This is a genomic window from Thermomonas sp. (genome assembly GCF_023953935.1).
GTDB lineage: Bacteria > Pseudomonadota > Gammaproteobacteria > Xanthomonadales > Xanthomonadaceae > Thermomonas.
Genome location: NZ_JAMLIW010000005.1, coordinates 169415 through 225745 on the forward strand (window position 1 = coordinate 169415; position 56331 = coordinate 225745).

Sequence of the window (56331 nt, forward strand, 5' to 3'; positions counted from 1 at the left end):
CGCTGATCGCCGACACCCGCGATCTCGCCGAATTGCTGCAACGGGTGGCGCGGCGCGGCGTGCGGATCGCCATCGACGACTTCGGCACCGGCTACTCCAACCTCAGCTACCTGCGTCGACTGGCGGTGCACCGGCTGAAGATCGACCGCGCGTTCGTCGACGGGATTTGCAACGATCCCAACGACGAGGCGCTGGTGCGCGCCATCACCGAGATGGCCCAATGCCTGGGGCTGGCGGTCGTGGCCGAAGGCATCGAGGACAGTGCCACCCTGCAACGGCTGCGCGGCTTGGACTGCCAGAGCGGGCAGGGCTACTTCTGGTCGCAGGCGGTGCCGCACGAAGCCTTCGTCGACTTCGTCTGCGCCAGGCGTGGCTGCGTAAACGACAGCGGCGGCTGCCGGCCCGGGTGAACCCGCACAAACGCGGCCCACCCGCCGTACGCCGCCGTGCGGGCGCTGCGGCAAGGCCACCGCGGCGCCAGAGATTCCCCGGCATTGGCGGATGGTCTAAAATTGCGGCGATTTCACTAACTTGGCTGCCAGACCGATGCTTCCGCTGCTGGGGCTGGTGCTTGCCGCACCGCCCACCCTCGGCGCCCTGCCACCCACGCCGCTGCTCCAGCAGGAGCTCGTGCTGCGGCTGGTCGACCCGCCGCGTTGCCTGCACGCACGCTGCCTGGCCGGCGAATGGCGGGTGGAGGCGATGCCGACGATCCCGTCCGGCCAGCTGCCTGTCGATGGCAACGCATTGCCGGGTAGCGGCGCACGGCCAAACCTCCCCGGCACGCCGCCGGAGCAGGTCAAGCTGCGGGGCAACAATGCCCGCGTGGGCTTGCAGTACGGCAGGCAGATGGCGAAAACCGGGCAGACCAGCGTGCGCGTGGTCATGGAGACCGGCTACCGGCTGCAGGGCCATGCCGATGACGGCATCGCCGGCACCGGCCCGGTGCTGCGCGGGCAGCTGGAATGGAGCCATGCCCTTGGCCAACGCAGCCGCTTGTCGCAAACGGCGCGGCTTGAAGCCGGGCAGCACGGCGCCTACCTGCGCAACAACCTGTTGCTGGATCTGAGCCTGCACCCGAAGTGGAGCCTGGGCGCCGGCGTGGAAACGCGCCGCGACAGCCACCTGACCACGCGCAACCAGACCGACCTGACGCTGAAGCTGCGCTATCTGCTCTGAGCGGCGCGCGGCTGCCTCGGTCAGACGGCGTCGATCAACGCGCGCGCGCCCTGCGCCAGCAGGGCCTGGGCCACTTCGACTCCCAACGCTTCCGCCTCAATGACGCTGCCATGGGCCTGCGCGCGTACGCAGCGGCCATCGATGACCGAACCGACCAGGCCCTGCAAGTGCAGGCGCTCGCCGGATCGCGTGGCCAGTGCCGCCACCGGCACGTGGCAACTGCCGTGCAAGGCGCGATTCATCGCGCGTTCGGCGTCCACGCAACTGCGGGTCTGCGCATCGTCCAGCGCGGCACACAGCGCGATGACCTGCGGACGGTCGCTGCGGCATTCGATCGCGATTGCGCCCTGCGCGGGCGCGGGCAGCCAGGCCGGCGCATCCAGCCGCGCACGGATGCGCGCTTCGAACCCGAGCCGTTGCAAGCCGGCGCAGGCCAGCACGATGGCGTCGTAATCGCCGGCATCGAGCTTGCCCAAGCGAGTATTGACGTTGCCGCGCAGGTCACGCAGGTCGAGGTCGGGCCGCAGTGCGCGCAGCTGGGCCTGCCGGCGCAGCGACGAGGTGCCGACCCGCGCGCCTTGCGGCAGCGCAGCGAGCGCGTCGAAATGATTGCTGGCAAAGGCATCGGCGGGATCGCTACGGGCGAGGATCGCGGCCAGGGTGAAGCCCGGCTCCAGCTCCATCGGCACGTCCTTGAGCGAATGCACCGCGCAATCGGCCTCACCGCGCTGCATCGCCAGTTCGAGCTCCTTCAGGAACAAGCCCTTGCCACCGATCGCCGCCAGTGAGCGATCGAGGATCTCGTCGCCACGCGTGGACAGCGGCACCAGTTCCACCTGCAAACCGGGATGGGCCTCGCGCAGGCGGGCGGCGACGTGCTCGGTCTGCCAGAGGGCGAGCTGGCTCTTGCGGGTGGCGATGCGCAGGGTGGTCATGCGCGCATTATCGCCGGTCGGTGTCGAACGCGCCGCGAGGTCACGGGGTGCAGTTTATTGGCAGGACTCCGCACGACTGCGCATGGGTGTTCGATGGTCAGGGATGTGCACCTGCCTCGGCAGTGGCGTCCGAACCTTGGCGAACCCATCCGTTCGTGGCGAATCCATCCCGTTCGTGGTGAGCCTGTCGAACCACGATGGAATGGGTGCCGCCGTTCATGGTTCGACAGGCTCACCACGAACGGCTTTGAGCATCCCGTCCAGGAACGGCGCAAACACCCCGTCCGGGAACGGCGTAAACACCACGGTCAGGAACGATCCGTCACAGATGCCGCAACGTCTCGCGCAGCTGGGTCAGGCAGCGGCGGCTGATTTCCAGCGGCGTCTCGACATGCCGCAGCACTGCATGCACATTGCCTTCCGGGGAGCGCCGCAGTTCCACGATCTCATCGCGTGCAACGAGGCAGTTGCGGTGGATGCGCACGAAGCGCCCGGAAAATTCGGTCTCCAGTGACTTCAAGGATTCCTCTATCAGATCCTCGCCGCGCGCGTGGTGGACGACCACGTATTTCTCGTCGGCCTGCAGATAGCGGATGTCTTCAATCGGAATCAGCCGCAGGCTGCCGCGCAGGCGCGCCGCCAGATGGCTGCGCGCGGCGGCCTGGCTTGCACCTTCCTGCTTGCGCTCGCGACCGGCGAGGAAGGTCCGCACCTTGTCCAGCGCGGCGGCCAAGCGCTCTGCGCGGACCGGCTTGACCAGATAGTCGATCGCCTGTGCCTCGAAGGCCGACAGCGCGTGGGCATCGAAGGCGGTGCAGAACACCACCGCCGGCGGCGTTTCCAGTTCGGCCAGCTGGCGCGCGGTTTCCAGGCCGTCCATGCCGGGCATGGAAATATCCAGCAACACGAGGTCGGGGGCAGTGTCCGCGCAGGCCGCCAGCGCGGATGGGCCATCGCCGGCTTCGCCGCACACTTCGAACCCCGCTTGCCCAGTCAGCAAGTTGCGCAGGCGCGCGCGGGCCAGCGGCTCGTCGTCGACGATCAGCACCTGCACTGCCGCTGCCTCCATCGCGTGGTCTCCCCGCCAGCGATCACCGCCTGCGATGTTAGCCGCCTCGCTTCGCCGCCGTCATCTCGCCGGCACCGCCAGCCGCGCTTCGATCCACTCGCCCAGCGCACGGATTTCCTCGCCGCAGACCTGATGCTGCATCGGATAGTGCTGCCAGGCCACATCGAAGCCGAGCCCGCGCAACGTCTTCGTCGAGGCATCACCGGCCGCCACCGGCACCACCGGATCGAACAGGCCGTGGGCCATGAACAGCGGCTGCGCATTGGCGCCCGGCTGCAACGCCGCCTGCGCTTGTTCCGCGGTCATCGGCAAATAGGTGGACAGCGCGATCAAGCCAGCCAGCGGCGTCTTGCGTGCCAGCCCGGCCGCCAGGGTCACAGCGCCGCCCTGCGAGAACCCAGCCAGCAGCATGCGGCTGGCGGGAATGCCGCGCTCGGCCTCGCGCGCAATCAGCGCCTCGACCTGCGCCACCGATTCGGCCACGCCAGCGCGATCCGCGCGTTGCGCCAGGTCACCGAACTCGAAACTGGTGATGTCGTACCAGGCCCGCATATGCATGCCGCCATTGATCGTCACCGGCCGCACCGGCGCGTGTGGAAACACGAAGCGGATCGCCGGCCAACTCCGACGCACCAGCTCCGGCACGATCGGCGCGAAATCGTGGCCGTCGGCACCGAGGCCGTGCAGCCACAGCACCGTCCATTGCGGGTTGGGGCCGGTGTCCTGTTCGATGGTGTCCAGCAGCATCACGGCTCCCCGGGTGGATGCCGCCCATTATGCCGGCAGTCGCGACAGGCTCGTGGAAGGCACGGGACCCCAGGGACAGGGTCGCTTCCGCCATGCCGGACCAGTCCGCCGCCGCCGTTCCGAGCTACGATCGGCCCACAAAGTCAGGCACCGGACCCGCCCCGTATTTCGCTGGAGGCCACATGACGCAGACATGGTTCCTGTGGGCAGCGCTGGCGGCGGTGTTCGCGGCGATGACCGCGATCTTCGCGAAACTCGGCCTGGTCGGGGTGAACTCCGACTACGCGACCCTGATCCGCACGGTGATGATCCTCGTCGTCCTCGGCGGCTTTGTGGCCGCCACCGGCAAATGGACCAACCCGGCCGCGCTGTCGCCACGGGTCTGGCTGTTCCTCGGCCTGTCCGCGCTGGCAACCGGCGCTTCCTGGGTCTGTTATTTCCGCGCCTTGCAAGTTGGCGATGCCGCGCAGGTGGCGGCGGTGGACAAGGCCAGCGTGCTGCTGGTCGCGGTGTTCGCCGTGTTGCTGCTGGGAGAACGCCCGTCGCTGCGTGATTGGCTCGGCATCGCGATGATCGCCGGCGGCGTGCTGCTGCTGGCCCTGCGCCGCTGAGGTGGTTGCGGCTTCTGCGCGTTCTGGCGATATTTGGCCGGCCAATTCTCGTCAAGTTTGGCCGCCCGAGCAAACGGACGGGCGCCCCTGAGTGGTCTTCGCCAGCTTTAATAAGCAGCTTCGCCCGCAAATCGGACTGCAAACCACCACCGATCTGACCACGATCGCCACGCCAGTTGATCGGCTTGGCCGGATGAATTTGCCACGCCCAGCAACTCGACTGACCACGTCCGGCAGTGCACTGACCGGCCGAGTTCGGCCAAAAGGAGAACTTCAGCCCTGGCCCCATCGACGGCCGATTGATTCTAGAATGCCGACTCGAATCCCGATCCGAACCGGGCGCGCAGGCGCCTCCATGCGCGGACGCTCTCGCAGCGTCCCAGTAGCACTTCGTAGGTCGGCGCCGGCGTATCCGCGAACGGCTGGACTTCCATGTAGACCAACAAGCCCGGCATCCACAGTTTGTATTCCAGACGCAATTGATAGTTTGGATAGCGTTCAAAAGGCGGCGGCTTCATGCCGACGAAAGCACCGATGCGGTCTGGCTCTTGTATGAAAGCCCGCACCAATTCGTCTCCTCCTTGAACCGTATCGAAGACGCCATCGATCCAGGCATAGCCGTAGGCGATCTTTGCAAGCGTCCTGGCGAATGCGACCGGACGTTTTGCGGATTCCTCAACTCGCATGCCGGTCGCCCCGTGCTCGGCCAGGAAGCGCTGGACTTCCTCGCCGTAAGAGGTCGTCACCCAGCCTTCGAGTGTGAGTCCCTTCGATTCGACGCCGACGAAGGTCCCGGGCCGTCCCAGCCACGGGAAGCCGAGGATCAGCGGCACTTCGGATGTGGGGAAGCGTTCGACCTGTTCGCTGCCCGGCCGCACCAGTGTGACCGCCACCTCCTTGCGGCTGTTCTCGTGTTTCGATCGCGACTGGATTCCGCGCGCCTTGCGCACGTGTACCATGGCGCCATCGTTCAAGGCGAAATTCTCGAACCGGGAAGTGATCAGGCGGCAGGGCTCGCAGGAGCCGTCGAAGATCTGCAAGTTGCCGCCCCACGCGTAGGGAACGACATGTTCGTTGGACAATCGAGCGGTCGATCCGCAATAGATACAGGCAGTCGCGCGAACGGACTGCTTGGCGGCGAGACTCCCCAACTCCGGCGTGACCCGCTCGACGACATCCGTGGGCGTCGACGCCGACTCCGCCCGCACGACGCCTCGCGGATGCTTGACCGTAATCTTGGTGTTGATAGTCAGCCCTCTGCCCGTACGCATCCTAACAAGCCCTGCAAGTGGATTTCCCGCCTTTGGCATGATTCATTCGAACCAGCAGAAATTCTGCCAGTCACTATGCAGCACAGCTACGATCCTACTTGACCGATCACTTCGCACGAATCGACGTGATTGCGTGCAATGGCTGTTCTTCGAAAACGCCAGACAGGAAGTTGTTCTACTGCTGGCGGATGGGCCTTGACTGCGGCGTCAGAAAATAATGACTTTATCGATATTGGCTCTCACTGAAGCGCAAACCGTTTCCGACATTACGGGTAGCACGCCAACACTCCTGCTTGGGCGGGCAGAAGCCAAAGACAATTTGCCATGATAGCGAAAAATGGCTGAAATACTTCCTCGATAACCGGCAAATCTCCTTCATGCGTGCGCTGCGAGAAGCTGAGATAGCAGTTCGCGCCCATGTCCACCCATGCAAGCATTGACGTTGGAGTGGTCACGGGCAAGAACGAATTTTTGTTTGTCGGCCGATTAAAGTCTCCACTCTAGGTCTCGAAGGGTATACGACGCCTCTTGTCTCCCGATCAGCCCAGCTGCAGGGAAGCAAAATTGGCAAGGCAGACTGGAAAACCTTGGCGGCGGCTGGAGATCGCATCCTCTGCTGAATATCGACCAAGCGCAGGCCGGCAGTTGACGGCCAAACTGCGCCGCTACATTGAAGACGGCGAGCGTAAGGAATTTCACAAAGGCTACAAGTGTTCGATCCGCAAGCCGTGGTGCTTAGTTCCGTCCGTGTGGGTGCCGGATGGCTTTGCTTTTCGGCAAATCTGATTTTCCTCGCATGGTGTTGAACGCTTCGAGCGCGACATCCACGGATACGATCCATCGTCTTCGCAGCAGGTGCGAAGACGGAGCAGGCTGCCAACACCTATACATGGCTCACAGCCGCTTCAGCAGAGATTGAGGGACGAAGCGTATGGCGGTGGCGTTCTCGAACTAGAACCAACCGAAGCCGAAAGGCTGTTGATGCGCAACGACGCTAAACGGGGCGATGCCGCTGACCGAAGTGGATAAACTGGTTCGTGCACGGACTACCTGGATACCGTGTTGGAAGAGAATGCTCGCGTAATTCTACGCGACCACATGGAGAAAGCCTGTCCATCCGATTGCGAGTTGCTTAAAGGCGTCTGGATGAAGATGCGCGATCGGAGAAACTCGCGTAAGCGCCAGCGACCCAGAAAGCATTGCGGGGCGATGTGGTATAGACAACGCAGGCGCTAAGGCTGCTGCGCGCTCGCGTTAGCGAAACGGTTCAGACTTTAGGCAGGAAACGAAGAGACTATCTCCAGTCGCCTACAACGAAACGCAAGCGCGTACGGACTTCATCACGCCACTGCTCGCTGCGTTTGGGTGGGATGTCCACAATGCAGCCGGCCAACCGCTTGGCCTCCGAGAAGTCATTGAAGAGGCCACTGTTGAGGTTGGTGAAGGCGACTCTCCAGAAAGCCAGACTATGAGTTGTCTTGCTCGCCAACGAAAGCTGTTTGTCGAAGCCAAGAAGCCGAGCGTCCATATCGACCGCAGCAGGGATGCGGCGTTCCAGACCCGCGGCGCTACGGGTATTCCGCCAGCCTGCCTATCGCTATCCTGACTAATTTTCACCAACTCGCAGTTTATGATTGCCAGCCCCAGCCTGACGGCAGAGGAAGCATGTCGCCCGCATCCTCCTGGTTCGTTATGACGAGTTTGAGGCGCGATTTGATGAACTGTGGCCCTGCTCTCACGCGAAGGCAGTCTATTCGGGTGATTTCGACCGCCTTTTTCTCGGTCGATGTCACAGCACCACGGGGCCGGTCTGGTTTGATGATTTTTCTTGCGCCAAGTGCGCTCTTGGCGTGAACGATTGGCACCAGGACATGCACAGGAACACACCTGGGCTTTTCTCTGATAGCGAAACGACCTATGCGGTTCAACTTTCCTGCTGCGGATCGTCTTCCTGCGCATCTGTGAAGACAGAGACATTGAACGCTATGAAACCTTGCGCGGTCTTGCTGGTGCCGATAGTTTCAATGCTTTGATGGCAAGCTGCGCCGGGCGGATGACTTCTATGATTCCGGTGCTATTCCGGCTTCTGGACGATGCCCGGCTTGGTGTCCGCATTAGCGACGACGTGCTGACGGAATCATCAATGAAACTGTATTACCCGCAGAGTCCATACACCTTCGCTGTCGTCGAAACCGAAGTGCTCGGCGGGAATTTGAAGCAGTTCTAAGGCGAGATCATCACGATCGACGCCGCGGGCACAGTCGAGATTGTCCGTAAGCCGGAAGTCCGGGAAAGTGGCGGCGTCGTGCCGACGCCCCGCTATATCGTTGACGCCATCGTGCGGCGCACGCTTGGCCCACACCTCGCCGGTAAGGCTCCGGCCGATCTGATGGGATTCACGGTTGCCGACATTTGCGGCTCCGGCATCTTCCTATTGTCGGTGTTCGAGTTGCTGGCTGACCATTATCTTACGTGGTATCAGGTCAACGATCGCGCGGTGCATACCGGCCGGACGATCTACGAAGCCGGAGCAGGACTGTGGCGGCTAACCTTTGAGAAAAGCGTCGCATTCTGCTGGCCCATGTCCGTGGCGTGGACATTGACGCCAATGCTGTCGAGGTTGCCCGCTAGTCTTCTACTGAAGCTGATTGAGGACCGAAGGCGCGACCGGCCTGCGTGACCGTGTTGAACACGGGCACGCCGGCTCTGCCGGAAGCGGATGGGACGCTGCGCGCGGGGAACAGTCTCGTCAGCCAAGCGGAATGGGTGGCCGCGCGGGGCGCGTGCCAGCCCGGTTGCTGGAGAAAGTCAACCCGTTCTCGTGGGCCGACGAGTTCCCCACGGAAACGGCACAGGCGGGTTTGACGTGATCGTGGGAAATCCGCCCTACATCCGCATCCAGAACATGCAAACATATTCCCGGAAGAGGCCGCTTTTTATCAGAACGTCGCCTCGCCCTACACGACAGCGCGGCAGGACAATTTCGACAAGTATGCGCTGTTTATCATTTGATCCCTGTCTCTTGTACGGCCAGATGGGCGGCTTGGCTTCATTATCCCACACAAGTTCATGACAATTCAGGCGGGGCGGGCGCTCCGCCGATCTGGTAACGGCAGGCCACGTAATCAGAGATCGTGCATTTTGGCGTGCAGCAGGTCTTCGGACGGTTGGCAGCGAATTACACTTGCCTGTTGATCCTCGATCGGCAGGGCCAAGGCCGATGTGACGGTGGAGCGCGTCGAGGCTCTGGAACCGTGGCGCTGGGACGCCGGGCTTACAGAATGTGCTGCCGGCGGCTGGTACGACGGATGATCCGTGGCAATTGCGGATGCCGACACGCGCGCATTGTTCGCGCGTGTCGAGGCGGCCTGCGGCCGCGAGCGAAGGACGCTGCGGAAATCTTCGTCGGCGTCCAAACCAGCGCCGATCCGATCTATATTTTCCGGGCGTCGGCGAGACGGCTGACACGGTGACGCTGCGGTGGGGCGACCGAGATTGGCAATCGAGCGCGGCATTCTCCGGCCCTGCCTGCATGATGCCAGGCTCTACCCCACGTGCCAAAGCGAATGCATGAAGTGATCTTTCCCTACGAGATCGTCCACAATGCCCGCACAATGGCCCGGCTGATCCAGCCGGCAGACGTAGCACCCAGCGTTTCCCAGTGTGCTTCGCATATCTGACAGCCCGGCAGGCTGAGCTGGAGCACTTACACAATGTCGTCGGCGGCACTGCTGCACCGATCGGCAATTCTACCAGTTCGGTCGTTCCCAAAGCCTGACGAAGTTCGACAGCCCAAGATTATCCTCCCCATCCTCTCGCTCGAAGCCCGCTATGCTTCGCGATGAGAGCAACATCATGATGACCGGCGGCGGGAATGGCCCTTATTATCTGATCCGCCCCGCTGGGCGGTGCGCGGAAAGCAATTTCTTCCTGCTGGCAGTTCTACATCATCCCTGAGCGAAGCGATGGTCCAGGTACATACAAGCCCCTTCAGGGGTGGATACTATTCGCACGGCAAGCAATTCATCGAGCATCTGCCGATCCCATCGGCGACTCGGTGCAGCGCGCAGAGATTGAAGCGCTGGTCCGCCAGTTGATCGACGCCAACGATGCCGTAGTGGCGGCGCAGACGCCCGCGCCAGAAAGCGCTTCATGAGCGCAATGCGGTTGTGCTGCGCGAACAAATTGAAAGCTCGCATTAGCGCTGTTTCAACCTCTCAGAAGAGGATATGGCACTCGTGAATTCAGTGCCAATCCCCGCCTAGTGAGAGGATGACATAATCTTTTTGCAGCACGCATATCCACTTTCAACGAAACCGTGACTCTTCCCAACGTTCTGAGGGCTGGTCGTCTTCTTCGTCGTCCCCTTCGATGCGTCAAAGTGAGAACGGTCAAAGTGCGACCGAATTTGCCGGGCCAATCACTTCTTCTATCAAACCGGCGTTGCGATCCGCACCCGAAACCCAATGCAGGCCCTCAGCAGTTTCGCTATCTTCCTGCGCTCGCAGGATGCCCGCAAGGTCACTGGATAAGCGTTGTGTCGCGCTACCTGTAGGCACCTTAGCATTGCGTATCAAGGGACGTGCCCGAAAGCCTGCATGTTTCTGTAGCGGATAAGCCGCACAGAATTCAACTTTTCCTTGGTGACATTGAACGATGCCCACGGGTAAGCCGCCAATCTCGGCATAACGAAGGGCTGCCGCCGTCAGCGACGTCGCCCGTTTTCGCAAGCGAAAGGACAGCGGCCATGCCATCCTGGCTTCGATTGATTAGGGGCCTGCAATGCCTTTGGCATCAAGAGGCAGGCAGAGAAATAATCCGCTTCCCGTTCGATGGCATCAGCCGAACCGAAGCCAGCATGTGAAGCGTGTTCTCCTCCATTCCTGAAAACGTGCTCAGGATGCCCGTCAAGCATGTAGTGCCCGAGTTCGTGACCAATACTGAAATGCTGAAGCCCATATCAATATGCGTGGCATAGACGATGGCGAAGTCATCGCCAGAACGAATGTAGCCAGATGCGCCATTGATGTGTGGCGACTTGGCAGTGACCTGAATATCAAGGTATTCCGCTACGAGGGGATTGGTGCTTGGGCTGGAAATGTCTGCATCGCGCAAAGAGTTCTTCGGCCTTAGCTTCAATCGTGCGACGACGCAGGCTATCCATTACTCGGGCTTCCTTCTATCTGCAATTGATTTTGCAACGGCTTCCAGCATCGAAATTTCCAACTCTTCCGTCGCATTTGAGAGATGCCTGGCTATTCGTGTGGCGGCTGCACTCGCATCTGGTGTATCGGTAATGCCCATCAGGTAATCGTGCTGACCACCAGCACTTTGGTGAAGTCGTCTGAGGTTGTCGAAGGATGGCTTTCTTGAATCACTCTCAAAGTGCGAAATGGTGGTCGAAGGCAGCCCGGCGAGCTTGCCAAGCTCGGTTTGGGTGGACCTCGCAATTCTCGCGTCTCTTTGAGACGGGAAGGGGAAGTCGGATGACATGACAAGCTCCTAGAGGGTGGGCCGACAAATGATACTTGACGATATCGACAAATATCGTTATTGTCGATTTCGTCAAGTTTAAAGATCGTCGGGAATGTTCCCGATGGGCTTGGCAGAGGACTTATAGCCCATTAGTACCAGAAAGCCGATTGGAACGACCTATGCCCGCACGGGCGAAACCTGTCGGAAAGCGGTCTGGCGGCCCCGGTGGCTTTACAGCACGACCGCACCCATCGCCAAGGGCAACCGCATGCTTACGCCGTACAACGGGCAGGCTGTCACTTGGGTGTTGGTGCAGTACGCCTAACGGGTGGCAGGCGCGGTCTGGGGGAAAGGAGAGCGCCTCCGGTGGGCGCGTATCAAGCAACAACACAGCATGGCGATTTGACGCCCGCGGTGGTCAGTACCCGCCCACATCAGCTAGTTCCATTTCTAAGAAGACGTAGGCCTGCGCCAAGCATTCCTGGTAGGTGCGTTTCCCCCGGAAGCCCAGCGATTCCGCGTGCTGTTCCGCGACGCCTGGCATTTCCAAAATCAGTTCATCCGTGACAACGATGGTAGGTGCGTGCTGCTTGGATGATGCGGCAGAGGGCATCGCCTATGTCGCTGCACTTTCCCCGCCAGTTCGTCGGCGCTGGCTTGGCGGGCGGGTTTGATGTTGCGTGTATCGCGCAGGAATTCGTGAAAGCCGTAGAGCGTCTCGAATATCTCAACCGGGTAGCCCATGCTCTGATTCCCCAATCAGGCAGTTGCAATCGGTCAATCCGATGCAGTTCCCATCATCCTACGAATCGGCTCGCGGCGGTACTTGGCAATCACGGCACATGGAGTCGTCGTCAGTCATGTCCATCCGCTCGCGCTCGTTGAAAAGCGCCTGCATCTTCTGGTGCATCTGCTCGATGCGCCTAAGTCGGGTACGTCTTTCTCCCGCTCGTCGCCAATAGCAGCCGAGCAATCCGCAATGTGCGAGTTCAACTTGGCTCGCGGGCGACTTCGTAGGTCAAGACTTGTTCGTAGCGATAGCCCATGTCGTCCTCCACGTGGAACGTGCCAAAGTGCACCACGCTGACACCCGGCCTATCCTGCCTTAGTCCTCCAAGCCTCGAAATTTCTGTCAGCAGAAATCTGGATCGCGAGGAAGTATAGGCGGCTCAGGACAGGAATTTCGTATGTACGAAATCCGGTCAGGCATCCGCCTCGTTGCTTTGGCGCAGGTCATCAGCAATCCTGCCCACGCGCCGGATGACAGGATGCACCGGATCAGAAAAACGCTGGTTTCCGGCCACCAGTCGGTGACGAACCCCAAGCAGCCGGTATAGCAAGACCCATGGCGGGGGCGAAGACGAAGCGGCCTACCAGGCCGGCGATAGACCACCACAAAGCAAAGCCCGTAAAGGCGATCACCACGGCGGCAGCGATAGCGATCACGGCCCCACAGACCGAGGTACAGCAACGCGGGTGGCAGATGGTCGGCGAAGTTGGGGAAAGGTGTCGTAAAGCCAAAGGACGAGATTTTTCATGCGTGGCGTTCCTGTGATCTGCGCTGGTGCCAGCGATGGCCCCGGCATTGCTGGCATGGCGACCAACAGCCGCGCAGCAAAGCGCCGTCAAGGGAACGGCAGAGCCGAAGGGCGCTGCCAAGCGACCGGCCCTTGACGGAGAACGATGCGAAGCGGCAAGACGATTGCCTAGCCGACTGCGGCTTGATCAGCCGATTCCGGCCACAACACGCGGTCGAACCAGTCTTCGGCCATGCGACGCTCGTCGCTGCCGTTGCTGTCTGCACCGTATGCGAAAGATCGGCCATGAACGCGGCAAGCACCTGCTCGGTGTCAGTTCACGCGCCTCGACCAGTTCGACAAACATCAGCGGGACATCAAGCGTTAGACGCTTTACTCCCTCGGTGCGACGGAACGGAATTGTCTCGCTTCGGCTTTGGCCCTGTGACGCAATCTGCGGCCATCTCTCCACTTTCAGCGCTCTCGGTGCTGGAAGTCTGCATTCGGCGCAGGATGGCTGCCTGGGGCTTCCTGCTCCGGCACTGGCGGCATTGGCAGTACCGGCAAGCTCATCCGCCAACAGGGTAATAGACTGCCGGCTGATTTCGGCTTGCCCCTCGCACCATGCTTCGACGGCCTCCGGATGCTTCTTGTGCAGGTTCCGGGTTCGTACACCCGTTGAGGATTTCGCGTCTTCCCTTCGTCCCATGCGGCTTGGATCGCGGGCGGCATGTCAATCAGAGAAAGATGATTCGTGATGTAGCTGTTTGGCTTGCCGAGCCGCCTGGCGATCTCGGTCTTGCTGTCACCGGCAGAAAGCCGTTTTCTGGATGAAGGCCGCGAGTTCCAGTGCCGTCAGATTGTCCCGCTGCTCGTTCTCGATGACCTGGGCGTACTCGTCGCCTTCATGGGAGATGAAAATGCCAGGATGGTCGTCTTGCCCGCGATCCTTGATGCGCGGTAGCGACGCATAGCGGATGACATAGCGGCCAGGAAGCTCCAGGTGCAGTTTGATGGTGATGGGCTGCAATACGCCGCTTTCCTTGATGCTGGCGGCAAGTTCTTCCAGCTTCGCCGGCTCGAACTCCTTGCGCGGCTGGTCAGGGTCTTCGTCGATCACGTCGAGCGGGAATTCCCGCCTTGCCGTCTTGTTCTCCTGCGGGATTAGCGTTGCCCGCAAGCGCGGTCTGCACGAAGTCGAGCGCGCCGAGGTCAATCTTGGCCATGTTGGGTGGCTCCTTATGCCGAGGTGTGGAGAACGCCCATCGTCGAGGCGATATGGGCGAAGCTGGGTTCGATCTTGCGCCACGCATCGCGGGCGCTGGTCTTGGCGTGCTTCCAGAGCGGTACGCCTTCGGCCTGGGATTCTTCGATGGCTGTGGTGCGGCGAATCAGGGCCGAATCCACCCTCCGGCAAAGCGATCAGCAGGTTGGCGAGGTGCTGCACGATGGCCGACAGATTTTCCTTCTGGAACGGGGTATCCATGACCTGGTTCGGCAAGATGCCGATGAAGTGCAGGCCGGGATTCAAGGAATCCTTCGCCGCAGAAACGGTTTTCAGGAGTGAGCGAAGTCCGTCGATTGCTTCCTGTGCCAGTTGAATTGGCGCAACCAGGTAGTCGGTGCTGATGACCGCCGCCTTCATGCGAATGTCGAGCGTGGGTGCGGTGTCGATCACGCATACGTCGAACTGCTCGCCAACGCGAGCAATGAACGCAAGTTGCCGGCAAACTCGTTGCGCCGCGCCTGTTCCATGTCCAGCAAAGTCAAGCTCAGGGGTTCCGGGCATGACAACGAAGTTTCCGTATTCCACCGTTGCGGTCTTGTTCGTGAATGCTTCCGCCGCTTTGGTGGTGGAAGCCGTCGCGGCCTGCTTGGCGGTGAGCGCCTTGGTGCTATTGGCCTGGCTGTCTAGGTCGATGAAAAGCACGCGCTGCCCGAGCTTGTCCGCGAGGTAGTGTGCGTACTGGCTGGCGATCGCCGACTTGCCGACGCCGCCTTTCCGATTGGTGATCAGGATGGTTTTCATGCAGGGTTCTCCGGGGCTCCTGGCTATCGCTCGTGGGGGTTTCTTGTCGGCAGGCAAGCGACCTGCGTTGTGCGTATCAGGCACGCTCCGCGCTTCATGGGTGGACTGCTTTTGAGTTGGTGCGAGGCCTGCGCGATCGGGGCCGCCAGAAGCGACCATGCCCCTGACGGTTTCGACTACACCGACGGCAAGCCGACGGTCTTCCTGGTCGCCCTGTGCCAGTGCCTTCGCCAGTGCTTCGTATCCTTTGATCGCATTTGGCGATGGCTTGAACGACGCTTCCGGCGACTCTAAGCGCCTCCGCTGGCCGTCCACGTGCAGCGCAGCCTGTCGGCGCGTCTTTCGCCGGGCGCCGCGCACGCGCCTCGGGGTGGCGTTTGCTTCGATTCCATATTCGCGCAGCGCCTCGGCGAAGCCTTCGCGCCAGCGTTGAAGGTCGGCCTTGCGGGGGTTCAGCCGTGTTCCATCATCGCCCTGTGCGTTCACGCACAGGTGGACATGCGGATGCTTCTCGTCGTCGTGGGTAGCAAAAACGTAGTGGAAGTTGCCACCGAACTCGTTCTTGGCGAATTCCTAGCGGCGTCAGTGACGGCCTTCCGGTCGGTTCCGGGCGGCATGGATAGCACGATGTTGAAGGCTTCCTTTGATGGCTTTCCTCGGGGATGCCGTACTGCCCGAACTTCCAGTCATCGCGGAGGCTGCGGACTTCCTCCTTGCCGTGGAAAATTTCACCAGCCTCGTTCTCCAGCGCCACGTCTCCATTGCGCGAGATGTAGTCCATATGGGCTTTGATGGCGCGCATACCGCGCCGCCGCCCGAAATCTTCCATGACTTCTGGCGATTTGCGGACGATGCCTTTCACTCGGTTGCGTGCCGCGACTACCCCACTGACGCGCTTGGGCTTCGGCGATGATGCCGGGACGCGAATCCCGGTGAATGCCAGCTTTGCCTTCCGGCCTCGCAACGGCTTGAAGTGATAGCTGTCATCCCACGCCTTGAGCGCGTCATCAATCGTTGTCACTGGATGCCTCCACGATGACCCACCGATCCAGGTTGGAGCGCATGACCGGGTGAATACTGGCGATGTGCGCGTAGATGACACTTTCCGTCTGTCGCAATGCGCGATCACGGCGTCCGCGCTCTCGCCAAATTCAGCTTCTTGGCAATCTGGATTCAGGAGACTGCGATGGCGGCGAGTTGCTTGTTCGATTCGCGCCGACAACGGCCAGGCTCGGTACATGCCAAGCTGAGGCGTGCGCAGCGAGTGGCTCCGAATCAGATTCACGATGTATTTCCGGCGGGAGACGCCTGCGGCATTCGCCAGCTTGTCGATTGCCTGAACCTCGGATGCGGCAAACCTGACCTCCTGGCGATGCCGCGTCCTGTCCGCGCTTTCCGGGACTGCCATGAAGCGCACGGGCCGCGTTGTGGCCGAATCGCCCATGTAGCGAAACAAGGCGCGTCGGCCGGCATCGCTACTCGTCATCCCATGCTTGACGCAATGCGCCTTCCAGCGTGCTGCATATTCCGCTGGCAGTCTGATTGCGATATAGGGGAGCCGGCTGCTCACGGTCTGCCCTTACTTGCCCTTCACCGTGTTTCGCGTCCAGCCTTCCTTGGCGCGCTCGAACAAGGCCCGCTGGTAGGCAGGGTTTGCAATGGTTCGGCCCATGGCGAAATGCTCCAAACGGCTTGAATGCGTTTGGTGCCCGGTCTTGGGGTCAGAATGCGATTGCTGCTCTTGTTGAAAGCCGGCAGTCGCCCTGGCCGGTGCGGTGACAGGTGAAGCTTGGCTGTCTCAGCGTCAAGGCAGCCATCGAAACGCCGGCTACGCCTGCCGCCAGGTCGCTTGCCTTGACCATCACGTAGGCAAGGATTCCGGAGCATCCGAGGATTTGAAGGGCGGCAAATGCGGGCGAGTTCGTTCCGTCACCGGAAACATCTGCGCCATCAATGAACTTGTCGAACGCGGCAAGCCCGAAGGACAGGAACACCATCACGAAGACGATGGTGAACGTGTAGTTCATGGCCTGCGAAAACCATGAATCGAAGAAGCGCGCCGTCGGCGGCCACATCAGGCACATCACGAACAGCGGGCCGATGGCGAACAGTGCAGCTAGGGCAAACTTGGAGACGATGATGATGGCCCCGCCAAGCAGGGTGAATCCGACTGCGCCGATGCCAATGCAAGTGCCGCTGAACCACCACCCAAGTGCGGTTCCGAACTCCGTCACGCCTGCATCGTCTGCGTGCTTGAAGCACTCTCCTACCAGGGAGAATGCGTTAGCCAAGGACGTGTCGAGCGTCTGGTAGATGGAATCAGGCGTAGGCCCTCCAAGCGTGTTGATCGCGCCAGCGATGCCGACCTGGATGCCGTCGATACTGGATACGACCCAGTTCATGTAGTTGCCGGCATTGAGGCAAACGGCCGCGATGATGGCCAGCTTGATGCTGGTCTTGATGACGTCCCAGAACGGGTTGGACACATAACCCGCAATGATCAGCGCGCCCATGATGGCGAAGTACAGGGTCGCACCCGTAAGCGCCGTTGCGCCGATCGCGCCGGCAACGTTGCTTGCCGCTGGACCAACGAACGCATTGATGGCGTTTTCGACGGTTTCCCCAATGAACTGGAACAACATGATGTCGGGAGCTGACATGGACTTACTCTTCTTCCCGGGTCGATGGGTTCAGCCCTCACGCCGCCGCCTTTTGCGCTCCAGGTGATTGCACTTCTGGGCACGGCTGGCATTGATGCAGTTCGGCGTAGCCGCCAGCTCGCCTGGATTGCCGTTGCACCTGGCGATCGTTTCTTTCAACGCAGGGCGGTTTTCCTTGAACCACTCCACGGAGCGCGTTGGCTCCGTGGGGTGGCAGGCCGACAAGATTCCGCACAGGGCCAAGAGGCCAAGAGTTAGCGTTTTGGCTTTCATGCACGGATCCTCGACGTGGGAGCGGTAATGGCTTTCAGCGCCGCGATGGTTCAGCGGTAGCGCTGTCGTGTTCGAGCGGCCTCGGCAGTTCACCGAGGCCCAAACGAAACGCGACGAACCTGAAAGTAAGGAAGCGTGCCGGGTGGCTTTCCGAGAAGCCCACCAACCGCCAGTGCGAAGCTGTGCCGCAAACAGCAGGAACGCGGCCAGATCGACGAGGAAGGCGACGGTGTAGGCATTGACGCAAACTCCGAAGTACCCCTTTCGGCGAAGCGACAACCAGAAGCGGGCAAGCTGGATGACAGCGAAAAGTTCAATCAGCAGGAACATGGGCTGCATGGGGGCCGAAGTCATGGCTTTTCTCCTTGCTGTCAGAACGTCAGCGGATCGGCATGGATTCCGCCACCGGTCGCATTCCAGGTGCGCGCATTCCGTTCGCGGCGCTGCTGCTGAATCAGCCGGTCTTCGGCTTCTGCGGCCATCGCGTACAGGTTCATCTTCACCTGCTCGTTCTGGATGGCCGCGGTTTCGGCAGTGATGCGCGCCTGCAATTCGGCGATGCCCTTGGGGTCATGGGTTTCGTTGACCTTCCGCATCAAGGCTTCGATCTGATCCCATCGACTGCGCGCACTGTCGAACGCCTCATCGGCGAGAACGCCTTGTCCTGTGCAGCCTTCGACGCTGCGCGCTCGCACAGGGTCTTGTCCTGGCCCCTGCTTGGCTGCGCACGCATCGAACAAGCGGTTGGCGTCGCCGGATCGCGGCAGCCGTGCCCGTCAGGCCGGAATAGCCGCCGTTCTGCAACGACTTGTAGACGTTCTGCCAGTCCGCCGGCAGGTAGTCCTGGAACGCCGGGTTGTTGAGAATGTCGCCGAGGTTGCGCGTGCCGGTCAGCGCGTCGTACTGCTGCTGCATCTGCGTCAACTGTGCCTTCAATTGCTCGATCTGCTCGACGAACTTGGCAATGTCCTCGACGTGGTTCATCAGGTTCTGCGTCATGTTCGCGGCGTCGATGACGGGAATCCGCTTGCCTTCGCGGTGCTGGGTGCGGAAAGGCCTGCGTCGATCGCGACAGTCGCAGCGATGGACAGGGAGAGGATCGTTGCTTTCATGGCGGTACTCCTTGCGGTCTAGGTGCGCTTTGGCGGGTAGGTCGGCACGTCCAGCAGGCCAAAGCCGCTACGGGCGGAGAATTGATTCGATGGCGGCGATGTGCGCCTTGCGTCGCGCCTGTGCTGCCGGATCGGCGTTCTGGTTCTTGCGGGCTTGCGCTTCGGCTTGTCGTTTCTCGGCGGCTGCTGGGCTTCAAGAGAGTCGCTTCCTGCGCTCCGCCTGCACCGCAAGCGCATGATTCGGCTTGAGTTGCCCTTCAGGGCCTTCTGGACGATACGCCGTGCAGCCAGCCTGGCCATTGCCCCTTGATGGCATTCGCTCGAAGTGCGCCGGCCAGCTCGTCAAACACGTCCTGCCCGCAATGTGTTCGGCAGGAAGCTCCTTCATCTGCTCAACGACTACTACCTGCTGTGCGCCGGAGAGTTGAGGCGGGCGTCCCCAGGCCAGAGCTGCTAGCTGTAGTATTAGTTTTTCTTCTTGGAAATCCTTATTGGTACCCTACTGCTCTTAGGTCACAGTCGCGAACGCCGGCGTGCAGACTTCGGTGAACCGACGTTCGGTGACTGCACTCGGTAATCCGAAGTGCATTCATTGCACTCCGGCTCCGGCCAGCCTGAAATACGAGTGACGGTGCTCCAACGCCCCTTTCATCCTGTGTGCGAATGACCTTCGCATAGCCGTACTGCGAAGTTCCTTCATGGCCGTCAGCACGGCAAAGCGGCCCTGCCGGAGATTCGCGGGCGAGGTCTTCTGCCGTCATGCGGAATCCTGGGGTGTTGCTGAGGAGCCTGCTGGCTATCCCGCGGGCGCGAAATGAAAGCCTCTTATCCGTAGCAAAGGCACAGAGATGCTTTCATGCGCATAACGGCGTGGGGCGGTTTCGATGGTCATGCTGCGCCCGCCTAGCCGTGAGTCGCTTCGTCGATCAGCCTGGCCACCGCACCCAAGTCGAAGAACACACGCCGCCCAATCCCCGCTTCCTGTGCGGATTGAGCGCAGCGGGAAAGTTCGCAGTCGGTGCCTAGGACTACGCGAAGCCCATCCGGGCTGCGCCGCGGGATTTCGGCCATTTCCGTCAGCGAAATGAGCGGCGGGCACCGCCAGTCTTTCGCGAACGCATTTCAACGGTGGTCAGCGGCTGTGCGCTGTATTGCTCGCGAGCCGGATTCATGGCGTCGGCTCCATGATCTGCCCGGCATGCCTGCGGGCCAACTGCTCGACTTCTTGGGGCGTCCTGGACGACTTCTTCGTCGCGGGGCTATTCGCTGCGGCGAACTGCTGGTGGAAATGTACGAAGCCACGTCAATCAGGCGGAAGGCCCGCTTGCTTCCGATCTTGAAAGAAGGAATCGGGTACTCGCCTCGGCTTAACGCTATTGATGGTGCGGGCGCTTCGGACGTGTTTCGGCTACCTGCTTGACGTTGAGCGTAGGCGGGTAGCGCGAATTGGTGTTCCAGCGTACTGGTGGTGGAAGTTCAAGGCGCACCTCAAGCGTGAGGCACTCGGACAAACCGAATGCGTTATGCGAGATGCGCTTTGAGAACTCCCTTTCGGGATAGGCAAACAGACGGCCAGCCGGCAATACGCCGCTCTTAGCAACAACTCGCGTAAGAGGCCCCTGCCAAGAGCGCTATGCCGCTGGGTGCGGTCTTGTGGCCAATTAAGGCCGCCTAGGCTGTACTCGAGGAAAGCATCAATTCATCGAAATCCGCTTGGCATCGCGGCTGAAGAACAGATACGAGAACTGCCTTTGATTTTTAGGCTGCTGCCGACGAACAAGCTGGCCCGGCATACATTTGCTTTCGGAGTCTTCAGATTAACCACAGCACAGCAACAACGTCAACATGTTTGCGTCGATGAGGTTGATGCGCAGCCAAAAAATACTTTTTTGGCGAAATTTACGCAGTTTCTTGGCTGTTCCCGCTCTTTGCTTTCGGCTTCCCGATGGAGTCCAACCGATCAACCAAGTCTTCTGCACGAAGGTGCGTGTACCGCTTCAACATCTGCATGGACTTGTGGCCACTGATCGCGGACACCTCCTGATCGCTGAAGCCGGCCTCGACCAGGCGGCTGACGGCTTCATGCCGCAGGTCGTGGAACCGCAGGTCGGACATGCCGAGTGCAGTCTTGATCTCGTTCCAGGCCTTCGCGAACACGTAGGGGCGACGCTTGCCGTCGCGCCCAGGTTCGCCGAAGAACACCAGGTCGCAGCCATCGGGACGGATCGGATTCGCAACGGCCGCAGTCAGCGCGCCCGTCGCTTTCTTGGTGAGAGGCACGGTGCGGGCGCTGTCGTTCTTGGTCGTGTCCAGACGCACCACGCGCCGCGCCAGATCGACTTGCCGCAAGCGCAGGCCTGCAATCTCGGCGGAGCGCATCCCGGTCTCCAAGGCGATGGTGAAAATCCAGCCCAGCATCGGGTTGGCGTAGCTCTCGACTGCTTCACGCAAGCGCCGCTCTTCGTCGGCACTCAACCGCCGATTGCGCCCTTCGCCTGTCGCCGGCTTCCGGACGTTCGCCACCGGGTTCTGCACCAGACCGATTCGCCATTCGCGGATCGCGGTCGTGAACACGTGTCCCAGCAAGGCTAGTTCCAGGCGAACGGTGGCGGGACTGAGCAGCTCTGTCTTGCCGGTCGCCTTCGACCTGCGCATCGACGGACTGGCTAATCGCTCGTCCCGATAGCGGGCGACCAGATCGACGCTGATTGCGGCCAGCGAGTACGCGCCGAAGAACGCCCGCAACGGAACGGCCTTGGTCTTCTCCGCTTTCTGGGTGGTGGGCCGCTTGGTCGGCGTCACTTCCTTCAGGTAGCGATCCAGCGCCTGCCCGAAGGTCATCCGCCCGGATGCGGCCCGGTCGATGAACACGCCGCGCACCATTTCGTCCTCGGTGCGGCGCGCCCAGTCTTCGGCGTCGCGCTTGGTGCGGAAGGTCTTGGCCGTGGTCGGCCAGCCCTGCTTGCGGATGACCGCCTTCCACGTCTTGGACGGCGTTTGAACGATGGTCGCCATGCGGTACGAATCCCCCGGTGGGAGTCGGGACTGTACCGAAATTGTACCGAAGGCGCGGATGGTGGGCCCACCAGGACTTGAACCTGGAACCAATGGATTATGAGTCCACTGCTCTAACCAATTGAGCTATAGGCCCTTTTTCTAATTTTCGGCCCCACTTCTCAGGCCTTGTCGCCTTCGCCTGTCGGGCTGTTCAAAGGGATTATGAGTCCCCTGCTCTGACCATTGAGCTATGGGCCCGCAGCCTTGCAATTGTAGCGGCGCAAACGACAAGCCCCGCATCGGCGGGGCTTGTGGTGGGCGCTGTCACTCGCGCTTCATTCGATGTCGAGGAAGCTGCGCAGGGTTTCCGAGCGGCTGGGATGGCGCAGCTTGCGCAGGGCCTTGGCCTCGATCTGGCGGATGCGCTCGCGCGTCACGTCGAACTGCTTGCCGACTTCTTCCAGGGTGTGGTCGGTGTTCATGTCGATGCCGAAGCGCATGCGCAGCACCTTGGCTTCGCGCGGGGTCAGCCCGGCCAGTACGTTGCGTACGGTCTCGATCAGGTTGATGTCGGTGGTGGCGTCGATCGGGGACATCACGTTGGTGTCCTCGATGAAGTCGCCGAGGTGCGAGTCTTCATCGTCGCCGATGGGAGTTTCCATCGAGATGGGCTCCTTGGCGATCTTCATGACCTTGCGGATCTTGTCCTCGGGCATCTCCATTTCCTTGGCCAGCTCCTCCGGCGTGGCCTCGCGGCCGTACTGCTGGAGCATCTGGCGGGAAATGCGGTTGAGCTTGTTGATCGTTTCGATCATGTGCACCGGGATGCGGATGGTGCGCGCCTGGTCGGCGATCGAGCGGGTGATGGCCTGGCGGATCCACCACGTCGCATAGGTCGAGAACTTGAAGCCGCGGCGGTGCTCGAACTTGTCGACCGCCTTCATCAGGCCGATGTTGCCTTCCTGGATCAGGTCGAGGAACTGCAGGCCGCGATTGGTGTACTTCTTGGCGATGGAGATCACCAGGCGCAGGTTGGCCTCGACCATTTCCTTCTTGGCCTTGCGCGCCTTGGCTTCGCCATAGGCCATCGCGCGGTTGATCTCCTTGAGGTCGGCCAAGGTGACGCGCAGGGCCTTCTCCATGTCGATCATCGATTCCTGCTCGGCGACGATCAGGTCCTTGACGTCGCGCAGGGCGCTGCCCCACTTCTGCTTGCGCTTGAGCAGCTCGTCGACCCAGCCGAGGTTGGTCTGGTTGCCGTCCCACGCCTTGATGAAGTCCTTGCGCGGCATCTTCGCCACGCGGGTGGACAGGTCGAGGATGCGGCGCTCGTGCTCCTTCACCTTGCCGACCACGTCGCGCAGGTTGTTCACCAGCAGGTCGGTCAGCGGCAGTGGCAGCTTCAGGGTGACGAACGTCGCCGCCATGTCGGCGCGCGCCTTCAGCGCCGCCTTGGCTTCGGGGCCGCCCTTGGCCACCGCTTTCACGAACCGGGCATGCGCTGCGGCGATGGCCTCCATGCGGGCAGCGACCTCGGCCGGATCCGGGCCGGTCGGTCCCGGTTCGTCGGTCGAATCGTCAGCCTCTTCGGCCTCGTCGTCTTCGTCGGCCTCTTCGGCGTCGTCAGCTACGCTCTCTTCGGCAGCGCCCTGCGCCTCGTCGGCTTCGCCGAGCAGTTCGTCATTGAAGCCGACGACGATGTCGGCCAGGCGCTTCTTGCCGTCCTTGTGCAGCGCCCAGTCGGCCAGGATCGCCTCGATCGTGGGCGGGAACGTGGCCAGCGCCGCATTCATCTGCGCCAGACCTTCCTCGATGCGTTTTGCAATGGCGATCTCGCCCTCGCGGGTCAGCAGGTTCACCGTGCCCATTTCGCGCATGTACATGCGCACTGGGTCGGTGGTCCGGCCGCCATCGTTGTCCATCGAGGTCAGCGCGGAGGCGGCTTCCTCGGCGGCGGTCTCATCGACATCGCGACCGCCGGCCTGCTGGCCTGCCAGCAGCAGGGTTTCCTCATCGGGCGCAACCTCGTGCACCTCGATGCCCATGCCGTTGATCATGCTGATGATGTCTTCGATCTGCTCGGCCTCGACCATGTCGTCGGGCAAGTGGTCGTTGACTTCGGCGAAGGTCAGGTAGCCCTGCTCCAGGCCTTTGCTGATCAGGAGCTTGATGTCGGACTGGGGAGCCGTCTGCCGCTCATTGGCCATGGGTCGTGCCACCGTATCGATTGGGCCGCGCCAACGCGGCAGGGAACCGTCAATTCTACCACGTCATGAACGCCGCCTTGCGGACACTCAGGACTGCAGCAGGAAGGTCACTGGCCCGTCATTGACCAGGCTGACCACCATATGGGCGCCGAAACGCCCGATTTCCACCCCCGGCGGGTGGATTTCCCGACAAATGGCGACGAGGCGATCAAATCCGCGTTCAGCGTCGGCAGGCGCCGCCGCCGTGCTGAAGCCCGGACGCATCCCGGAGCGGGTGTCGGCGGCCAGGGTGAACTGGCTGATCAAGAGCAGTTTTCCGCCGATATTCGCCAAAGAACAATTCATCTTGCCGTGATCGTCGGCGAAAATGCGATAACCGATCAGGCGTTGGGCCATTCGCTGGAACTGCGGCTCGGCATCGCCGGGCTGGACTCCGACCAGGGCCAGCAGGCCGGGACCGATGGCGCCGACGGTTTGACCATCGACGGCGACGGAGGCTTCGCTGACGCGCTGGATCAGGGCAAGCATGCGGTCATTGTAGGGGCGCACCGCAGGGGTGCGAAGGCTCTGCCGGATTGCCGAATGTCGAAAAGCAATCGCGCCCCTGCGGTGCGCTCCTACAATGGGCCGATGACGGAATTCGCCGCCGCCTTGTTGTACGCCCTGGCCTGGAGCCTGGCCCGCCTGCCGTGGTGGCTGCTGCGCGCCACAGCCGACGGCATGGCGCGGCTGTGGATCGCGCGGGACGCCCGCGAGGCGCGCGTCACGCGGCGCAATCTGGAGCTGATCCGGCCCGAGCTCGATCCGGCGGCACGCGAAGCCCTGATGGCCGAGATCCTCCGCACCACCCTGCGCCAGACCTTCGAGACCCTGCGGCTGTGGACGCGGCCGGCGGCGCGCAACCTGGCGGACATTGTCGAGGTCCGCGGCGAAGACTTGTTCGACGCCGCCCTGCGCGACGCGCGCGGGCTGATCGTGGCCGCGCCGCACATGGGCAATTGGGAATTGCTGAACCAGTGGCTGGCCAGCAAGACCGCGCTGGCGATCCTGTACCGGGCGCCGGAATCGCGCATCGGCGAAGCCTTTCTGCGCCGGGTGCGCGCCAATGCCGGTGGCGAGGTCGAACAGGTGCGCGCCGAGGCGGCCGGCGTGCGCATCCTGCTCAAGCGCCTGCAACGCGGCGGCGTGGTCGGCATCCTGCCCGACCAGCAGCCCAAGGCCGGCGAAGGGGAATTTGCGCCGTTCTTCGGCAGGCCGGCGCTGACCATGACCCTGCTGGGCCGGCTGGCCCATCGCAGCGGTGCGCGGGTGCTGCTGTGCTGGTGCCAGCGCCTGCCCGGGGCCGGCGCGCCGAAATTCGCCCTGCATGTCGAAGCCGCGCCGGAGGCCGTGGCCGCTGCCGACCCGCAGGCGGCGGTGGCGGCGCTCAATTCCGGCGTTGAGGCGGTGGCGCGGCGCGATTTCGTCCAGTACCAGTGGACCTACAAGCGCTATTCGATGCAGCCGCCCGATTGCAGTGATCGGGTCAATCCGTATATCGATCTGTACTGATATGCGGCACGGGCATGTCGGTCAAAATCGAAAGCGCACGAGCCTTTTGACGCGTATGGACGCGGAAGCCGCGGAGCATTCGGTGTGCTCGCGGACGTTGGGGATGGCTCAAGCGTTCGTGCCGCCGCCCAGCTCCAGGAACAACGCCTCGTAGCGCTGGTTCATCAATGCGCGGCCATAGCGCTCAAATGCCGCCTGCCGTCCCTTGGCCGCCATCCGCGCCGCGTCCTGCGGATGGCGCAGCAGACGTTCCAGCGCGTTGGCCAGTGCCTCGGGATCGGACTCGGGCACCAGCAGGCCTTCCTCGCCATCGGCAAAGACCTCGCGCACCCCCGGCACCGCGCTGCCGATGACGGCGCAGCCTGCGGCCATGCCTTCCAGCAGCGCCAGCGGCATGCCTTCGTAATGGGTGCTGAGGACGCAGATCTGGTGTGACAGCAGCCGCTGCGGCACGTCATTCACGATGCCGGGAAACTGCACCTGCTCGGTGATGCCGAGCTGCGCGGCCAGTTTTTCCAGCGGCGCGCGATGCAGGGCCTTGCCGCCGCCCGGCAATTGCAGCGGCACGCGCAGGCCGCGCTGCCGCAGCAGGGCCAGCGCGCGCAGCAAGCTGGCGTGGTCCTTCTGCCTGGAGAACCGCGCCACCATCACGATGCCGGGCGTGCGCGCCGCGAACGGGTGTGCCTCCGCATCGACGAACGGGGCGAGGTTGATGCCATTGGGAATGGCGAGCGTGCGCTCGGGCGGCATGCCCATTGCCAGCAGCGCCTGCCGCACGCCTTCCGAGCAGCCGACGATGCGATCGGTGCGGCGGGCCAGCCAGCGCGTCTGCGCCCATCGCCAGCTGGTATAGCGCTCGCGGGTGTTGTGTTCGACGTGGACCAGGTGCGGCACCTGCGCCAGCAGCCCGGCATAGCGGCCCCACAGGTGCTCGGAGAAGCCGTGCGCGACCAGCACGTCGGGCTGGAACTTGCGGCAAATCCGCACCAGCGCCGGGATCGTCGCCAGGTGTGACCAGCCCGGCACCAGCCGCAGCGGAACGCCCTCGCCGCGCAGCGCGTCGAGACGCGCCTTCGGCGTGTGGCGTTTGCGCCGCAGCACCAGCAGAGGTTCGATCACCTCACTTGAACGCGCTGCGTTGACCAACTGCAAGGCGACTTGGGTGGCGCCGCCGGAGAACCCGCCGGTGACGAAATGCAGAACGCGGACGCGGCTCACGGGCAGCGTGCCGTCACGGCGGCGTCCATCAACCAGAAGCGCCGGCCATTGGCAATCCCCATGTCGCGGGCACGGATCTTGTCCACGCAGGCAGGCAGGCCATCGGCCTCTTCCACCAGCAACCAGCGCGCCTGCGGCCGCTGCCGTTGCCAGCGCACGGCATCGGCGAATTGCAGCGCGGCGTCGCGCTTGAAACCGAAGTTGGCGGCCGGGCGATCGGCCATCAACAGCTGCTGCTCACGCCAGCCGACCATGCCGAGTTCGGCGGTCGGGCCGATCGCCTGACCGACCGCACGCATCAGCCCGCGCGAGGACGAGCCGTCATTGAGCAAGGGCGCGCCGATCAGCGAATACAGCAGCCACAGCATCGTCAGCATCGCCACCAGCGCGACCTGGGCGCGCCGACGCCCGAACCACAGGCAGGCACCGAGGCCGAAGCCGCCAGCGGAGACAAACATCCACGCCAATCCGTCGGCAACGTGCGCATCCCGACCGTCCATGAATTTGCGTTCGAACGCAGGGTCGCCGGTCAGCATTGCAATCCCGGCGGCCAGCGCCACCAGCGAGAACACCGCGGTGAACGCCAGCAACAGGCGTTGCGCCCCCGGCTTGCGCAGGATGCCCGGCAGCAGCGGCGCCAGCGCCAGTGCCAGCATCGGCAGCGCCGGCAGGATGTACATGTCGCGCTTGCCGACCGGGATGCTGAAGAACACGAACACCAGCAGCACCCAGGCCAGCGGCAGCAGATAGCGCGGATCGCGTCGCCGCAGCCGACGCCGCCATGCGGGGATCGCCCACGGCAGCAGCAGCACGGTCGGCAGCCAGTTGGTCAAGGCCACCTCGATGAAGTACCACCACGGGTGTTCGTGGATCCAGGAATTGGCGTAGCGGGTGACGGTCTGCCGCAGCAGGATGTCATCGACATAGGCGCGATATTCAGCCCCGCCGTGCCCCAAGGCCGCCACCAGCATCGGCACCAGCCAGACCCCGCACGCCGCGATGAAGGCCAGCGGGCCGAGCCAGAACTTCGGATCGCGCGCATGCACGCGCACCTGCGGCCAGCCGCGCAGCGCAGCAATTCCGGCAGGAATCAACATCAGCAAGGCGATCACGCCGACGCCCTTGGTGATCGTGCCCAGTCCCGCTGCCGCCCAGGCCAGCGCCCACATCCGCCAGTCCGGTCCCTTCCACAGGTGGCGCAGCAGGCCATAGCAGGACAGGGTGATCCAGAACACCACCACCGGGTCGATCTGGGCCTTCTTGGCGTGCCAGGTGAACTGGATGGTCAGCAGCACCGCCCAGCCGGCATACACGCCGACGCGCGGTGTCCACAGCCGCTTGCCCAGATCCACCACGCACCACAGCGTGCCCAGCGCCGCCAGCAGCGAGGGCAGCAGGAAGGCGATGCGCAGGTTGCCGGTCAGCCACAGCAGCGCCGCCTGCATCCACATGAACAGCGGCGGTTTGTCCGAATACAGCTCGATGCCGCGATGCGGGAACAGCCAGTTGCCGGTTTCCACCATTTGCCGCGCGACCAGCGCGAAGCGCGGTTCGTCGGCCGGCCAGGGATCGCGCAGGCCCAGCCCGGTGGCCAGGATCAGCAGGGCGAACAGCCAGAACAGCCAGAGGTCGCGGCGGGTGCGGGTCATGCTGGAAGTGTGACCGAAGCGGGATCGACTTTCCGCAGCCGCGCGCAGAAAAACCCGTCGCCGCCGCCTTCACCCGGCAGGCGTTGCTGGCCGAAGCCGGTGTCGTGGCCGAAGCGGGCGTCCAGCGGTTGCAGCGCCGCGTCGGGTGTGCGGGCGAGGAAGGCCGCAACCTGCGCCGCGTTTTCCGCGCGCAGGATCGAGCAGGTGGCGTAGACCAGGGTGCCGTCGGGGGCGAGCAGCGGCCACAGCGCGTCCAGCAAGTTCGATTGGCTATCGCGCAGAGCGGCGATGTCCGCCTCGCGCCGGTGCAGCAGCACGTCGGGCTGGCGGCGCACGATGCCGGTGGCGCTGCATGGGGCGTCGATCAGGATGGCGTTGAAGGCTTGGCCGTCCCACCATGCGTCGGGCGTGGCGGCATCGGCGCAGCGGGTGTCAATGTCCAGCCGCAGCCGCGCGAAGGTGTCCTGCATGCGGCGCACCCGCCTCGCATCGACGTCCAACGCAGTGATCCGCAAGCTGGCATCGCGTTCGGCCAGGTGGGCGGCCTTGCCGCCGGGCGCGGCGCAGGCATCGAGCAGGCGCGCGCCGGGAGCGAGCACAAACGCATCGGCGACGGCCTGGGCGGCGGCGTCCTGCACCGACACCAGCCCGGCCTCGAAGCCGGGCAGCTGCTGTACCGGCAGGGTGGCGTCCAGTTTCAGCGCATCGGCCAACGCAGGATCGGGTATTGCTTCGATGCCGGCCTCGCGCAGCAAGCCGAGATAGTCCTCGCGAGTGATCCAGCGCCGGTTCACGCGCAGCCACAGCGGCGCGGTTTGCGCGCTGGCGGCGAAGATCGCGTCGGCCTGCTGCGGCCAATCGCTGGCCACTTGCTCCGCCAGCCATGCCGGCCATGCCAAACGCGGTTCGGCCTGCGGCAGGCCTTCGCGTTGCGCACGCCGCAGCAAGGCATTGACCATGCCGGCCTGGTGCGTGCGCTTCAAATCACGGGCCGCGTCCACCGTGGCCGCCACCGCGGCATGGGCCGGCAGGTGCAGTTCCAATTGCGCGAAGCCCGCCAGCAGCAGGGCGCGCAGCAGGCCATCCCGCGCACCGAGGGGCTTGTCGAGCCAGTGGTCCAGCGCGTGGTTGTAGCGCACGCGTTGGCGCAGCGCGGTCATCACGATGGCTTCCACCAGCGCGCGGTCGCGACCGTCGGCCAGTTCCGGCAGGGTCGCCGCCAGCGTCGCCTTCAGCGAGCGCCCGCGCTGCAGGACGGCATCGAGGATGCGGGCCGCAGCCACCCGCGCAGCAACGCCGGGGCCCATGTTTCAGCCGCTGGCGCCCGCGGCATGCGGGCCGATGGCGGGGAAGTCGGCGTGCCGCGCGTTGAGGTAATCCTGCGCTGCCAGCGGCTTGCCGCCGTCGCGTTGCAGCACCCGCAGTCGCAACACGCCTTCGCCACAGGCGATGTCGATGCCGTCGCGGCCGGCGCGCAGCACGCTGCCGGGTGCGCTGGCGTGCTGCTCGGCCAGCGCGGTCGCGGCGTGGATGCGCGCGCGCTCACCGGCCAGCCGCGTTTCCGCGATCGGCCATGGATGGAACGCGCGCACCTTGTCGGCGAGGCGGCGCGCCGGCTGGGTCCAGTCGAGCACGGCCTCGGCTTTCTCGATCTTGTGGGCGTAGGTCACGCCCGCCTCGGGCTGTGGTTGCGGCGGCAAGGTGATCGTCGCGCGCAGCAGGCCCAGCGCGTCGGCCAGCACGCGTGCGCCCACGCCGGCAAGGTGATCGTGCAACTGGCCTGCGGTTTCGTCGGGGGCGATGCCGGTGGCCTGCGAGAGCAGGACCGGGCCGGTATCCAGGCCTTTCTCCATCTGCATCAGGCTGATCCCGGTGCGGGCATCGCCGGCTTCGATCGCGCGCTGGATCGGCGCCGCGCCGCGCCAGCGCGGCAGCAGCGAGGCATGCACGTTCCAGCAGCCGTGCGTGGGGATGTCCAGCACCGACTGCGGAAGGATCAAGCCATAGGCCACCACCACCATCACGTCGGGCTTGAGTTCGCGCAACCGGCCCCGGGTTTCGGCGCGGCGGAAGTTTTCCGGCTGGTACACCGGGATGCCGCGCAGCACTGCTTCCAGCTTCACCGGCGAAGGCGTCAGCCCGCGCCCGCGCCCGGCCGGACGGTCCGGCTGGGTGTAAACGCCCACCACCTCGCCGCGCAGCGCCGCAGCCTGCAAGCTGGGGACGGCGAACTCGGGAGTGCCGGCAAAAACGATGCGCATCCGGTCGGGATTCGGGATTCGGGATTGGGGACTCGTGTGCGCGGGCGTGCGTCAGGCCGCGCTGCGACGTGCCTTGAGCAGCTTCTTGCGCACCATTTCGCGCTTGAGCGGGCTGAGGTAATCTACGAACAGCTTGCCGATCAAGTGGTCCATCTCGTGCTGGATGCACACCGCCAGCAGGCCATCGGCCTCCAGCGTGAACGGCTGGCCGTGGCGATCCAGCGCGTCCACGGTGATGGTGGCCGAGCGGGTGACGTCGGCAAAGATGTTCGGCACCGACAGGCAGCCTTCCTGATAGACCTGCTCGCCATCCCGGGCGGTGATCTTCGGATTCACGAATACCAGCGGCGCGTCGTGTTCCTCGCTCACGTCGATCACCATGAAGCGCTTGTGCACGTCCACCTGGCTGGCCGCCAGCCCGATCCCCGGCGCCTGGTACATGGTTTCGAACATGTCGTCGAACAGGGTCTGGAAGGCCGGGGTGGCCAGTTCGGCGGGGTCAACCTCGGCCGCGCGGGTGCGCAGGCGGGGGTCGGGGAATTCGAGAATCGGAAGCAGGGCCATGCGGGCGAGGTCCACGAAAACGGGCAAATCCGGGCCAATTCCGGCCCGTCTTGGCCATTGTAGCGGGGCGAACCTGCATGAAGGCTTGCCAGATGCGCCGGAATGTGAGCTATATTGACGCAGCTTGGGGGGCTTTTGCGAAACGCAGCGGGGAGATAGCGACCATGTTTGAACGGGTTTCCAACTTGGCGCGCGCCAATGCGCCACGCCTGCGCGGACTGCGCACGGTACTGGTGGCAGCGATGCTGGCCGTGGCCACACTGGCCACGACGGCGCAGGTGCGCGACGACCATCCTGACCATTACGTCGTCAAGCGTGGCGACACGCTTTGGGACATTGCCGGGCGCTTCCTGCGCAAGCCCTGGCTGTGGCCGGAGATCTGGCAGGCCAATCCGCAGATTCGCAATCCGCACCTGATCTATCCGGGTGACGTGATCAGCCTCGCGTATCTGGATCGGGTGGCGGTGCAGCAAGGCCCGCGTAGCGAAGCGCCGGTCAACGCCGTGCCGCTGTCCGAGGTCGAGCCGTTCCTGAAGGACCTGCGGGTGGTGCCGGAAATCGACAGCCTGCCCTACGTGGTGGGTCTGGAAGACAACCGGATGCGCGGCATCGAAGGCCATGTCGCCTACATCCGCGGCCTCGAAAACGCGCAGCCCGGCCAGCGCTACCTGGTGGTGCGGGCGCAGAAGCGCTACCGGATGATCAACAACAACGGCTCGAACCTTGACCAGTTCGACGCCCGCGACCTTGATTCGCGCGGCCAGATCGCGTTCGGCCTGAGCGACGGCTCGCTGTGGGATACCCCGGTCTACGTCAACCACGGCACCGAGTTGCTGGGCTACGAGCTGATGACCCAGACCACCGCCACCGTCACCCGCGGTGCGTCCGGTCCGGATCAGCTGGTGACCTTGATGATGGATGCGGAAGGGCGTGACGTGCGGGTCGGCGATCGGATCATTCCGGTCGAAGCCCAGACCTACGACCTGCAGTTCTTCCCGCATCCGCCCAAGCAGCAGGCCGCCTATGGTCGCCTGAGCGTGATGGCAGTCGCGGACGGCTACCGCACCGGCGGCACCCACGACGTGATCGCGATTTCCGGCGGCGCCCGTGAGGGCATCGACAACGGCACCGTGTTCTCGATCTGGCGCCGCGGCGACCGGACCGTGGATCGGGTCCGCGCCGATCCGGATCGCGACTCCGGGATGACCTCGGCCCGGAACCATGTGCGCCTGCCCGACGAATTCGCCGGCCACGCCATGGTGTTCCGGACCTTCGACAACATCAGCTATGCGCTGGTGATGAACAGCGTGAAGCCGTCCCGCGTCGGCTACGAGCTGAAGAATCCGGACGCCACCGAGTAGGTCCGTGCCCGAAGCCCGGCTTGGCCCGGGCTTTCGGGGGAAAATCCGATAGGGATTCGCAGCGGCGCCTGAGGGCGCCGCTGGCGTTTGCGTGGAATGCTGGCCGCATGCACGACACCACCCAATCGGTCATCCTGCCGGCCATTCCCGCCGAATCCGAACCCCTGCTGCGCCTGTTGCTCAGCGGCGCCCCCGCCGCCAGCCTGCGCCGCCTGCTGGACGCCCACGGTGATGCGGTGGCCGTGCTCGTCGCCGGCAGCGCGCAGTGGGCGGCACAGGGTCTGGACGCTGTCACCTGCGCGGCCATTGCCCGCCCGGATCGACGCACGCTGGCCGCCAGCCTGCGTTGGCTGGAGGCGGACAGCCATGCGCTGATTGGCTGGAGCGATCCGGCCTATCCGCCGCAATTGCGCGAAATCGCCTCTCCCCCTGCGGCCCTGTTCGTGGTCGGGGACGCCAGTCTGCTGTGGCGGCCTGCCATCGCCGTGGTTGGCAGCCGTGCCGCCACTGCCGGCGGCCGCGCCAATGCCGCGCGCTTTGCCACAGTGCTGGCCGAGGCCGGGCTGGCGGTCACCAGCGGACTGGCCGCCGGCGTCGACGCCTGTGCGCACGGCGCCGCGCTGGAGGTTGGCGGAATCACGACGGCGGTGCTGGGCACCGGTCCGGACGTCGCCTACCCGCGCAGCAACCGAGCACTGATGGCGGCCGTTGCCGAGGCCGGCGTTCTGGTCTCCGAGCACGCCCCCGGAACGCCGGCCCTGCGTACCCACTTTCCCAGCCGCAACCGGATCATTGCCGGCCTGAGCCTGGCGACGCTGGTGGTCGAGGCGGCGCAGCGCTCCGGTGCCCTGATCACCGCCCGGCTGGCGGCCGATGCCGGGCGCGAGGTGTTCGCCATCCCCGGCTCGATCCACAACCCGCTGGCGCGCGGCTGCCACCGCCTGATCCGCGACGGTGCGGCGCTGGTGGAAACCCCGGAAGAGATCCTCGACAGCCTGGCCGCGCAGGTGGCGATGTTGGCCGGAAGTCAGTCCCGGCGGCTGCAGGCCGGCGCCGACGCAGGGCCGGCGCTGGACGGCCTGCTGTCGCATCCTGATTACAACATCTTGTGGCAAGCCATCGGGCATGACCCAATCTGTATGGATGAACTGGTGCTGCGCACCGGATTGACGGCGGCCCGGGCCTCGTCCATGCTGCTGGCACTGGAGTTGGAGGGGCACGTCGTTGCCGAACACGGCCGCTACAGTCGGAGAGTGGCTCGGGCACGGAGCGCCCGAAGTTGACCGCCCCGTCTCCCGGGCTTCCGAAGATACCGGCGCGGTCTGCCCGCGGCGTGACCGCGCCGGCACGCATGCACACTGCCCGCAACACCCATCCAGGCGAGGAGGACCGGCGTGAAGGTAAGCATCCTCGATGTCCTGCTCTACCTGTTCGAGCATTATTTCGCCGCCGGCGATACCCCACCCATCGCGCTGGCGGCACCGGGCAGGAACGATCCACTGATCGGAGAGCTGCAACACGCCGGGTTTTCCCCGGCGGAGATTCGCAATGCGTTCGATTGGCTGGATGCGCTGGCAAGCCGGCGGCCGGCCGCGCAGCCCACCAACCCCAGTGGCCCAATCCGCGTGTTTCATTCCAGCGAGCTGGACAAGCTGGACATCGAAGCCCGCGGCTTCCTGTTGTATCTTGAGCAGCAAGGGGTGCTGGGCGCCGAGCAGCGCGAACTGGTGCTGGACCGCGCGCTGGCGCTGGACCAGGACGAGGTCGACCTCGACGATCTCAAGTGGGTGGTACTGATGGTGTTGTTCAACCAGCCCGGCAGCGAAGCCGCCTACGCCTGGATGGAAACCCAGATGTATCTGGACGAACCCGAGCCGGTGCACTGAGGCAACGGCGCGGGCACAACGGGAGGCAATATGGCCGACTGGTATTACTCCGCAGGAGGCACGGAACAGACCGGCCCGGTGTCCGCGCAGCAGTTGATCGGGCTGTTTCAATCGGGCCAGCTCGCGCCCGACACCCTGGTCTGGCGCGAAGGGCAGGCCGACTGGCTGCCGCTGCGACGTTTCTTCGAGGAACTCGGGCTGCAGGACACGCCTGCTGCGCCTGCCGCGGCGGCGGCCGAACCGATCCCGGCTCTGCCCGAATTGCCGCCGGAGACCGCACCGGAGCCCGCGCCGGCGTCGGTCCATGCCTCGGTGCTGGGCAGGCAGCCCTCGGCGCCGGCCCCGCCCAGCCGCTCCGGGAGGTCCGGCTGCGTGATCGCGGCGATCGTGCTGGGCGTGATTGGCGTGCTGCTGGCGGGCGTGCTGGCCGCCATTGCCATTCCGGCGTACAAGGACTTCCAGATCAGGAGCGCCATTACGAGCGCGGCAACCGTGGCGATGTCAGCCCGGACTGAGGTCCCGGCCTACCGCGAGGAGCACGACCGTTGCCCGGAGAACGGTGACGACGGCTTCAAGGCAGCTGCGGACTACGCCGACCCGAATATCGCCGCGATCCGCTTCGGGCATTTCGAGAATGCGCGCTGCGGGCTGGAGGTCGAACTGCGCGGCAATGGCCTGGACGGGAAGCGGCTGTGGATGGAATACGACGCCGCCGCTGCCAGTTGGACCTGTTCCTCGGACGTGAAGGACAAGTGGCTCCCCTTCAATTGCAGGGGCGGATGAGGCCGCGTGCGTTGCGGCGGGGATCGGGCATACTTTGCCGTCCCCGTCCTGTTCAGTGAAGCCCAGCCCATGGCCCAGTGGCACTACGCCGACCGCGATCGCCAGCAGCACGGCCCCGTCGATGAGGCCGAACTGCGGCGCCTGTTCCGCGCCGGAGACATCACCCGCGACACCCTGATCTGGAATCCGGACCTGCCGCAATGGCAGCCGCTGGGCGGATTTGCCAATGAAATCGGCCTGCAGGAAACGCATTCGCCCTACGCGCCGCCGACCGCCGAGGTGCTGCGCGATGACGTGGTCGTGCAGGGGGGCGAGATCGTCTATGCGGGCTTCTGGAAACGCGCCGCCGCCTACTTCATCGATTCCGTCATCACCGGAATCGCTGGCGGCGTGCTCGGTGGCCTGATCGGTGGCGTGATGGGCGCCATGCTGTTGAGCGGCGGCGACATGGCCAACAGCGGAAGCAGCCTGCTCGCCATCCAGGGGGTGGCCAACCTCATCGGCCTCATCCTCGGGGTGGCGTATTTCGCCGGCTTCCACGCTTCGGCGTCGATGGCCACGCTGGGCAAGATGGCGATCGGCATCAAGGTCGTGCGCAGCAACGGCGAGCGCATCAGCTTCCTGCGCGGCATGGGCCGCTATTTCGCGCTGTTCGTGAGCGCGATCACGCTGTTCATCGGGTTTTTCATGGCCGGCTTCACCGAGCGCAAGCGCGCCCTGCACGACATGCTCTGCGACACCGTGGTGGTCGACAAATGGGCCTACACCGACCGCCCCGACCTGCAGCGCCGCGAGCTGGGAACGGTGACGGTCGTGGTGCTGGTGGCGGCTGCGCTGCTGACCCTGCTGATGACGATCGGGTTCATCGCGCTTGCAGTCATGGCCGCCAGCGGCATGCACTGAACGCAGGCCGGATTCCGGTCCCGAAGCCGTCGCGCCGGTCGTCCGGGAAAGGCGTGGCTCTTGACATCCGGACGGCATCCGTGATTCCACTATAAATAGCGCCCGGGGTCCCGCCCCGGGCGTTGGCTTCTGAAAACATCGGGTCGCGCCACTTCGCGACCATCCGGAATCGCGCTGCCATGGCCAAGAACCTGCTCATCGTCGAATCGCCTGCCAAGGCCAAGACGATCAACAAATACCTCGGCAAGGACTTCACCGTCCTCGCCAGCTACGGCCACGTCCGCGACCTGGTGCCGAAGGAAGGCGCGGTCGATCCCGAGCGCGGCTTTGCCATGCGCTACGAGACCATCGAAAAGAACGAGCGCCACGTCGAGGCCATCGCCAAGGCGGCGCGGGTGGCCGAGCACGTCTATCTGGCCACCGACCCGGACCGCGAGGGCGAGGCGATCAGCTGGCATATCGCCGAGATCCTGAAAGAGCGCGGCCTGCTGGACACGCCGCTGGATCGGGTGGTGTTCACCGAGATCACCCCGCGCGCGATCCAGGCCGCCATGGCCCAGCCGCGCCGGATCGCCTCCGACCTGGTCGATGCGCAGCAGGCGCGGCGCGCGCTGGATTACCTGGTCGGCTTCAATCTCTCGCCGGTGCTGTGGCGCAAGATCAAGGCCGGGCTGTCGGCGGGCCGCGTGCAGTCGCCGGCACTGCGGATGATCGTCGAGCGCGAGGAAGAGATCGAAGCCTTCGTGGCGCGCGAATACTGGACGATCGAAGCCGAGTGCCTGCATCCGGCGCAAGCCTTCACCGCCAAGCTGGTGAAACTGGACGGCCGGAAGTTCGAGCAGTTCACCCTCACCGACGGCGATTCCGCCGAAGCGGCGCGCCAACGCATCCAGCAGGCAGCCGCCGGCACCCTGCATGTGACGGACGTCGCCAGCAAGGAGCGCAAGCGCCGGCCGGCGCCGCCGTTCACCACCTCGACCCTGCAGCAGGAAGCCTCGCGCAAGCTCGGATTCACCACCCGCCGCACCATGCAGGTGGCGCAGAAACTCTACGAAGGCGTGGCCATCGGCGAGGAAGGCACGGTCGGTCTGATCAGCTACATGCGTACCGACTCGGTGCACCTGTCGCAGGAGGCGCTGGCCGAGCTGCGCGACGTGATCGCCCGCGACTTCGGCACCGCCTCGCTGCCGGACAAACCGAACTTCTACCAGACCAAATCGAAGAACGCGCAGGAAGCCCACGAGGCGATCCGGCCGACTTCCGCGCTGCGCACGCCGGCACAGGTGGCACGCTTTTTGAGCGATGACGAGCGCCGGCTCTACGAGCTGATCTGGAAGCGCGCGGTGGCCTGCCAGATGATCCCGGCCACGCTCAACACGGTGACGGTGGATCTGGCCGCCGGCAGCGCGCACGGCTTCCGCGCCAGCGGCACCACGGTGGTGGTGGCGGGTTTCCTGGCCGTGTACGAGGAAGGCAAGGACGGCAAGGGCAAGGACGACGAGGACGAAGGCCGCAAGCTGCCCTTGATGCAGCTGGGCGACCGGGTGCCGCTGGAGCGCATCCACGCCGACCAGCACTTCACCCAGCCGCCGCCGCGGTTCACCGAAGCGGCGCTGGTGAAGGCGCTGGAGGAATACGGGATCGGCCGGCCGTCCACCTACGCCGCCATCATCCAGACCCTGCTGGGCAAGCAGTACGCGGTGCTGGATGGGCGCGCCTTCAAGCCCACCGACATCGGTCGCGCGGTCAGCAAGTTCCTCTCCAACCACTTCACCAAGTACGTCGATTACGATTTCACCGCCAGGCTCGAAGACGAGCTGGATGCGGTCAGCCGCGGCGAAGAGAACTGGGTTCCGCTGCTGGAAAAATTCTGGGGCCCGTTCAAGGCGCTGGTGGACGAAAAGAAGGACAGCCTCGACAAGACCGATGCCGGCAGTGTGCGGGTGCTCGGCAGCGATCCGGTCAGCGGCAAGCCGGTCAGTGCGCGGATCGGCCGCTTCGGCCCGCTGGTGCAGATCGGCACCGCCGAAGACGAGGACAAGCCGCGCTTCGCCTCGCTGCGGCCTGGGCAGAGCATCTACAACCTCACCCTGGCCGAGGCGCTCAAGCTGTTCGAGATGCCGCGCAAGCTGGGGGTGGACGCCAATGGCGAGGACGTGAGCGTCGGCATTGGCCGCTTCGGGCCGTTCGCCAAGCGCGGCAGCACCTACGCTTCGCTGAAAAAGGAAGACGACCCCTACGCCATCGACCTGGCGCGGGCGCTGTTTCTCATCGAGGAAAAGGAAGAAATCGCCCGCAACCGCATCATCAAGCAGTGGCCGGGCCAGGACGTGCAGGTGCTCAACGGCCGCTTCGGGCCGTACCTGTCCGACGGCAAACTCAATGGCAAGATTCCAAGGAACCGCGAGCCGGCGTCGCTGACGCTGGAAGAAGCGCTGCAATTCCTGGAAGACACCGGCAAGCCGGCGCGCAAGGGCTTCGGGGCGAAGAAGGCGGTGAAGAAAGCGACTTTCCGGAAAACGGCGGCGAAGAAGGCCGCAGCCGAAAAGCCGGCCAGGAAAACCGCCGCGAAACAGCCCGCGGCCAAAAAGGCCGCAACCAGGAAAACCGCCGCGAAAAAGGCCGCGCGGCCGTTCTCTGGCGATATCGAACCGGCCAAACCGCTGTTGACCTCGGCCAAGGTGACGCCGGGCAAGAAGGTCGTAGTGAAGAAGCCGCCGCGTTCGGATGCGCCGTTCTGACCCGCTGACTCGTTGACCCGCTGTCTTGCCATCCGCTTGGTCTGGCGACCGTGCCATGACAGGATTGGCTCGGGCGTGACGGCACAACGAGGTGGTGCGTGAGCTTGCGTCATGACGAAGCCGTGGGGTTTGCCATCTTCCAGATGACGGCGATCCCGATCGTCCTGCTCATTCTGGCCTGGCTGGTCAAGCCGGCCGGCGGGCAGGCAACATCGGATCCCGCCGGCAACGAGGTCGCGCGCAAACGGGACGCCCATTACCTCTGGGCGGCGAAGAAATTGCTCTTGCCGCCGCTTGCGTATTTCGTGTCCGGCGCCCTTTCCTGGGTACTGTCATTCGTGTGGCTCGGGGCAAGCATGACGCTGCTTGGCATCACCACGTTCGCCGTCATGTGGTACTTCATCTTCCTGATCGGACACCTGCGGAAGCGCTTGCTGCAGGACCAGGCACCGTGAGCTTTGGCAATGCGCGATGCACTGGCGCGTGCGACCCAAGTGCCAGGCACACGCGGACTCGCTATGCTGTTCGCATGAATGCACTTGCCGAAGCGCTCGCCGCATTGCGCAGTGGCGGCATCATCGCCTACCCCACCGAAGGCGTGTGGGGGTTGGGCTGTGACCCGCGCAATGAGCGTGCCGTGCTGCGTTTGCTGGCGCTCAAGCAGCGTGAGGTCGGCAAGGGCCTGATCCTGATTGCAGCCAGCGAATCGCAGCTTGCCGCTTTCATCGATACCTCGCCGCTCGCTACCGCGCAACTGGACGAAATACGCGCCAGTTGGCCGGGAGCGAATACCTGGATCGTGCCGGCATCGAGCACGGCGCCGCACTGGATCACCGGCGACCATGACGGCATCGCGGTGCGGGTGACCGCGCACCCGCAGGTGATGGCGCTGTGCGAGGGATTCGGTGGCGCTCTGGTCTCGACCAGCGCCAACGTCGCCAGCGCACCTTCGCCGCGCACGCGCGCCGAGCTCGATCCGCGGATCGTCGCCGGCGTGGATGCAGTTTGCGATGGCGAAACCCTGGGCCGCGCGCAGCCCAGCAGCATCCGCGATGCGCGCAGCGGGCGGGTGTTGCGCTGAGGTCTTTCGCGCAATCGCATTGACCGCGACGTGAAGGCGCAGCGTGTCCGGGGTTCCCCTGTCGCGCCGGACAACGCAAGATAGGGCGATGCGCATGACCACGCTCGCCCTCTCCGGCTCGTTCGTGATCGCCTGCCTTCTGCTGCAGGCGGCAGCACCGGCGGCGGCGCAGGAAACCATCTTCTACAAATGCACCGACGCCCAAGGCAACGTCACGGTGCAAAACGGCACGCCCTGCGCGGCCGGGATGAAGCAGGAGATCCGCCGCGTGGGCTCGGCGCCGACCGTGCCGGTCCCGGTGCGCCGCGCGCCGGAGCCCGAGCCGGTGCCAGCGCCGCCGGCCTACGGGGAATTCGTGCTGGTGTCGGGGCCGAACATGGCGCGCAAACCGGCGCCGGAAGCGGCCCGACTGCCGCCACCGCCGCCGCTGTTCCAGTGCGCGACCTGGGACGGCCACACCTACTACGGCGACACCGCCACCCCCGACCCGCGCTGCGCGCCGCTGCAGGTGGTGGGGATCGACGGCAGCGCGGCCATGGGCATGGGGCAGGCCTGCGAGATGCGCCAGGACAGCTGCACCGCGATCCCCGAGGACCAGCTGTGCGCGGCCTGGTACCGGCGTCTGGACGAAGCGGAGTTCAAGCTGCGCTATGCCACCCCGGCCGACCAGCGGGCACGCGAGGCCGAACGTGCGGACATCGCGGCGAAGATCCGCGCCAGCCGCTGCTCGCCGGAGGCGCCGCCGCCGGCAACAGCGCCTGCCGCGCCGGTGCCGTAAGCTGCCTGTCCGATGGCGATGACGGATAGCGATGGATAGCGGCGGCCTGGAACTGGTCTTGGTCTTCCTGCTGGCCGCGGTGCTGGCAGTGCCGCTGTTCAAGCGCTTCGGCTTCGGTGCCGTGCTGGCCTACCTGGTGACCGGCGTGCTGCTGGGTCCGCATGCGCTGGCGGTGGTCCGCGATCCCGACCGGGTGCTCGCAGCCAGCGAGATCGGCGTGGTCATGCTGCTGTTCGTGATCGGGCTGGAGCTGTCGCTGTCGCGCCTGATCCTGATGCGCCGGCCGATCTTCATGGTCGGCGGACTGCAGGTGCTGCTGTGCGGCGCCGCGCTGGGTGCGCTGGCGCTGTTGGCCGGGCAGGGCTGGAAGGCGGCGCTGGTGGTGGGGCTGGGGCTGGCGCTGTCGTCGACCGCCGTCGGGCTGCAATTGCTGGCCGAGCGCAAGGAGTTGGCGAGCGAACACGGGCGGCTGGCGTTCGCGATCCTGCTGTTCCAGGACCTGGCCGCGATCCCGCTGCTGGCGGCCATCCCGCTGCTGGGCAAGGCCAAGAGCGCCGAGTTGGGATGGGCCGAAGTGGTGCAGGCGGTGGCCGCGATTGCCGCGCTGGTGATCGGGGGGCGCTACCTGTTGCGACGCCTGTTCCGGGTGATCGCCCGCACCGATCTGCCGGAAGTGTTCACCGGCGCGGCGTTGCTGGTGGTGCTGGGCAGCGCCTGGCTGATGCAGAAGGTCGGCCTGAGCGCCGGTCTGGGCGCCTTCCTGGCCGGCGTGCTGCTGGCCGAATCCGAATATCGACACGAGCTGGAAGCGCAGATCAAGCCGTTCGAAGGCTTGCTCCTTGGATTGTTCTTCATGGCCGTGGGCATGGGAATCGACCTGCGCCGGGTGATGTCGGAGCCGTGGCTGATCGCGGCAGCGGTGGCCGCGCTGCTGGCGGTGAAGACCGTGCTGCTGTTCGGCCTCGGCCTGCGGCCGGGGCAGCTGCGCCCGCGCAGCGCGTTCCTGCTGGCCGGGGTGCTGGCGCTGGGCGGCGAATTCGCTTTCGTGGTGTTCGGCGAAGCGGCGCGGGTTCAGCTGATCGATGCGATCACCCGCAACCGCCTGACCGCGATCGTCGGTTTGTCGATGGCGCTGACGCCGCTGCTGCTGATGCTGGCCAGCAAACTGCTGCCGGTCGAGCGCGCGCAGGCGCAGCCCTTCGACGCCATCCCGACCGATCGCCACCCGCAGGTGCTGGTGGCCGGGTTCGGCCGCTTCGGCCAGATCGTGGCGCGGCTGCTGCGCGCCCAGGGCATTCCCTTCATCGCCATCGATCCGGACATCGAACAGGTGAACCTGTCGCGCAGTTTGAGCAGCGACCAGATCTACTACGGTGACCCCACCCGGATGGCGCTGCTGCGCTCGGCGGGGGCGGAGCGAATCAGGATCTTCGTGGTCGCGATCAACAGCGTCGAGGCCAGCCTGCGGATGGTGCGGCTGGTGCGCAAGCACTATCCGCAGGCGCGGGTGTTCGCGCGCGCGCGCAATCGCCAGCACGCCTGGCAGCTGGTGGACATGGGCGCCGAGGCGCTGCGTGAAACCTACGGCAGCAGCCTGGAAATGGGGCTCGAGGTGCTGGTGGCGCTGGGAATGGACCGCGCCCAGGCGGAAACCCGAATGCGGCGATTCCGGGCGTGGGACGAGGCGCTGCTGGAGCAGCAGCGCCTGCTGCAGGACGATGAAGACGCCTTGTTGCAGGCGACCCGCGATGCCCGCAAGGAGCTTGACGGATTGTTCGAGGAAGACGCGGCCGCCGCCCACCCGCAGGGCCAGGGCTGAGGCGCCCTGGCCGTCAGTCGCGCAGGAACCGCGCCAGCGGCACGTCGGCCTTGCTGGTGCGCACGGTGGGCGCCAGCTCCGCGGCCACGTCGACATAGCCACGCAGCAGCGCCAGCTCGCGCGGGGTGCGATCGAGGGCGTCGCGCTGGTCCGGGTCGGCGCCGGCGCGCAGCAGCGCCCGTGCAACCCGCACCAGCCCGTGCAAGCCGGCCAGATGCAGCGGGCCGTAGCCGCGCGGATCGCGCACGTCGAGGCTGACGTCTTCGTCGAACAGGCGCTCCATCCCGGCCAGCAGCACGTCCTCGCTGCTGGGCGTGCCCGGCTCGGCGCGCGCGCCCAGCAGCAGCAGCAGCGGCGTGGCGCCATCCAGCGCGGCGCGGTTGGCGTCGGCACCGGCCAGCAGCAGCCCGTCCAGCAGTGCCAGCAGGCGGCTGCGATCGCGCTCGGTGAATCCGTACAGCGCCGCGCAGTGCAGCGCGGTCAGGCCTTGCGCGTCGCTGGCGCGCAGGTCGGCGCCGGCGTGCAGCAGGCGCGCCACCACTTCGGGCAGGCCCAGGGCCGCCGCCAGCATCAGCACCGTCACGTCGCCGGGCAGCCGTTGTTCGAGGTTGCAATCGGCCTGCAGCAAGCGTTCGACGATGGTGAGGTGACGCCGGCTGACCGCCGCTGACAGCGGCGTGGCGCCGGTTCTTGCGGCGATCCGCGGGCTGGCGCCGCGGGCGAGCAGGAATTCGACCAGCGCCGCGTGGCCATCGCCGGCGGCGCGCAGCAGGGCGGTGCAGCCTTGAGCGTCGGTCGTGTCGATCGGAAAGCCGAGGTCAAGCAGGCGTTCGACCGCATCCTGATCGCCGGCAATCGCCGCCGCCGGCAGGTCGGTGGCGACCAGCGGCCGGTGCGGCAGGCGCCAGCCGTGCCAATCCAGCCACGTGGCGAGATCGCTGCGGCCACTGGACAGGGCCAGGCCCAGCGGGGTCTGGCCATCGCCGGCGCGGCGATCGGGCGCGGCGCCGGCGGCAATCAGCAGCTTCACCGCCGCCAGATCGCCGCGGGTGGCGGCCGCGTGCAGGGGGCTGTGCCCGCGCGCGTCGCAAATGTCGGGCGCCACGCCCAGCGCCAGCAGCCGGCGCGCCAACGTCAGCCAGCCCAACTGCACGGCCAGCAGCAGGGTCGGCTCGCTGTTCGCGCTGGTGCCGAACGGGTCAGCGCCGCGTTCCAGCAGGTCGACGGCGCAGGCTTCGGCGCTCGGGCTGGCCTTTCCGGTGCGGCAGGCGGCGAGGAAACGGGCCAGGCCCGAAGCGCCGGCTGGCGAACCGCGGTGGGCGAACAGGCGTTCCAGCGCGGGGATGCCGGCTTCGCCGCGGGCCAGTGCTGCCACCACCGGGGCTTGCGCTTCGCGTGCCTCCGGATCGGCGCCGCGGCGCAGCAGCCAGTCGAGGATGCGCGGCACCGCGATCAGCGCGGGGTCCGCCAGCAGCAGGTTCAAGTCCCCCGGCGCGAGCCGCGCCAGCAGCGGATCCAGCGTGGTCGCCGGCGCATCGTCCAGCAGCGCCGAGTGCAGCAGCGGCAGGGGCGGCAGCTCGGGTTCGGGCTCGGGCGCGGCGGATTCGGTCTCCGGCAGGGTGTCCGAGGGCGCATGGTGGGGATCGAGGAGGGCGACCAGCCGCCAGCGCCCGGCCGCCTGCGCCAGCGCCAGCGGACTGCGGCCCTCGCCATCGGGGCGGGCCGGATCCAGGCCCAGAGCCAGCAGGCGCTGGACCAGGTCGGTGGTCGTCACCTCCGCCAGGCAGGCGTGGTGCAGTGCGCCGGCGCCAGTGGCGTCCGCGACATTCGGGTCGGCGCCGGCAGCCAGCAGCACCTCGAGGACGCCTTGGGCACCGGCGCGGGCGGCGTCCAGCAACGGCGTGCGGCCTTCGGCATCGGCGCGCGCGTGATCGGCGCCGGCATCCAGCAGGGCCCGGCAGATGGCCGCGTGGCCGGCGGCAGCGGCTTCGTGCAGCGCGCTCCGGCCCTGCCCGTCCACCGCGTTGACCCGGGCCTTGCTGCGCAACAACAGCTGCACCCCGGCCGGGTCGTCGTCCTCGCAGCCGGCCGCGGACAGCAGCGCCGGCTGGCCGTCGGCGGGTTCGGTCTTGGCGCCGCGTTCGAGCAGGAACTTGGCCAGCCGCCAGTTGCCGCTGGCGCAGGCGCTGCCGAGCGGGGAGACGCCGTCGGCATTGAGCGCATTGATGTCGGCCCCGGCATCGCGCAGCAGCGCGGCCACGCCCGGGTCCGAGCTGCGGGCGGCGTGGTGCAACGGGGTGTTGCCCTCGGCGTCGGTGGCATGGACGTCGGCACCGTTGGCCAGCAGGGTCATGACCGCTTCGGCCCGTCCGTGCCAACTGTCGCGGGTGGCCGCCAGCAGCGGATTGAGGCCGCCGTCGAGCGCGTTCACGTCCACCCCACGCGCGATCAGGGCGCGCAGCAGGCGCAGGTCGGGCAGCACCGCGGCCAGCACTGCGAGGCTGCGGCGGTCGCGGGCGTCCGCCGCAACTGCAAGCGTGGGATCGGCGCCAGCGTCGAGCAGCTCCAGGGCCCGATCGACCCGACCCCGGCGCGCGGTGGCATACAGTTCGGCGGTCAGAACCGCGACGTCGGGTGCCGCCCCGCGGGGGGTCGCCGGGACCACGTCCGGGGTGGGTACGGCGTCATCCGCCGTCGGCGCGGCATCCTCCACCGTGTCCGCAGCAGCCTCCGGCAGTACCAGATCGACCACCGGCAGGCCGGTTGCCGGCAGCCCCAGCGGCGCCTGCGCGGCCGGCGCCGACTGCAGGGCGAAGTGCAGCATCGGTACCAGCAGGGCGTAGAAGGCGCTGCCGCCGGCGCGCACGCTGCCGGTCAGCAGTTCCGGCCAGGCCAGCAGCAGGCCGCCAGCCAAGGCCATGAAGGCGGGCAGGGCCACCTGCAACAGGCCGCTCCAGGCGGCACGCTCCTGCACCCGCTCTTCGCGATGGCGCTCGGCGGCGCTGCCGCCGCGGCGCTCCAGCAGCAGCCAGCGTGGCCACCCGGCCCACAGCAGGACCAGCACGACGCCCGCCAGCCCGCCAAGCGCCAGCGCAGCGCCCAGCGAGGGTGATGCATCAAGCTGCCACAGCGGCCAGGCCAGCAGCGCGCCAGCGAGCAGGAAGCCGCCGCCCCACAGCAGCGCCAGCCGGCCGGCATCGCGCCACAGGCCGGCGCGGCCGCGGCTGCGCCGCAGCAGGGCCACGCCCAGCGCCGCGGGGATCTGCGCCAGCCAGACCAGCACCGCGGCCGCACGCACGTCCAGCCAGCCGGCAGCGGCCAGAAACAGGGCCAGTGCCAGCAGGCCGGCGCCGATGGCGAACCTGCGCTCAGGCATCGGTGCCCCAATCGGCCGTCATCGGATCGTCCACGGTGGGCGGAAACTGGATGTGGAAGCCGCGTCCGGCCAGGTTGGCGCGCACCACGTCGGGATTTTCGCGCGCCAGCGTACGGCCCGGCGCCAACTCCACTTCCAGCACGAACCGCAGCGCGCCCAGCTGGCTGCGCAGCGGTTCGGGCAGGCGGGTGAAACCGTCACGCTCGGACAGATACACGTAGGTGTCGGTCTTGCGCAGACTTTTGTAGACGTAGGCCAGCATCGCGATCCGGGGGAAAGGGCCGCTTCGAAAGTTCGCAGGCTGGAATTGTGCGGGAAAGCGCGCGTCATGGGTACCGCCGGGACGCAGACCGCCCCCGCGCTGCGCGCAAGACGCCACCTCGCACGGTCAACAATGTTCCGCGATCAAGCCTCGCGCCGATTGGCCACCAGCGATGCGACCACCGACGGATCGGCCAGGGTGCTGGTGTCCCCCAACTGCTCGGGTGCGTTCTCGGCGATCTTGCGCAGGATCCGGCGCATGATCTTGCCGCTGCGGGTCTTGGGCAGGCCGGGCGCCCATTGCAGGAAATCGGGTGTTGCAATGGGGCCGATTTCCTTGCGCACCCAGGCGATCAATTCCTTGCGCAGCTCCTCGCTTTCCGCCACCCCGGCCTTGAGGGTGACGTAGGCGTAGATGCCCTGACCCTTGAGGTCGTGCGGGAAGCCGACCACCGCGGCTTCGGCCACCTTGTCATTGAGCACCAGCGCGCTTTCCACCTCGGCGGTGCCGATGCGGTGGCCGGAGACATTGATCACGTCATCGACGCGGCCGGTGATCCAGTAATAACCGTCGGCGTCGCGGCGGCAGCCGTCGCCGCTGAAATACATGCCGGGATAGGCCTTGAAATAGGTATCGATGAAGCGCTGGTGATCGCCGTAGACCGTGCGCATCTGGCCCGGCCAGGAATCGAGCATGACCAGATTGCCTTCGGCCACGCCCTCAAGCAGCGCGCCGTTGGCATCCACCAGCGCCGGCTGCACGCCCGGCAGCGGCAGGGTGGCCGAGCCGGGCTTGAGATCGGTGGCGCCTGGAATGGGGCTGATCAGGGTGCCGCCGGTCTCGGTCTGCCACCAGGTATCGATCACCGGGCAGCGGCCGCCACCAACCACATCGTGATACCAGCGCCAGGCTTCCGGATTGATCGGCTCGCCAACGCTGCCCAGCACCCGCAGCGAGGCGCGCGAGGTCGCCGTGACCGGGCCGTCGCCTTCGCGCATCAACGCGCGGATCGCGGTCGGCGCGGTGTAGAAGATGCTGACCTGGTGCTTGTCGACGACCTGCCAGAAGCGCGAGAAATCGGGGTAGTTCGGCACGCCTTCGAACAGCACGCCGGTGGCGCCATTGGCCAGCGGGCCGTAGACGATGTAGCTGTGGCCGGTCACCCAGCCGATGTCGGCGGTGCACCAGTAGATGTCGTCGGGCTTGAGGTCGAAGCTCAGCGCGTGGGTGTAGGCGCACCACAGCAGATAGCCGCCGGTGGTGTGCAGCACGCCTTTGGGCTTGCCGGTGCTGCCCGAGGTGTAGAGGATGAACAGCGGGTCTTCGGCGTTCATGCGCGCCGGTTCGCAGCTGTCCGGCTGGCCATCGACCACGGCGTCATACCAGCGGTCGCGCGGCATCTGCATGTCGACCGCCGCGCCGGTATGACGCACCACCAGCACGGTTTCCACCGCATTCGTGTCGGGCAATTTGAGCGCCGCATCGACGTTGGCCTTCAGCGGCACCTTCTTGCCGCCGCGCAGGCCCTCGTCGGCGGTGATGATGAGCTTGCTGTTGCAGTCGGCGACGCGGTCGGCAATCGAGTTGGGCGCGAAGCCGCCGAACACCACCATGTGGATCGCGCCGATCCGGGCGCAGGCCAGCAATGCCACCACCGCCTCGGGGATCATCGGCAGATAGATCGTGACCCGGTCGCCCTTGCCGACGCCCAAGTTGCGCAACGCGTTCGCCAGCCGGCACACGCGGGCATGCAATTGTCGATACGTGATTTTTTCGGCCGGCGCGTTGGGATCGTCCGGCTCGAAGATCAGCGCGACCTTGTCACCGTGTTTGTCCAGATGGCGGTCGAGGCAGTTGACGCTGGCATTGAGCTCGCCGTCGTCGAACCAGCGGATATGGAAATTTGCCGGGTCATAGCTCACGTCCTTGATCCGGGTCGGAAAGCGGTACCAGTCCAGACGCTGGGCTTGCCGCGTCCAGAATGCGGTCGGATCGCGCAGTGACTCGGCGTAGTCGCGCTGGTAGCCGGCACGATCGAGATTGGCCGCGGCCGCCGCTTCCGGGGTGACGGGGTAAAAGTCCTTGTCCATTGCATGCCTCCACATGACGCAATCGCCGGGGCTTTGCAGTTTGCCGCAGCGCGCCGCAAAGTGGGGTTAATATCCGTGATCAAGACCGCGTCACGCCTGCGGCCTGACTTTTCGCACTGTCGCCACGGCCCATTTCCGGCACGCTGTCGGCTGCCGTTCGACCCGCCTTCGACAAGGACACCCGCATGAAGATCGCACCCCGCCGCCCCGCCCCACTGGCATTGGCCCTGCTGCTTGCCGTTGTCGGCGTCACCCTCGTCGCCTGCAAGCCCGCGGGCACCGGGTCTTCGCCACGCACCGCGCGCGCGGCGGCGCCGACCATCGGCATCGATCTGGCCGGCATGGACCGCAGCGTCATGGCCGGCAACGATTTCTATGCCTTCGCCAACGGCAAGTGGCAGGAAAAGACCGAAATTCCGGCCGACCGCGCCAGCACCGGCGTGTTCTATACCGTGTTCGAGCGCGCCGAAAAGCGCCTGTCGGATCTGGTGCAGGGCCTGCAGCGCGAGAACCCTGCTGCCGGCAGCAACGAGCGCAAGATCGTCGACTACTACGCCGCCTTCATGGACGAAGCGGGGATCGAGGCCAACGGCCTGGCGCCGTTGCAGCCGAGCCTGTCGGCGATCGACGGCATCCAGGACCTGTCCAGCCTGTCGCGCTATCTCGGCAGCACCCTGCGCGCCGACGTCGATCCGATCAACGCCACCAACTACTACACCGAGAACCTGCTGGGCCTGTTCGTTGCCGCCGGTCTCGACGACCACAGCCAGAACTTCGGCTATCTGCTGCAAGGCGGTCTGGGGATGCCCGACCGCGAGTACTACCTGTCCGATGACGCCACCATGGTGGCCAACCGCGCGGCGTACAAAGCGTATATCGCGGCCCTGCTCAAGCAGGCGGGCACCCCCGACGCGGAGGCCAAGGCGCAGGCGATCTACGATCTGGAGCTGAAGATCGCGCAGGCGCAGGCACCCATCGTCGAAACCCAGGACATCCACAAGGCCAACAATCCCTGGCCGGTGGCCGAGTTTGCCCAGCACGCGCCCGGCATCGACTGGAACGCCTATTTCACCGCTGCCGGGCTGGCCGAGCAGAAGACCCTGATCGCCTGGCAGCCCGATGCCATCCGCAAGCTCTCGCTGCTGGTCGCCAGCCAGCCGCTGCCGGTGTGGAAGGACTACCTGCGCTTCCACGCCATCAACCACTACGCCTCATTGTTGCCCAAGGCCTACGCCGACCTGAATTTCGCCTTTTACGGCACCCAGCTGGCCGGCACCACCGCCCAGCGCGACCGCTGGAAGCGCGCGCTGGCAGCCACCAACCGCGACCTCGGCGACGCCATCGGCCAGCTCTACGTCAAGCAGTATTTCCCGGCCAGCTCGAAGACCCAGGTCGAGGCCATGGTCAGCAACATCCTCGCCGCCTTCCGCGACGGCGTGGATGGCCTGACCTGGATGTCGCCGGAGACGAAAAAGACCGCGAAGGAGAAAGCGGCCACCATGCGCGTGGGCGTGGGCTACCCGGATGCGTGGCGCGACTACGCGACGCTCGAAATCAAGCCTGGCGATGCGCTCGGCAACATGCTGCGCGCGGATGAATTCGAATTCCGCCACCAGCGCGCCAAGCTCGGCAAGGCGCCGGATGCCGGCGAATGGTGGATGACCCCGCAGACCGTCAACGCGGTGAATCTGCCGCTGCAGAATGCGATGAACTTCCCGGCGGCCATCCTGGAAGCACCGTTCTTCGACCCCAATGCCGACGCCGCCGCCAACTATGGCGCGATCGGCGCCATCATCGGCCACGAGATCAGCCACGGCTTCGACAACCTCGGCTCGGAGTTCGATGCCCAGGGCCGCCTGCACAACTGGTGGACCCCGGAAGACGCCGCCCACTTCAAGGCCGCCGCCGACCGCCTCGCCGCGCAGTACGACGCCTACGAAGTGCTGCCGGGCCTGCACATCAACGGCCAGCAGACCTTGGGCGAAAACATCGCCGACGTCTCCGGCCTGCAGGCGGCACTGGCGGCCTACCACAAGTCGCTGGACGGCAAGCCCGCCCCGCGCATCAACGGCCTGTCCGGCGATGAGCGTTTCTTCATCGCCTTCGCCCAGGCCTGGCGCACCAAGACCCGCGAAGCCGCCCTGCGCGCGCAGGTGGTCGGCAACGAACACGCCCCCGGCCAGTGGCGCGCCCTGACCGTGCGCAATCTCGATGCCTGGTATGCCGCTTTCCACGTCAACGCCAACCAGAAGCTCTACCTCAAGCCCGAGGACCGGGTGAAGATCTGGTAAGAGGCATATACGAACCACAAAACGCCCGGGCTCCCCGGGCGTTTTTTCCTTGCACTTACTGTGGCGGCGCGGCCAGCTCGCGTGCGCTCAGAAAACCGTCGCGGTTGGTGTCCTGCTTGCGGAAGCGCTCGGCCAGGATCTGCTGGTGTTCGGCGCGGGTAATGGCCTTGCCCTTGCCGCCCGGCTGTTCATCGGGAGTCAGCACGCCGTCGCGGTTGCGGTCCATGGCATCGAAGGCATAGCTCATCCAGATCTGGTATTCGGCCAGCGAGACGCGACCATCGCTGTCGGCGTCCATGCGCGCAAGGTAATCGCCGGTGCGCTGCACTTGCGCCGCTACTGGCAGCGTGACTGCGAGGATACCCAGGACGAGCAACTTCATCCCGCCGCTTCCGTGGCCGGTGTCGCCGCCGCGGGCGCCGCCGAGGAGCCGGCAGCGGCCCTGCGCAGGATGGCGTTGATCTCGTCCACGATCCGATCCAAGGTGCTCTCGCCGTAGCCGCGATGATGGGCCGCGATACGCCCTTCGCGGTCGATGATCCAAAGATTCGGATAGGCGGTCACACCATAGGTTTCCGCGATGTCTCCGTGGATATCGCGCGCTTGCAGGAGCGAGTACTTCTTCATTTGCCGCATCATCAGCCGATAGTCCGCGGGACTGTCCTCCACATTCACGGCGATCACCTGCAACAGTCCGCCGGCGTGTTCCTGCAGGGTGTTGAGCACCGGCAATTCTTTCAGGCAGTAAGTGCACCACGAGGCCCAGAACGTCACCACCACGACTTTCCCGCGGTACTGCTCCAGCGTCACCGGCTTGCCGTCCCGTCCATTCCCCAGCGCAGCGGGCGCCGTGTCGCCAATTGCCGGTTCACCGGCCTGTGCGAGGGCGGTACAGAGCAGTAGCAGCAGGGCAAGCAGGGCGCGGCGCATGGATGATCCTTCGGTGGGTTGGCACGAGGCGCGGGGCGCCCTTGGGGCAATGGTACGGTGCGCAGCGGTGTCGGTGCATCTGGTGGCGGCTGCGCGACAATGTGCCCATGCCCGAATTGCCCGAAGTCGAAACCACGCGCCGCGGCCTGGTGCCGCATGTCGAAGGCCGGACGGTGGCGCGGGTGCTGCTGCGTCGTCCCGACCTGCGCTGGCCAATCCCGCGCGAAATCGAGATCCTGCTGCCGGGCCAACGCGTCGCGGCGGTGCGCCGTCGCGCCAAGTATCTGCTGCTGGACACGCAGGCCGGCAGCGCGCTGCTGCATCTGGGCATGAGCGGCAGCCTGCGGGTGCTGCCGGAAGCCACGCCGCCGCGCCCGCACGATCATGTCGATATCGTGCTGGGCGATGGCCAACTGCTGCGTTTCAACGACCCGCGCCGCTTCGGCTGCGTGCTGTGGCAGGCGCCGGGCGAAACCCATCCGCTGCTGTCGAAGCTTGGCCCGGAACCGCTGTCGGAGGGCTTCAGTGGTGATTACCTGTTCGATCAAAGCCGACACCGCAAGGTGCCGGTCAAGACCTTCCTGATGGACCAGACGGTGGTGGTCGGCGTCGGCAACATCTACGCCGCCGAAGCGCTGTTCGCCGCCGGCATCTCGCCGCTGCGCCCGGCCGGCAAAGTCTCGCGCGAGCGCTATGCCGCGCTGGCCGAGGCGGTGAAGACGACACTGACCCGCGCCATCGAGCGCGGCGGCACCACCCTGCGCGACTTCATCCACCCGGACGGCGCGCCCGGCTATTTCGAACAGGAATTGCTGGTTTACGGCCGCGACGGCCAGCCCTGCCCGCGCTGCGGCCGCATGCTGAAACAAGCCAGCATCGGCCAGCGCGCGACGGTGTGGTGCGGGGTTTGCCAGCGGTGACTGAGCGGGCGCATGCAGGAAAGAAATGGTGACCCTGTTGATCCAGACTGGCGAACGGGGATCGAATGATGCGCCGGCCCCGCTCCTCAACACCCCACCCGCGGCAGGTCGCGGACGCAGGTGGTGTAGCAGGGTGAAAGATGCTGCTGGCGCATGCCCCAGTCGGGGTGGGGCTGCCAGCCGGTGGCGGCCAGGCCCAGGGTGTTGCGGCCGAAGCGACGGTTGATGGCATCCACGGTGGCCATCAGCCGCGGATCGCCCAGCGTGGCCGGCGTGAACAGATCGCCCTGCAGGGCGTCGGGACGGGCCAGATCGAACAGCCACACGCCGGCTCGCTTGTAGGCGCAGCCTTTGCGCAGCAGCCCGCGTTGCAGCTGGCTGACCAGGGCCAGGATCAGGCGGATGTCGGCGCTGGGGCGTGCCAGCGGCGCGGTGCGGTTGGCGTGGTGCTGCGGCAGGCCGGGCTGGAAGCCGTCGGTCTGGGCGAACACGCCGACGGCGGCCGCCACCAGCCCGCGTCGGCGCAGTTTCTCGCAGGCGCGTTGGGCGAAGGTGGCCAGCGCCGCGCCGACCGCCGCAGGGTCGTCCACGCGCTGGCCGAAGGAGCGGCTGACCAGAATCTGCCGGCGGTCCGGTTCCACGTCCTCCAGCGCGATGCAAGGCTCGCCCGCCAGCTCGCGCTGGGTGCGCGCCAGCACCACGCCGAACTGCTGCCGCAGGCGTTCACGCGGCGCAGTGCGCAGCTCCAGCGCGGTGCGGATGCCGATGCCATGCAGCCGCGCCGTCCACTGCCGACCCACGCCCCACAGCTCCTGCACCGGCGTGGCGGCCAGCAGCTCGGTCAAGGTGCCTTTGGACAACGCCGACAGGTCGGCCACGCCGCCAAGCGCCGCCGGATAGCTGCCGGGCTTGCGCAGGGCGCTTTTGGCGATGTGGTTGCCGAGTTTTGCCAGCGTCTTGGTGGGGCCGATGCCGACGCAATTGGGGATCCCGGTCCAACGCTGCACGCGTTCGCGCAGGGCGCGGGCGAATTCCAGCCGGTCGCGCAGCGGCGACAGGTCGAGGAAGGATTCGTCGATGCTGTAGGGCTCCACCCGCGCCACCGCGTCCTGCAAGATCGCGCCGACCCGTGCGCTCATGTCGCCATACAGGGTGAAGTTGGCCGAGCGGATCGCCAGCCGCCGCCGCAGCCGCGGCGGGATCTCGTGCAGCGGCTGGCCCATCGTGACGCCCAGCGCCTTGGCCTCGTCGCTGCGGGCAATCGCGCAGCCGTCGTTGTTGGACAACACGATCAGCGGCCGTCCTCGCAGCTCCGGCTGGAACACGCGCTCGCAGCTGGCGTAGAAATTGTTGCCATCGATCAGGGCGAACATGGCGGCATCCGGCGCGTGGGCAAGCGCCCGTCAGCGCCCGACGCGGCCGTGGCTGCGCCGCATCTGCCGCACCACGCCCACCACCGCGAACACCTCCGCTTCGGTGCCTGGTGGCAGCACGATGTGGGGGACGTGCGGGTTGCGGCTGTGCAGTTCCAGATGGTCGCGGCAGACGTGCAAGACCTTGCAGGTGGGCGCATTGCCGTCCCAGGTGGCAATCACCACGTCGCCGTCCTGCGGCGTCACGCTGCGATCGACGAGGAGGATGTCGCCATCGCAGATGCCCGCGTGCAGCATCGACCAGCCTTCGGCGCGATAGAGGAAGGTGGCCGGCGGATTGCGCACCAGCAGTTCGTTGAGGTCGATGCCGTCGTCCTGGAAATCTTCGGCGGGCGAAGGAAAACCCAGCGCCGCCCGCGCCGCCGCCAGTGGCAGCAGCAGCGGCACCGGCGTCAGGCGCAGCGGCGCCAGCGCCAGCGCCTGCGTGTCAGCCGCGGCAAGGTGTGGAAGGGCGGTCATGGTCTGCGCTCCTCGGCGAGCGCCGGCGCAGGGGTGCGTCGGCACGAGCTGGTTAGTATAAATACTAATGCACGAAACCGGGCGTCACCGCCGCGTCCGGCCTCGGATTTTTCGGCCATCGCACGGGTTGCGGGCGTTCGGCGGCAAAATCCGACGCTGACCCCGGATTTGGAGGCTTCGATGGAGACGCTGTTGCAGTTGTCCGCGCCGTGGTGGATCTTCGTCCTGCGCGCGGGGGTCATCTACCTGCTGGTGATGCTGCTGGTGCGCGCCTCGGGAAAGCGTGCGATCGGGCAGATGACGCCGCTGGATCTGGTGCTGTTGATCCTGATCGGCAATGCGGTGCAAAACGGCATCAACGGCGGCGACAACTCGATCACCGGCGCGGTGATCATGGCCACCACCTTGATCGTGCTGAACTACGCCGTGGCCTTCGCGATGTCACGCAGCCGCCGGGTCGAACGGCTGGTGGAGGGGGCGCCGGTGGTGCTGGCCCGCGACGGCAAGGTGTTCGCCCAGGTCCTGCGCCGGGAGCTGGTGAGCGAGCGCGACTTCCAGGAGGCGCTGCGGATGGGCAACGTCACCCGGCTGGAGGAGGTCGGGCTGGCCCTGCTGGAAACCAACGGCCATATCACCGTGATTGCGCGGCGCAGCCCGGCGGCGGGCACCGGCGAAGCGCGGAATTGATTTACCATGCCGCCAAGGCGGAACAGGGGTTGCGCACCCTGTGGACGAGGACACGAAACATGAAGCAAATGGCAAAACTGGCGGTGGTCGTGCTGATGTGCATGGGCTTTCTGGCGGCCTGCAACACCATCGCCGGCGCCGGCAAGGACATCAAGCGGGCCGGCGAGAAGATCGAAGGCGCGGCCGGCAGCTGAGTCTGGCCGCCGGCGCGCGCCTCGCCCGGGCCGGGCTCACCAGCGCGGCGGATCGGGCACGAAGCCGTTCGGAAACGCGTTCGGGCCGCGCGGGCCGCTGCGCCAGTCGCGGCGCGGGATCACGCCCAGCGCCACCAGCGCGCGGGTGCTGTCGTAGCGCACCTGGCTGACCTGCTCGGGCCGCGACGTGGCGCGGGTGAACTCGGTCTGGCCGATCGGTGACCATTCGCGGTCGCCGTGGCCGGTGCCAAGCTGGCGCGGCATCGCTTCGGCGGCCATGGCGCGATCGGCGTTTGCCGCCGCGGCCGGTGGTGCCGGCAATGGCCGCGCGCGGGCGGCGTCGGCCCCGGCAATGGGCGCCTGCCGCAACGGCGGCCGATACGTGCGCTCGCGGAACACCGCGACGCCGACCACGCCAACGTTGTCCGGACGGCCGGTGCGGGCAGCGTAGCTGTCCTGCAGATCGGTGAACACGAACTGGGCGATGTCGTCCAGCGACTTGCGCCAGCCGGCGATTTCCGCGGTTTCCCATGGTTCCAGCACGTAGCCGGCCTGCGACGGCGCGGCGGTCTGGCCGGTGACGGCATTGACGCCATCCACCGACAGGACCACCAGCACGCGCCCGCCGGTGGTATTGGTCAGGCGCACCGCATAGCGGTGGCCCGGGGTGCCGGGCACCCAGTCCTGGCCGCGGTGGCGGTACTCGGGCAAGGTCTGCCCGCTGTCGCGGTCAACCAGGTCGATTTGCACCAGCTGGGCGCTGCGTGGCGGGATCGGCGCGCAGATGGAGCGGCGGACGTGGCTGTGACCGTCGCCGCGGCACAGCGTGTCGGCGTGGGCGGGCATGGCCAGCGCAGCGGCGAGAGCAAGAGCGAGGGCGGACAGGGCGGTGCGGATCATGGCGGGCTCCGAGGGCGCGGGAATCGCGCTGCATTCAGGTCAACGCGCCACGGTGCGGGACGGGGTTGGCGCGCGGGTGCCGCTAAAATGCCGTTCATCCGCGATTTGGAAT

General features: G+C 65.7%; 53 protein-coding genes, 1 tRNA gene and 1 pseudogene (2 of these 55 only partly in view). 23 read left to right on the plus strand and 32 right to left on the minus strand.

The window, feature by feature from the left end; genetic code table 11:
• Nucleotides 1-410, plus strand: partial view of an EAL domain-containing protein gene (locus M9902_RS07550; protein ID WP_297221957.1) — the 3' portion only. The gene continues 1519 nt to the left of window position 1, outside the view; only the last 410 of its 1929 coding nucleotides appear in the window; its start codon lies off the left edge, out of view; it ends in the stop codon at nt 408-410.
• A 136-nt stretch (nt 411-546) separates the two neighbouring features.
• Nucleotides 547-1179, plus strand: a complete 633-nt coding sequence (locus M9902_RS07555) for a DUF481 domain-containing protein (protein WP_297221959.1) — start codon at nt 547-549, stop codon at nt 1177-1179.
• Nucleotides 1180-1199: 20 nt separating this feature from the next.
• On the opposite strand, the gene hemC is transcribed toward M9902_RS07555, so the two are convergent.
• The 3 genes from hemC to M9902_RS07570 form a co-directional block, all read right to left on the minus strand.
• The gene (hemC, locus tag M9902_RS07560; protein ID WP_297221961.1) at nt 1200-2114 is read right to left on the minus strand and encodes a hydroxymethylbilane synthase; all 915 of its coding nucleotides are present in this window, start codon (nt 2112-2114) and stop codon (nt 1200-1202) included.
• Nucleotides 2115-2436: 322 nt separating this feature from the next.
• The gene (locus M9902_RS07565; RefSeq protein ID WP_297221963.1) at nt 2437-3183 is read right to left on the minus strand and encodes a LytTR family DNA-binding domain-containing protein; all 747 of its coding nucleotides are present in this window, start codon (nt 3181-3183) and stop codon (nt 2437-2439) included.
• A 60-nt stretch (nt 3184-3243) separates the two neighbouring features.
• Entirely contained in the window at nt 3244-3930 is a 687-nt protein-coding gene (locus M9902_RS07570) for an alpha/beta hydrolase (protein ID WP_297221965.1), read from the minus strand.
• Between the two features lie 182 nt (nt 3931-4112).
• Here M9902_RS07570 and M9902_RS07575 point away from each other — a divergent pair, with 182 nt between their 5' ends.
• Nucleotides 4113-4541, plus strand: coding sequence for an EamA family transporter (locus M9902_RS07575; RefSeq protein ID WP_297221967.1), 429 nt, complete (start codon nt 4113-4115; stop codon nt 4539-4541).
• Between the two features lie 305 nt (nt 4542-4846).
• Here M9902_RS07575 and M9902_RS07580 read toward each other — a convergent pair whose 3' ends face one another.
• On the minus strand, nt 4847-5812 hold the full coding sequence (locus tag M9902_RS07580) for a hypothetical protein (RefSeq protein ID WP_297221969.1): 966 nt from the start codon (nt 5810-5812) through the stop codon (nt 4847-4849).
• A 1993-nt stretch (nt 5813-7805) separates the two neighbouring features.
• On the opposite strand from M9902_RS07580, the gene M9902_RS07585 reads away from it, so the two are divergent.
• The 3 genes from M9902_RS07585 to M9902_RS07595 all read left to right on the plus strand — a co-directional run bounded on the left by M9902_RS07585 (nt 7806) and on the right by M9902_RS07595 (nt 8885).
• On the plus strand, nt 7806-8039 hold the full coding sequence (locus M9902_RS07585) for a hypothetical protein (protein WP_297221971.1): 234 nt from the start codon (nt 7806-7808) through the stop codon (nt 8037-8039).
• A gap of 78 nt (nt 8040-8117) precedes the next feature.
• Complete coding sequence (locus tag M9902_RS07590) at nt 8118-8492, plus strand: hypothetical protein (protein ID WP_297221973.1); 375 nt, start codon at nt 8118-8120, stop codon at nt 8490-8492.
• Between the two features lie 39 nt (nt 8493-8531).
• Nucleotides 8532-8885, plus strand: coding sequence for an Eco57I restriction-modification methylase domain-containing protein (locus M9902_RS07595; protein WP_297221975.1), 354 nt, complete (start codon nt 8532-8534; stop codon nt 8883-8885).
• 1318 nt (nt 8886-10203) lie between these two features.
• Here M9902_RS07595 and M9902_RS07600 read toward each other — a convergent pair.
• The 4 genes from M9902_RS07600 to M9902_RS07615 all read right to left on the minus strand — a co-directional run bounded on the left by M9902_RS07600 (nt 10204) and on the right by M9902_RS07615 (nt 12031).
• The gene (locus tag M9902_RS07600; RefSeq protein ID WP_297221977.1) at nt 10204-10566 is read right to left on the minus strand and encodes a hypothetical protein; all 363 of its coding nucleotides are present in this window, start codon (nt 10564-10566) and stop codon (nt 10204-10206) included.
• Nucleotides 10518-10727 carry a hypothetical protein gene (locus M9902_RS07605; RefSeq protein WP_297221979.1) on the minus strand — a complete coding sequence of 70 codons (210 nt, stop codon included), beginning with the start codon at nt 10725-10727 and terminating at the stop codon, nt 10518-10520. Before M9902_RS07605 ends, M9902_RS07600 begins: the two co-directional genes overlap by 49 nt.
• A 248-nt stretch (nt 10728-10975) precedes the next feature.
• Nucleotides 10976-11305, minus strand: coding sequence for a helix-turn-helix transcriptional regulator (locus M9902_RS07610; protein ID WP_297221981.1), 330 nt, complete (start codon nt 11303-11305; stop codon nt 10976-10978).
• 534 nt (nt 11306-11839) lie between these two features.
• A complete protein-coding gene (locus M9902_RS07615; RefSeq protein WP_297221983.1) occupies nt 11840-12031 on the minus strand; it encodes a hypothetical protein in 192 nt (63 codons plus the stop codon).
• Between the two features lie 443 nt (nt 12032-12474).
• Here M9902_RS07615 and M9902_RS07620 point away from each other — a divergent pair, with 443 nt between their 5' ends.
• Nucleotides 12475-12624 (plus strand): hypothetical protein, encoded by a 150-nt coding sequence (locus M9902_RS07620; RefSeq protein WP_297221985.1) that lies wholly within the window; start codon nt 12475-12477, stop codon nt 12622-12624.
• A 985-nt stretch (nt 12625-13609) separates the two neighbouring features.
• Here the strand turns inward: M9902_RS07620 and M9902_RS07625 are convergent.
• The 11 genes and pseudogenes from M9902_RS07625 to dtd form a co-directional block, all read right to left on the minus strand.
• A complete protein-coding gene (locus tag M9902_RS07625) occupies nt 13610-14992 on the minus strand; it encodes an AAA family ATPase (RefSeq protein WP_343231878.1) in 1383 nt (460 codons plus the stop codon).
• A gap of 240 nt (nt 14993-15232) precedes the next feature.
• Nucleotides 15233-15346 (minus strand): annotated as a pseudogene (locus M9902_RS07630) (hypothetical protein); the annotation flags it as partial.
• On the minus strand, nt 15300-15854 hold the full coding sequence (locus M9902_RS07635; RefSeq protein ID WP_297221987.1) for a hypothetical protein: 555 nt from the start codon (nt 15852-15854) through the stop codon (nt 15300-15302). The pseudogene M9902_RS07630 and the gene M9902_RS07635, both read right to left, overlap by 47 nt.
• Before the next feature lie 700 nt (nt 15855-16554).
• Nucleotides 16555-17493: a type IV secretion system protein gene (locus M9902_RS07640; protein WP_297221989.1), complete on the minus strand. Its 939-nt coding sequence runs from the start codon at nt 17491-17493 to the stop codon at nt 16555-16557.
• 30 nt (nt 17494-17523) lie between these two features.
• Nucleotides 17524-18120 (minus strand): EexN family lipoprotein, encoded by a 597-nt coding sequence (locus tag M9902_RS07645; RefSeq protein WP_297221991.1) that lies wholly within the window; start codon nt 18118-18120, stop codon nt 17524-17526.
• 17 nt (nt 18121-18137) lie between these two features.
• Nucleotides 18138-18461, minus strand: a complete 324-nt coding sequence (locus M9902_RS07650) for a type IV secretion system protein (protein WP_297222079.1) — start codon at nt 18459-18461, stop codon at nt 18138-18140.
• Nucleotides 18409-18765, minus strand: a complete 357-nt coding sequence (locus M9902_RS07655; RefSeq protein ID WP_297221993.1) for a type IV secretion system protein — start codon at nt 18763-18765, stop codon at nt 18409-18411. The genes M9902_RS07650 and M9902_RS07655 overlap by 53 nt, the downstream gene beginning before the upstream one ends.
• Before the next feature lie 2012 nt (nt 18766-20777).
• Complete coding sequence (locus M9902_RS07660) at nt 20778-21893, minus strand: site-specific integrase (protein WP_297221994.1); 1116 nt, start codon at nt 21891-21893, stop codon at nt 20778-20780.
• A 59-nt stretch (nt 21894-21952) separates the two neighbouring features.
• Nucleotides 21953-22029, minus strand: a tRNA-Ile gene (locus M9902_RS07665).
• A 181-nt stretch (nt 22030-22210) separates the two neighbouring features.
• Nucleotides 22211-24082 carry an RNA polymerase sigma factor RpoD gene (gene rpoD, locus M9902_RS07670; RefSeq protein ID WP_297221995.1) on the minus strand — a complete coding sequence of 624 codons (1872 nt, stop codon included), beginning with the start codon at nt 24080-24082 and terminating at the stop codon, nt 22211-22213.
• An 87-nt stretch (nt 24083-24169) separates the two neighbouring features.
• Nucleotides 24170-24610, minus strand: coding sequence for a D-aminoacyl-tRNA deacylase (dtd, locus tag M9902_RS07675; protein ID WP_297221997.1), 441 nt, complete (start codon nt 24608-24610; stop codon nt 24170-24172).
• 102 nt (nt 24611-24712) lie between these two features.
• On the opposite strand from dtd, the gene M9902_RS07680 reads away from it, so the two are divergent.
• Nucleotides 24713-25633: a lauroyl acyltransferase gene (locus M9902_RS07680; RefSeq protein ID WP_297221999.1), complete on the plus strand. Its 921-nt coding sequence runs from the start codon at nt 24713-24715 to the stop codon at nt 25631-25633.
• A gap of 108 nt (nt 25634-25741) precedes the next feature.
• Here M9902_RS07680 and M9902_RS07685 read toward each other — a convergent pair whose 3' ends face one another.
• From M9902_RS07685 to def, 5 genes are read right to left on the minus strand one after another with little or no spacing between them, the layout of a single operon-like run.
• On the minus strand, nt 25742-26851 hold the full coding sequence (locus tag M9902_RS07685; protein ID WP_297222001.1) for a glycosyltransferase: 1110 nt from the start codon (nt 26849-26851) through the stop codon (nt 25742-25744).
• A complete protein-coding gene (locus M9902_RS07690) occupies nt 26848-28500 on the minus strand; it encodes a glycosyltransferase family 39 protein (protein WP_297222002.1) in 1653 nt (550 codons plus the stop codon). Before M9902_RS07690 ends, M9902_RS07685 begins: the two co-directional genes overlap by 4 nt.
• Entirely contained in the window at nt 28497-29807 is a 1311-nt protein-coding gene (rsmB, locus tag M9902_RS07695) for a 16S rRNA (cytosine(967)-C(5))-methyltransferase RsmB (protein WP_297222004.1), read from the minus strand. The genes M9902_RS07690 and rsmB overlap by 4 nt, the downstream gene beginning before the upstream one ends.
• 3 nt (nt 29808-29810) lie before the next feature.
• Nucleotides 29811-30761, minus strand: coding sequence for a methionyl-tRNA formyltransferase (gene fmt, locus M9902_RS07700; protein ID WP_297222005.1), 951 nt, complete (start codon nt 30759-30761; stop codon nt 29811-29813).
• 51 nt (nt 30762-30812) lie between these two features.
• Nucleotides 30813-31325: a peptide deformylase gene (def, locus tag M9902_RS07705; RefSeq protein ID WP_297222006.1), complete on the minus strand. Its 513-nt coding sequence runs from the start codon at nt 31323-31325 to the stop codon at nt 30813-30815.
• Nucleotides 31326-31489: 164 nt separating this feature from the next.
• Here def and M9902_RS07710 point away from each other — a divergent pair, with 164 nt between their 5' ends.
• The 10 genes from M9902_RS07710 to M9902_RS07755 all read left to right on the plus strand — a co-directional run bounded on the left by M9902_RS07710 (nt 31490) and on the right by M9902_RS07755 (nt 42677).
• A complete protein-coding gene (locus M9902_RS07710) occupies nt 31490-32686 on the plus strand; it encodes a LysM peptidoglycan-binding domain-containing protein (protein WP_297173686.1) in 1197 nt (398 codons plus the stop codon).
• 107 nt (nt 32687-32793) lie between these two features.
• Nucleotides 32794-33969, plus strand: coding sequence for a DNA-processing protein DprA (dprA, locus tag M9902_RS07715; protein ID WP_297173683.1), 1176 nt, complete (start codon nt 32794-32796; stop codon nt 33967-33969).
• A gap of 111 nt (nt 33970-34080) precedes the next feature.
• On the plus strand, nt 34081-34572 hold the full coding sequence (locus M9902_RS07720) for a DUF494 family protein (protein ID WP_297173680.1): 492 nt from the start codon (nt 34081-34083) through the stop codon (nt 34570-34572).
• 30 nt (nt 34573-34602) lie between these two features.
• Nucleotides 34603-35355 (plus strand): GYF domain-containing protein, encoded by a 753-nt coding sequence (locus M9902_RS07725; RefSeq protein ID WP_297222008.1) that lies wholly within the window; start codon nt 34603-34605, stop codon nt 35353-35355.
• A 69-nt stretch (nt 35356-35424) separates the two neighbouring features.
• On the plus strand, nt 35425-36258 hold the full coding sequence (locus M9902_RS07730) for an RDD family protein (RefSeq protein WP_297222010.1): 834 nt from the start codon (nt 35425-35427) through the stop codon (nt 36256-36258).
• Between the two features lie 179 nt (nt 36259-36437).
• Complete coding sequence (locus tag M9902_RS07735; protein ID WP_297222012.1) at nt 36438-38999, plus strand: DNA topoisomerase I; 2562 nt, start codon at nt 36438-36440, stop codon at nt 38997-38999.
• A 143-nt stretch (nt 39000-39142) separates the two neighbouring features.
• Entirely contained in the window at nt 39143-39454 is a 312-nt protein-coding gene (locus M9902_RS07740; protein ID WP_297173668.1) for a hypothetical protein, read from the plus strand.
• A gap of 74 nt (nt 39455-39528) precedes the next feature.
• Complete coding sequence (locus M9902_RS07745; RefSeq protein ID WP_297173666.1) at nt 39529-40080, plus strand: Sua5/YciO/YrdC/YwlC family protein; 552 nt, start codon at nt 39529-39531, stop codon at nt 40078-40080.
• A 94-nt stretch (nt 40081-40174) separates the two neighbouring features.
• Nucleotides 40175-40858, plus strand: coding sequence for a DUF4124 domain-containing protein (locus tag M9902_RS07750; protein WP_297222014.1), 684 nt, complete (start codon nt 40175-40177; stop codon nt 40856-40858).
• A gap of 31 nt (nt 40859-40889) precedes the next feature.
• A complete protein-coding gene (locus M9902_RS07755; RefSeq protein ID WP_297222016.1) occupies nt 40890-42677 on the plus strand; it encodes a monovalent cation:proton antiporter-2 (CPA2) family protein in 1788 nt (595 codons plus the stop codon).
• Between the two features lie 13 nt (nt 42678-42690).
• Here the strand turns inward: M9902_RS07755 and M9902_RS07760 are convergent, their stop codons facing one another.
• The 3 genes from M9902_RS07760 to acs form a co-directional block, all read right to left on the minus strand.
• On the minus strand, nt 42691-46053 hold the full coding sequence (locus M9902_RS07760) for an ankyrin repeat domain-containing protein (RefSeq protein ID WP_297222018.1): 3363 nt from the start codon (nt 46051-46053) through the stop codon (nt 42691-42693).
• Complete coding sequence (locus tag M9902_RS07765; RefSeq protein ID WP_297171330.1) at nt 46046-46315, minus strand: YcgL domain-containing protein; 270 nt, start codon at nt 46313-46315, stop codon at nt 46046-46048. Before M9902_RS07765 ends, M9902_RS07760 begins: the two co-directional genes overlap by 8 nt.
• 143 nt (nt 46316-46458) lie before the next feature.
• Nucleotides 46459-48405: an acetate--CoA ligase gene (gene acs, locus M9902_RS07770; RefSeq protein WP_297222020.1), complete on the minus strand. Its 1947-nt coding sequence runs from the start codon at nt 48403-48405 to the stop codon at nt 46459-46461.
• Between the two features lie 185 nt (nt 48406-48590).
• Here acs and M9902_RS07775 point away from each other — a divergent pair, with 185 nt between their 5' ends.
• A complete protein-coding gene (locus M9902_RS07775; RefSeq protein ID WP_297222022.1) occupies nt 48591-50696 on the plus strand; it encodes a M13 family metallopeptidase in 2106 nt (701 codons plus the stop codon).
• Between the two features lie 55 nt (nt 50697-50751).
• Here the strand turns inward: M9902_RS07775 and M9902_RS07780 are convergent, their stop codons facing one another.
• Nucleotides 50752-51078: a hypothetical protein gene (locus tag M9902_RS07780; protein WP_297222024.1), complete on the minus strand. Its 327-nt coding sequence runs from the start codon at nt 51076-51078 to the stop codon at nt 50752-50754.
• The gene (locus tag M9902_RS07785; protein ID WP_297222027.1) at nt 51075-51626 is read right to left on the minus strand and encodes a TlpA disulfide reductase family protein; all 552 of its coding nucleotides are present in this window, start codon (nt 51624-51626) and stop codon (nt 51075-51077) included. The genes M9902_RS07780 and M9902_RS07785 overlap by 4 nt, the downstream gene beginning before the upstream one ends.
• A 107-nt stretch (nt 51627-51733) precedes the next feature.
• Here M9902_RS07785 and mutM point away from each other — a divergent pair, with 107 nt between their 5' ends.
• Complete coding sequence (gene mutM, locus M9902_RS07790) at nt 51734-52546, plus strand: bifunctional DNA-formamidopyrimidine glycosylase/DNA-(apurinic or apyrimidinic site) lyase (protein WP_297222029.1); 813 nt, start codon at nt 51734-51736, stop codon at nt 52544-52546.
• An 86-nt stretch (nt 52547-52632) separates the two neighbouring features.
• Here the strand turns inward: mutM and M9902_RS07795 are convergent, their stop codons facing one another.
• Nucleotides 52633-53919: a Y-family DNA polymerase gene (locus tag M9902_RS07795; protein ID WP_297222031.1), complete on the minus strand. Its 1287-nt coding sequence runs from the start codon at nt 53917-53919 to the stop codon at nt 52633-52635.
• A 30-nt stretch (nt 53920-53949) separates the two neighbouring features.
• Nucleotides 53950-54438 (minus strand): S24 family peptidase, encoded by a 489-nt coding sequence (locus M9902_RS07800; RefSeq protein WP_297222033.1) that lies wholly within the window; start codon nt 54436-54438, stop codon nt 53950-53952.
• A 180-nt stretch (nt 54439-54618) separates the two neighbouring features.
• Here M9902_RS07800 and M9902_RS07805 point away from each other — a divergent pair, with 180 nt between their 5' ends.
• Nucleotides 54619-55125, plus strand: coding sequence for a YetF domain-containing protein (locus tag M9902_RS07805; protein WP_297171345.1), 507 nt, complete (start codon nt 54619-54621; stop codon nt 55123-55125).
• A gap of 59 nt (nt 55126-55184) precedes the next feature.
• Complete coding sequence (locus M9902_RS07810) at nt 55185-55319, plus strand: entericidin A/B family lipoprotein (protein ID WP_297171347.1); 135 nt, start codon at nt 55185-55187, stop codon at nt 55317-55319.
• A gap of 36 nt (nt 55320-55355) precedes the next feature.
• Here the strand turns inward: M9902_RS07810 and M9902_RS07815 are convergent, their stop codons facing one another.
• The gene (locus tag M9902_RS07815; RefSeq protein ID WP_297222035.1) at nt 55356-56219 is read right to left on the minus strand and encodes a hypothetical protein; all 864 of its coding nucleotides are present in this window, start codon (nt 56217-56219) and stop codon (nt 55356-55358) included.
• Nucleotides 56220-56306: 87 nt separating this feature from the next.
• On the opposite strand from M9902_RS07815, the gene M9902_RS07820 reads away from it, so the two are divergent.
• A protein-coding gene (locus tag M9902_RS07820; protein ID WP_343231876.1) for a tryptophan--tRNA ligase crosses the window boundary here: on the plus strand, nt 56307-56331 show its start. Its footprint extends 1331 nt past the window's final position; the window shows 25 of its 1356 coding nt (coding positions 1-25); it begins with the start codon at nt 56307-56309; the stop codon falls past the right edge of the window.

What these genes read in the sequence shown, in the direction of transcription:
- M9902_RS07785 (WP_297222027.1), bottom strand. Translation starts at nt 51,626, where the DNA reads ATGCGCCGCGCCCTGCTTGCCCTGCTGCTACTGCTCTGTACCGCCCTC.
- M9902_RS07655 (WP_297221993.1), bottom strand. Translation starts at nt 18,765, where the DNA reads ATGACGCAGAACCTGATGAACCACGTCGAGGACATTGCCAAGTTCGTC.
- M9902_RS07760 (WP_297222018.1), bottom strand. Translation starts at nt 46,053, where the DNA reads ATGCCTGAGCGCAGGTTCGCCATCGGCGCCGGCCTGCTGGCACTGGCC.
- M9902_RS07750 (WP_297222014.1), top strand. Translation starts at nt 40,175, where the DNA reads ATGACCACGCTCGCCCTCTCCGGCTCGTTCGTGATCGCCTGCCTTCTG.
- fmt (WP_297222005.1), bottom strand. Translation starts at nt 30,761, where the DNA reads ATGCGCATCGTTTTTGCCGGCACTCCCGAGTTCGCCGTCCCCAGCTTG.
- M9902_RS07765 (WP_297171330.1), bottom strand. Translation starts at nt 46,315, where the DNA reads ATGCTGGCCTACGTCTACAAAAGTCTGCGCAAGACCGACACCTACGTG.
- M9902_RS07555 (WP_297221959.1), top strand. Translation starts at nt 547, where the DNA reads ATGCTTCCGCTGCTGGGGCTGGTGCTTGCCGCACCGCCCACCCTCGGC.
- M9902_RS07625 (WP_343231878.1), bottom strand. Translation starts at nt 14,992, where the DNA reads ATGGTCGCTTCTGGCGGCCCCGATCGCGCAGGCCTCGCACCAACTCAA.
- def (WP_297222006.1), bottom strand. Translation starts at nt 31,325, where the DNA reads ATGGCCCTGCTTCCGATTCTCGAATTCCCCGACCCCCGCCTGCGCACC.
- M9902_RS07810 (WP_297171347.1), top strand. Translation starts at nt 55,185, where the DNA reads ATGAAGCAAATGGCAAAACTGGCGGTGGTCGTGCTGATGTGCATGGGC.
- M9902_RS07745 (WP_297173666.1), top strand. Translation starts at nt 39,529, where the DNA reads ATGAATGCACTTGCCGAAGCGCTCGCCGCATTGCGCAGTGGCGGCATC.
- M9902_RS07775 (WP_297222022.1), top strand. Translation starts at nt 48,591, where the DNA reads ATGAAGATCGCACCCCGCCGCCCCGCCCCACTGGCATTGGCCCTGCTG.
- M9902_RS07800 (WP_297222033.1), bottom strand. Translation starts at nt 54,438, where the DNA reads ATGACCGCCCTTCCACACCTTGCCGCGGCTGACACGCAGGCGCTGGCG.
- M9902_RS07795 (WP_297222031.1), bottom strand. Translation starts at nt 53,919, where the DNA reads ATGTTCGCCCTGATCGATGGCAACAATTTCTACGCCAGCTGCGAGCGC.
- rpoD (WP_297221995.1), bottom strand. Translation starts at nt 24,082, where the DNA reads ATGGCCAATGAGCGGCAGACGGCTCCCCAGTCCGACATCAAGCTCCTG.
- M9902_RS07690 (WP_297222002.1), bottom strand. Translation starts at nt 28,500, where the DNA reads ATGACCCGCACCCGCCGCGACCTCTGGCTGTTCTGGCTGTTCGCCCTG.
- M9902_RS07780 (WP_297222024.1), bottom strand. Translation starts at nt 51,078, where the DNA reads ATGAAGTTGCTCGTCCTGGGTATCCTCGCAGTCACGCTGCCAGTAGCG.
- M9902_RS07660 (WP_297221994.1), bottom strand. Translation starts at nt 21,893, where the DNA reads ATGGCGACCATCGTTCAAACGCCGTCCAAGACGTGGAAGGCGGTCATC.
- M9902_RS07640 (WP_297221989.1), bottom strand. Translation starts at nt 17,493, where the DNA reads ATGTCAGCTCCCGACATCATGTTGTTCCAGTTCATTGGGGAAACCGTC.
- M9902_RS07805 (WP_297171345.1), top strand. Translation starts at nt 54,619, where the DNA reads ATGGAGACGCTGTTGCAGTTGTCCGCGCCGTGGTGGATCTTCGTCCTG.
- M9902_RS07580 (WP_297221969.1), bottom strand. Translation starts at nt 5,812, where the DNA reads ATGCGTACGGGCAGAGGGCTGACTATCAACACCAAGATTACGGTCAAG.
- mutM (WP_297222029.1), top strand. Translation starts at nt 51,734, where the DNA reads ATGCCCGAATTGCCCGAAGTCGAAACCACGCGCCGCGGCCTGGTGCCG.
- M9902_RS07730 (WP_297222010.1), top strand. Translation starts at nt 35,425, where the DNA reads ATGGCCCAGTGGCACTACGCCGACCGCGATCGCCAGCAGCACGGCCCC.
- M9902_RS07610 (WP_297221981.1), bottom strand. Translation starts at nt 11,305, where the DNA reads ATGTCATCCGACTTCCCCTTCCCGTCTCAAAGAGACGCGAGAATTGCG.
- dtd (WP_297221997.1), bottom strand. Translation starts at nt 24,610, where the DNA reads ATGCTTGCCCTGATCCAGCGCGTCAGCGAAGCCTCCGTCGCCGTCGAT.
- M9902_RS07565 (WP_297221963.1), bottom strand. Translation starts at nt 3,183, where the DNA reads ATGGAGGCAGCGGCAGTGCAGGTGCTGATCGTCGACGACGAGCCGCTG.
- M9902_RS07620 (WP_297221985.1), top strand. Translation starts at nt 12,475, where the DNA reads ATGTACGAAATCCGGTCAGGCATCCGCCTCGTTGCTTTGGCGCAGGTC.
- M9902_RS07600 (WP_297221977.1), bottom strand. Translation starts at nt 10,566, where the DNA reads ATGGCATGGCCGCTGTCCTTTCGCTTGCGAAAACGGGCGACGTCGCTG.
- M9902_RS07725 (WP_297222008.1), top strand. Translation starts at nt 34,603, where the DNA reads ATGGCCGACTGGTATTACTCCGCAGGAGGCACGGAACAGACCGGCCCG.
- dprA (WP_297173683.1), top strand. Translation starts at nt 32,794, where the DNA reads ATGCACGACACCACCCAATCGGTCATCCTGCCGGCCATTCCCGCCGAA.
- M9902_RS07645 (WP_297221991.1), bottom strand. Translation starts at nt 18,120, where the DNA reads ATGACTTCGGCCCCCATGCAGCCCATGTTCCTGCTGATTGAACTTTTC.
- rsmB (WP_297222004.1), bottom strand. Translation starts at nt 29,807, where the DNA reads ATGGGCCCCGGCGTTGCTGCGCGGGTGGCTGCGGCCCGCATCCTCGAT.
- M9902_RS07710 (WP_297173686.1), top strand. Translation starts at nt 31,490, where the DNA reads ATGTTTGAACGGGTTTCCAACTTGGCGCGCGCCAATGCGCCACGCCTG.
- M9902_RS07735 (WP_297222012.1), top strand. Translation starts at nt 36,438, where the DNA reads ATGGCCAAGAACCTGCTCATCGTCGAATCGCCTGCCAAGGCCAAGACG.
- M9902_RS07570 (WP_297221965.1), bottom strand. Translation starts at nt 3,930, where the DNA reads ATGCTGCTGGACACCATCGAACAGGACACCGGCCCCAACCCGCAATGG.
- hemC (WP_297221961.1), bottom strand. Translation starts at nt 2,114, where the DNA reads ATGACCACCCTGCGCATCGCCACCCGCAAGAGCCAGCTCGCCCTCTGG.
- M9902_RS07815 (WP_297222035.1), bottom strand. Translation starts at nt 56,219, where the DNA reads ATGATCCGCACCGCCCTGTCCGCCCTCGCTCTTGCTCTCGCCGCTGCG.
- acs (WP_297222020.1), bottom strand. Translation starts at nt 48,405, where the DNA reads ATGGACAAGGACTTTTACCCCGTCACCCCGGAAGCGGCGGCCGCGGCC.
- M9902_RS07740 (WP_297173668.1), top strand. Translation starts at nt 39,143, where the DNA reads ATGACGGCGATCCCGATCGTCCTGCTCATTCTGGCCTGGCTGGTCAAG.
- M9902_RS07575 (WP_297221967.1), top strand. Translation starts at nt 4,113, where the DNA reads ATGACGCAGACATGGTTCCTGTGGGCAGCGCTGGCGGCGGTGTTCGCG.
- M9902_RS07680 (WP_297221999.1), top strand. Translation starts at nt 24,713, where the DNA reads ATGACGGAATTCGCCGCCGCCTTGTTGTACGCCCTGGCCTGGAGCCTG.
- M9902_RS07615 (WP_297221983.1), bottom strand. Translation starts at nt 12,031, where the DNA reads ATGGGCTACCCGGTTGAGATATTCGAGACGCTCTACGGCTTTCACGAA.
- M9902_RS07755 (WP_297222016.1), top strand. Translation starts at nt 40,890, where the DNA reads ATGGATAGCGGCGGCCTGGAACTGGTCTTGGTCTTCCTGCTGGCCGCG.
- M9902_RS07595 (WP_297221975.1), top strand. Translation starts at nt 8,532, where the DNA reads ATGGGACGCTGCGCGCGGGGAACAGTCTCGTCAGCCAAGCGGAATGGG.
- M9902_RS07605 (WP_297221979.1), bottom strand. Translation starts at nt 10,727, where the DNA reads ATGCTTGACGGGCATCCTGAGCACGTTTTCAGGAATGGAGGAGAACAC.